We start from the raw sequence: 41,303 nt of genomic DNA, 5'->3' as shown, positions 1-41,303 counted from the left end.
CCCCGTGCGGTGTTAAAACAAAGAGAGAAAATAGGTGCAGGTCACTTTTTGTTTGGCATAGCTGCGATTTATATGTTGAAAAGACGAAACCAAAGCTCTTTTCTTGTTAGAGGAGCTGGCGATACATAGAAGTGGTCAGTGCCTTTTCCTGCCCCGTGCGGTGTTAAAACAAAGAGAGAAAATAGGTGCAGGTCACTTTTTGTTTGGCATAGCTGCGATTTATATGTTGAAAAGACGAAACCAAAGCCCTTTTCTTGTTAGAGGAGCTGGCGATACGTAGAAGCGGTCAGTGCCTTTTCCTGCCCTGTGTGGTGTTAAAACAAAGAGAGGGAACGAGTGCAGGTCACTTTTTGTTTGGCGTAGCTGTGATTTATATGTTGAAAAATCATTATGTGATGATTGTAGAAATCATAAAAAGAAGCGCCAAATAAGGCGCTTCTTTTATAGATTTTTTATCATCACAACATGCGGGATATCAGCTTCCATAAATACATCAGAAGTTGTTTCGTATCCAAGCTTATGGTAAAACGACTCAGCGTGCGTTTGCGCATGAAGTTTCAGCTTCGGAAGAGATTCTTCTTTCGCAAGAACTTCTAATGCGTCCATGATCATCTTGCCAGCTCCTTTTTGGCGGTAAGATGATAGGACACAAATGCGTTCCATTTTCCCGATACCATCGACAATACGAAAGCGCCCAGCGCCAACTGGAACATTTTGATCGTATAAAACAACATGCTTTGCAGTGTGTTCATATTCGTCGTATTCTTCTTTGGCTGCAACCTTTTGCTCATCTACAAATACTTGTTTACGAACGGAAAAGGCATCCTCTAGCTGCTTTTCGTTTTGTACAACTTGAATTTGCAAATTATTGTTGCTCCTTTCCTAAATGGAATGTTTCATATACTGTCCATGTATCATTTTCTAGTTGATATAGTAAATGGAACCGATCGATTGGCTGCTCATAATAGAAATCTTTCATCTTTAAGCGACCTAAAACATCCGCATGTTCTGCATCGGATAATTGTTGTCCAATTGTAAGGTGCGGCACAAAAGCATATTCGCGATTTTGTGTAAATATACCGTTATGCATTTCTTCGTTTAGGAACGTTAATTCTGGTGTTTTTTCTACTTTAAAATAAATAACATTATTTACAGGTGCAAAAGAGCTCACTTTTCCTACATGTAGTGTAAAAGGGTTTGTTTTATTTGCAATTGTATGAAGCTCTTGCACAATCGTTTCTAATTTTTCATCAGCCACTTCAAAAGGTGTTTTTAATGTAATGTGTGGTGGAACTAATGCATAATGTGGATCATAACGCTTACGCAGACCGTTTGCTTTATCTTGAATCATTTTTGATGGAAATATTACAATACCTAGTTTCATCTCTAAATTCCTCCCCTTGTCTGAACGTAAAATGTCTGTGTGAAAAAAGAACTCTTTTTTATTATATCAGATGATTCTGAATAATACTGTATATTATTTCAGCGCTAGCATATGAGAAAATGCATGCGGTAAGTTTTTTTGCCAATATTTCCATGTGTGATTGCCATCAAATTCTTCATAATAAGTTGTAAATCCTCTTTCAGTAAGAAGAGAATGTAGCTCGCGGTTCGGCGCTACAAAATCTGAAATATTACCATCTGTCGTTTTTACGTCAGTTTCTTCTGTACCGATGATGTGATATAAATCTAACATGTGTGGTTGCGTAAATGCTTGAGCACGCTCTAGTACAGATTCATTTACAAACGGCGACTGCATAATTACTTTTCCAAATGTATGCGGATACATAAGTGCTGTCATAAATGAAACTGTACCGCCTAAAGAATCCCCGATTAAAACGCGGCCTTTCCCCATTTGATACGTTGGGTATTGCTCATCTAAATATGGAACGAGTTCATGAGCTAAAAAGCGAATGTACATGTCATTTTGCGATCCGTTTGGATGATATTTTTTTTTTCGGTTGTGTACATCCTTATATGGAATACCAACAATAATCGTTCGATCAATTTCCTCTGTTTCGCGAAGTGACTCTATAACGCGATGGGCTTTTCCAAGTTGAAAATAATCTCTTCCATCTTGTGCAATTACAATGGTGTGCTTATGAAGCGGCGTGAAATTTGCCGGTAAATAAACGAGAAGCGTCAGTTCTTCTTGCAATGATTTGCTGTAAAATGTCAGTTCTTCAATTTTTCCTATTGTTTGTGTCATCGTGTAATCTCCCCTAAGTAAAAAGTTACTACAACTTTATTTTAGCATAAGAATGAGAAGAATCTAAAAAATTAGTATTCAGTATTGGAAGAAAGGGCTATAATGAAATGAGAATTTTGCTTATATAAATACAAAGTGAAAAAATGACATAAAACCCCCCTTTTCTTTTAAGGTGGACGAGAGCACCTGGCTATGCATTGAAGCGGTCAGGGCTTTTTCCTGCCACGTGCAATGTTTAAAACAAAGGGAGGAAGCAAGTAGCGATCATGTTTTGATCTACATAGCCGCGACTTATATGTTGAAAAATCACAATGGATTTATCCCGCTATTCGTGGGCAGTAAGACCCCCACCTCAAGGTTCAGAGAGAGTATTGTCCAGTTCCAGTGGCTAGAATGTTCGGTGGCTTCGCTTCTTCCTACGAGGTAAAATACACCTCTACGTCAGAAGCTCCATCCCCCTCATATTTTGGACGAGCCACTTCCGCTTTTCTAAAGAAGATAGGTGGGGGATGAAAAAAACCACTGACGGAAGTTTCACTTTATATAGATAAGGAGACAACATATGAAGCAGCAACAATCAATAGCACTGCCGCTAGCGATTTCGATTATTACGATTTCATTTGCGGCTATTTTTGTAAAAATGTCTACAGCACCATCTTCTATTTTAAGTATGTATCGTTTATGGATTATTGTAATTATTATGATTCCGATTGTATGGAAGAAAAGAGAGGAATTTACGAGAATTGAGAAGAAAGACTGGGGATTTTTAATTGGATCCGGTTTCTTTTTAGCACTACATTTTCTTCTATGGTTTGCATCGTTAAAATTTACAACAGTTGCAAGTTCTACGATAATTTTAGCATTACAACCACTCGTATCCCTCATTGGAGGATTTTTCTTATTTAAAGAAAGAACAACACTCATTTCACTTGCAACAATGGGAATTGCAATTATTGGTGTAGGGTGTATTGGATGGGGAGATTTAGGGCTAAGCAAAGAAGCAGTCTTAGGGGATATACTATCATTTTTGAGTGTAATTGCAGTGGTTGGATATTTATTTATTGGGCAAACGACAGTGAAAAAAGTATCGCATTGGATTTATAGTTTTACTGTCTTTACATTTGCGGCGTTATTTTTAAGTGTATATAATATGATGCTACAAATTCCATTTGCAGGGTATTCATCATGGGACTGGACTGTATTCTTCTTACTTGCAACTGTACCGACTGTATCTCAAATGATTAATAATTGGCTATTGAATTATGTAAATGCAACAACAATCTCTATGAGTATTTTAGGTGAGCCTGTTGGTGCGATGATCCTCGCTTTCTTTTTACTCGGTGAAAAATTAAATTCTACGCAAGTGGTAGGAAGCATTCTTGTATTATGCGGCGTATGTATCTTTTTATTACAACAACAAAAGCGTACATATAAAGAGCCGGTAGAAGGCATGGTATATACACAAGAGACATAATCATAAGAGCTCTATCTCATGAATAGATGAAAAAAATTATAAAGATACAATTAGTAGAATTGAATATAAGCGCAACTTCCATTATTGGAAGTTGCGCTTTATCCCGCTATTTGTGGGCAGTAAGACCCCCACCTCAAGATTCAGAGAGAAGCAAAGAAGAACCCCCTACTGACGGAAGTTTCACTTTATTTTGGTTTTGTCATATACGGCTGAACGTGGACAATACATAGATCACGAAATTTACCTTCTGCGGTTGTGACAATAATAACAGCTCGGCCAGCTTGTTTTCCTATTACAGTTGCTTTCTGTTTTTCGGTATGAATCTCTACAATATGGGGGTTCATGCACGTCCAAATGATCTCCTGGTTACTTGCCTGAGAAGGAAGGACAGTTGCTGTAAGTTCCGCACGTTGCCCAGCTTTTAATTTTAACTTAGCTTTGTGCAGTTGTATACCAATGACCGGCACAATGGAAGGAATAATGGTAATATGAGGCAGATCTGTTTGTATTGCAGCACATGGAGAAGATGTAAGGTGTTTTTGTGAGTGAAATGGTGATTGCATAAAAAATGTCCTCCTTCAAAAAATATGCACAAAAGTATTCATGTGTGGTCATTCATAGGAAATACAACCCTCTAAATCTCCACTTTAGTCCACTTTTTCTTGCATTTACTCTTTTTAGGTGTTTCTCTTTTGTTTGGATATTAATTTGTAATATTGATTTAGTCCTTCTGTATCATGTTCTTAGTTATACTATATACAAAGAATGTTAGAAATAATTTAAGGTAATATAAAGAATTTGTTAATTTACAGAAAATTCAGTACAATAATATGTAAATACAAATTGAAAAACTGACATAAAAAACTCCTTTCTTTTCAGGTGGGCGAGAGCATCTGGCCGTGCATAGAAGTGGTCAGGGCCTTTTCCTACCACGTGCAAAGTGTAAAACAAAGGGAGAAAGCAAGTAGCGGTCACTGTTTGTTCTGCATAGCAGTGATTTGCATGTTGAAAAATTAAAATGGATTAATATAAAAAACAATCCCTGCTTCTATTGTATAAAAGCAGGGATTGTTTTTTATTAAGAAGCTATTTTTTCGAACTCTTCAAATTCTTTTTGAACATCTTCTGATGGCTTTGTTAATAGGCTTACAATAATAATAACGAGTAAGCTCGCAGCAAAACCAGGAATCATTTCATATAGCATATCTTTTAAAAACTTAAATTGTGTCCACACGATAACGGTTGTTGCACCAGCGATCATACCAGCAAGAGCGCCCCATTTCGTCATTCGCTTCCAGTACAAGCTTAATAAAACAACTGGTCCAAATGAAGAACCGAAACCTGCCCAAGCGTAACCAACAAGTGCTAGGATTGTGTCATTTTGTTTAAAGGCAAGTCCGCTTGCTACTAGAGCAATAATAAGAACGGCCATACGTCCCACAAAAACAAGTTCGCGGTCCGTTGCAGAGCGGCGGAAAAATGTTCGGTATAAATCTTCTGTTACCGCACTTGATGTAACAAGAAGCTGTGAAGAAATTGTACTCATAATTGCTGCTAAAATAGCAGCTAGTAAGAAACCAGTAATAAGTGGATGGAATAAAATTGTTCCAAGTTCAATGAAAACCGTTTCTGGATCTGCTAATTTTTTGCCCATGTCAGCATAATATGCAATCCCGATTAGTCCAGTAAACATAGCGCCGACGATAGAGAAAATCATCCAGCTCATGCCGATGCGGCGAGCACTTTTTAATTCTTTTACAGATGAAATCGCCATAAAGCGAACGATAATATGAGGTTGTCCAATATAACCAAGACCCCAAGCAAATAAGGAAATAATGCCGAGTACAGAAGTACCTTTAAAGATATTTAATAAGTTTGGATCAATAGATTGAATTGTATGAAATGCTGGTCCAAGGCCATTTACATTCATAATTGTTACAATTGGAACTAAAACGAGTGCAACGACCATAATAATCCCTTGCACGAAGTCTGTCCAACTTACAGCTAAGAACCCGCCAAATAACGTATAAGCTACAACAACAGCGGCAACGATGAAAAGTCCCATATGATAGTCCATTCCAAATGTATTACGAAATAGAACAGCACCTGAAACTAATCCCGAAGCTACATAAAATGTAAAGAAAATCATAATAACAAGTCCGGAAACAAGGCGTAGCATATGAGATTTATCATGGAAACGATGTTCTAAAAATTCTGGAATTGTAATTGAATTGTTTGCAAGTTCAGAGTAGGTACGTAAGCGAGGAGCGATGTATAGCCAGTTTGCATAAGCGCCGAGTGTTAAGCCGATCGCAATCCAACTGCTGCTTAGACCTGTTGCAAACATCGCACCGGGTAACCCCATTAACAGCCATCCGCTCATATCAGCAGCGCCTGCACTTAGTGCTGTTACTGCGGGACCTAATGTACGCCCGCCAAGCATATAATCTGTTAAGTTTGATGTTCGTTTGTAGGCAATATAGCCAATTACTAACATCCCGATCATATAGATCGAAATAGAAATTAAAATCTGTGTGTTCATGTTAGTCCCCTTTCCTAAGTAGTATCTTTTGATGCGTTACATAATTATAATCTAACATGGTTATGTGTAAAAATCTATCTTCTAAATATGAATTTTCAGAAATATGGGTGTATTTAGAAGATAGATTATTTTACTAATATAAAGATTTTTGGGTAGTGTATAACTATTTTTATAGAGTATTTATTATTTTTACATAAAAATGAGTTATTTTGTCAATATAATATTTAATATATAGATAAAAATATTTTTTTGAAAAGTATTGACTTCCAAAAAAAGAAAAGCATATAATGATTTCAAATTTAAAAATGCAAGCGTTGATGAAGAAGAGTACGTATTATGGACATGTCAGAGAGCTGATGGTTGGTGCGAATCAGTATGAAAGTAATATGGAATGGGCTTCGGAGCTTCCAAACCGAAACGAAAGAAGTAGGCTTTGGCGAAAGGATCTCATCGTTACAAGAGACACGTATTGTATTTTGATACGGAAAAGTGCGTTACTTTTGTAACGAATTAAGGTGGCACCACGGGAGTACCCGTCCTTTTTATAGGATGAGTACTCCCTTTTTGTATAGAAAAAATGAATATGATAAATCGATGAGTAAGAAGAGTACGTATATTGGAGACGTTCCAGAGAGCCGGGGATAGGTGAGAGCCCGGTGCGGTGCCATATGCGGAATGGGCTTACGAGAGGTATGCTGAACTGTAAGTAGGCAACCCGGGTTCCGCCGTTACAAGGATAGGGTATAATATTGTACTTGAAAAAGCGGGATGCTTTGCATCCAACAAGAGGTGGTACCGCGGTAATTTTATCGTCCTCTGCATATTTCCATATGCAGGGGACTTTTTTATTTTAGGAAAAGAGGTGACAGTGATGATAACGAAAGATCAATTTATAATACAAAAAAAGCAAGGGAAAACCTTTCTTATTATTCAAGAAGAAGAAGGGGATAGCGTGACACCGATTGCGCTATATCGCCGCACTACAGGTGAGAAAAAATTTCTACTCGAAAGTTCGCAGCTTCATCAAGATAAAGGTCGTTATTCCTATTTAGGGTGTAATCCTTACGGCGAAATAAAAAGTATTGGTAAGACAGTAGAGATTATGATAAATGGTGCGCTAAAAAAGGTAAACGGAAACGTATTAAAGGAGCTAGAAAGTGTTCTTGCATTAGAAAAAGTTGAGAGTCCATTCCCATTTTGCGGGGGAGCGGTTGGCTATATTGGGTATGATGTTATTCGGCAATATGAAGATATTGGAGAGATGCTCTCTGACCCTTTAAATATTCCAGAAGTACATGTGCTGCTTTACCGCATGTTTGTCGTATACGATCATGTAAGGCAAAAGCTATCATTTGTATATGTATATCGCAGCGGCGATACGGACTCGTATGAAGAGGTTTATGAACAACTGCAAACGTATAAGCAAAAATTGCTGCATGAATCAGAGGAGCAGGTGAAAGCGCTGTGTGCTTCTGTATCATTTACATCTTCTGTAACAGAAGAAAGGTTTTACAAAATGGTTGAACAGGCAAAGGAATATATTCGGGCAGGGGATATCTTTCAAGTTGTATTATCACAGCGTTTGCAAAGTGATTTTACAGGAGATCCATTTGCGTTATATCGCCGTCTTCGCACCGCGAATCCATCTCCTTATATGTTTTATATTGATTTTCAAGATTACGTCGTACTTGGCTCTTCACCAGAAAGTTTGCTTTCTGTACGAGATGAAAAGGTGATGACAAATCCAATTGCCGGAACAAGGCCGCGCGGAAAAACAAAAGAAGAGGATGAAAAGATAGCGAAGGAACTGCTTGCAAACGAGAAGGAACGGGCAGAACATATGATGCTTATTGATTTAGGAAGAAATGATATTGGCCGGGTGAGTGAGATCGGTTCTGTACATTTAGATAAATATATGAAAATCGAGAAATATTCCCATGTTATGCATATTGTATCTGAAGTTTACGGAACATTGCGAAAAAAGGTGAATTGTTTTGATGCATTAGCATATTGCTTACCAGCAGGAACTGTATCGGGAGCTCCTAAAATTAGAGCAATGGAAATTATAAACGAATTAGAAACAGAAAAGCGAAATGTGTATGCCGGAGCTGTTGGGTATATTTCATTTTCAGGCAATATGGATATGGCACTTGCGATACGAACGATGGTTATAAAAGATAAGAAAGCATATGTACAGGCGGGCGCTGGCGTTGTGTATGATTCGAACCCTGCGGCTGAATATGAAGAAACGCTAAATAAAGCAAAAGCGCTCTTGGAGGTAATGAAATGATTGTCTTAATTGATAACTATGATTCATTCACATATAACTTGTATCAATTGTTAGGTCATCATACAGAACATATTGTTGTAGTGCGTAACGATGAAGTGACAATTGAGGAACTAGTGGACATGAAGCCAAAAGCAATTATTCTTTCACCAGGACCTGGAAGGCCGGAAGATGCAGGGGTTTGTATGAATGTGATTGGGCATTTTTATAAAACAGTTCCGATTCTCGGTATTTGTCTAGGACATCAAGCGATTGTTACTGCTTTTGGCGGAGAAGTTGTGCAGGCAGAAAAGATCAAACATGGGAAAACGTCGCTTGTAAAACATAATGGCACATCGATATTCTCATATGTAAAACAGCCGCTGACAGCGATGCGCTATCATTCACTCGTAGCAAGGCAGCGCAATCTTCCTAGTTGTTTTGATGTATTAGCGACAGCGATGGATGATGGAGAAATCATGGCAGTTCGTCATCATTACTATCCGCTTTTTGGATTACAGTTTCACCCGGAATCCATTGCAACTGAAGAAGGTGATAAATTAATACGGGCATTTTTATCTAATGTGAAAGAGGGGGAGAGAGTATGAACAGTTATCTTCGAAAATTAGTAGAAGGGCAAGATTTAACGGAACATGAAATGTATGAAGCGGGTATTAGCTTATTAAACGAAGATATTTTAGAAAGTGAGATTGCAGCCTTTTTAGCGTTGTTAAAGGCAAAGGGGGAAACAGCGGATGAAATATACGGCCTTGTTCGCGCCCTTCGTGAAAAAGCATTGCCATTTTCTAATCATATTACAAATGCGATGGACAATTGCGGAACAGGAGGAGACGGGGCGCAAACGTTTAATGTGAGTACAACATCAGCTTTCGTACTTGCCGGTGCAGGCGTAAAGATTGCGAAACATGGAAACCGCGCTGTTTCTAGTAAAACGGGAAGTGCAGATTTATTAGAAGAACTCGGGGTGAACATAGCGTGTTCGCCAAAGCAAATTGATTATTTGTTAGAGAACGTTGGGATTGCCTTTCTATTTGCACCGGCGATGCATCCAGCACTGCGCCGCATTATGAAAGTAAGAAAGGAATTAAATGTTCCAACAATCTTTAATGTAATCGGACCACTTACAAATCCAATTGACTTAGAAACACAGTTCGTCGGTATTTACAAACGTGAGATGTTATTTCCTGTAGCGGAAGTCTTGCAAAAGCTTGGCAGAAAAAGAGCAATTGTTGTAAATGGCAGTGGATTTTTAGATGAGGCATCTTTACAAGGAGAAAATCACGTAGCAATTTTAAAAGATAACAACATTATGGAAGTAAGTGTTTCTCCAGAAGAGTATGGATTTTCACGTGTGAAAAACGAAGCGATTAGAGGCGGAGATGCAAAGGAAAATGCCAATATTACATTAAATGTGCTGCGCGGAGAAGAGAGCGTATACCGTGATACAGTGTTATTCAATGCAGGGCTTGCTCTTTTTGCAAACGGAAAAGCAGTGACAATTGAAGAGGGCATTCGCTTAGCGGCTTATAGTATTGATTCGGGAAGGGCGCTGGAGAAACTAAATCTATTAATTGCTGAGAGTCATCAAAAGCTAGAGAGGGTGAACTAAATGGAAACGATTTTAACGAAAATTATTGAGCAAAAAAAGAAAGAAGTAGCGGTGTTATATGAAACGTATATCCCAGCAAAGCAAAAACGTACATCATATTCTCTCGTAGAAGCGCTGCAAAAGTTTACTGTAATTGCAGAAATAAAACGTGCTTCACCGTCTAAAGGGGATATGAACTTACATGTTGATGTCGTTAAACAAGCAGAGCTCTATGAAACAAATGGTGCAGGGGCAATCTCTGTTTTAACAGATAGTCAATTTTTTAAGGGCTCTTTTCACGATTTAGAAACAGCAAGAGCCCATGTGAATGTACCACTTTTATGTAAAGATTTTATTATTGATAGAATTCAAATTGACCAGGCATATGATGCGGGAGCAAATCTCATTTTACTTATTGTTGCTGCATTAACAAAAGAAAAATTATTTGCGCTATATACGTACGTAAAAGAGCTCGGCTTAGAAGCGATTGTAGAGATTCATAATGAAGAGGAATTAGAAACAGCATTAGAGCTCAATCCTGATGTCATTGGGGTAAATAATCGAAATTTGAAAACATTTGAAGTGGATTTAAGAATAACAGAACAGCTTGGGAAACGGCTAAATGAACAAAATGTACTTTGGATTAGTGAAAGCGGTATTCATACGAAAGAGGATATTATACGTGTCAAAAAAGCTGGTGCAAAAGGAATTCTTGTCGGAGAAGCGTTCATGACAGCACCGTCTGTCGGAGACTTTTTTCAATCACTGCAGGTGACGATATGAAAGTAAAGATTTGCGGGATTACTGATATAAGAACAGCAAAAATCGTTTGTGAATACGGAGCAGATGCCATTGGGTTTGTATTTGCGAAAAGTAAGCGGAAAATTACGCCAGATCAGGCAAAACAAATGATTGAAGAACTCCCGGAGAATGTAATGAAAGTTGGCGTTTTCGTAAATGAATCAATTGAAGTGATTCAGAATATTGTAACATATTGCGGTTTAACGCATGTACAACTGCATGGGGATGAACAAAATTACCATATTAAAAGATTGAATATTCCGTGTATAAAGGCGATCGGTGTAAGTTCGCGCGAAGATATAGAACGAGCAGAGGAATATGAAACTGATTTTATATTATTTGATAGTCCGAAAGAGCAGTTTCATGGCGGAAATGGAAAAACATTTTCATGGGAGTTATTGCGGTCAAATCCGATTGAAAAAAAATGCATATTAGCTGGCGGATTACAACTTGAAAATATTGCAGAAGCAATTGCAATGGTTCGGCCGTATATGGTTGACGTGAGCAGCGGTGTAGAGACAAATGGTAAAAAGGATATCGAGAAAATAAAACAATTTATAACAAAAGCGAAGGAGTGTTAACTATGCAATATGTATATCCAGATGAAAAAGGTCATTACGGCATATACGGAGGGCGTTATGTTCCAGAAACGTTAATGCAGTCTGTTTTAGAATTAGAAGAAGCATATAAAGAGGCAATGCAAGATGAATCATTTCAAAAGCAATTACAGCATTATTTACAAACGTATGTCGGCAGAGAAACACCGCTTTATTTTGCAGAAAATCTAACGAAGTATTGCGGCGGTGCAAAAATTTATTTAAAGCGTGAAGATTTAAATCATACGGGTGCTCACAAAATTAACAACACAATTGGGCAGGCGCTTCTTGCGGTGCGAATGGGCAAGAAGAAAGTTGTCGCTGAAACAGGTGCTGGACAGCATGGAGTCGCAACAGCAACAGTATGCGCACTGCTTGGTTTAGAATGTGTCATCTTTATGGGAGAAGAAGATGTGCGCCGACAAAAACTAAATGTTTTCCGAATGGAACTGCTCGGAGCAAAAGTAGAAAGTGTTGCAGCAGGAAGCGGGACGTTAAAAGATGCAGTAAATGAGGCGCTTCGCTACTGGGTTTCACATGTACATGATACGCACTATGTTATGGGATCTGTTCTTGGACCGCATCCGTTTCCGCAAATGGTTCGTGATTTCCAAAGTGTAATCGGAACGGAAACGAAGAAACAATATGCAGTGCTAGAGGGGAAATTACCGGAAGCAGTTGTCGCTTGCATTGGCGGCGGCAGTAATGCGATGGGGATGTTTTATCCATTTGTACAAGATGAAGAAGTTGCGCTTTACGGCGTAGAAGCAGCAGGTAAGGGAATTCATACAGAAAAGCATGCCGCAACATTAACGAAAGGAAGTGTTGGCGTTTTGCATGGATCGATGATGTATATTTTGCAAAATGAAGAAGGGCAAATTCAAGAAGCGCACTCCATTTCAGCAGGGCTTGATTACCCGGGAGTTGGTCCGGAACATAGTTTATTAAAAGACATTGGTCGTGTATCGTATCACTCCATAACAGATGAAGAAGCGCTTCATGCTTTTCAGCTATTAACGAAACAAGAAGGGATTATACCGGCACTAGAAAGCTCGCATGCTGTGGCATATGCACTTAAACTAGCTCCAATTATGAAAAAAGACGAGGGACTTGTTATTTGTTTATCAGGACGCGGCGATAAAGATGTTGAAAGCATAAAACATTATATGGAAGAGGTGTAAGTGATGGGAGTAGAAAGAATTAATAAAGCATTTCAAAATGGGAAAAAAGCATTCATCCCGTACGTAATGGGTGGAGATGGCGATTTACAAGAACAAATTCGCTTTTTAGACGAAGCCGGGGCAAGCATTATTGAAATTGGAATCCCGTTTTCCGATCCAGTTGCAGACGGACCAACGATTCAAAGGGCAGGAAAACGAGCATTAGAAAATGGAACAACGTTAGAAGACATTTTTCAAGCGCTTGCGGAAGTGAGAAGAGAAGTACAAGTTCCATTTGTACTCATGACCTATTTAAATCCTATTTTAGCATTTGGGAAAGAACGTTTTACCGGGCGCTGTATTGAAGCAGGCGTTGATGGGATTATCGTGCCAGACCTCCCATATGAAGAACAAGATATCATTACACCGCTGCTATACGATGCAAACATTGCGCTTATTCCACTCGTAACAGTAACGAGCCCCATAGAACGAATTAAAAAGATTACAAGTGAATCGCAAGGGTTTGTCTATGCTGTCACAGTAGCGGGCGTAACGGGAGTACGCCGCGATTTCACACAAGAATTACACACCTACTTAGAAAAGGTGAAAGCACATGTTCAGCTTCCAGTTGTTGCGGGATTTGGTATATCGAAGGCGGAGCAAATAGAGGAAATGACTCGAGTATGCGACGGAGTAGTTGTCGGAAGTAAAGTCATTGAGCTGTTAGAGAGCGAAAAGCGAGATGAGATTCGTGAGCTGATTGCTGCGGTGAAATAAAAGAGTTAACGGCAAAACTCAAGTGCACATAATGTCGAATCGCCGACATATATTAAAAAACGGTCGATATATTCTAAAAAGCAATCGATATATTAGAGACATATAAACAAGGAGCTGATTCAAAAGACATTTACATCTCTTTTGAGTCAGCTCCATATATTAACCTAATGGATTTTCACCAAAACGTTCCCACAGTTTTGGGAAGCGCTCAGCTAATTCGTCCTCATCTTCTTCCCAGTCAAATTTTATTCCTTGTTCAAATGACTCATAACCTTTTTCATCAAGTAACGATGAGAATTTCTCCCATATTTCATTATCCCACTCTGTATCTCCTGTTTCTTTTAGGCTGAAAGCTTCAAATCCAGTACTTAACATTTCCTCAAATTCTGGAATGAGTTCGTCCTCTTCATAGTAAGCAGGAATTAAGTTTGCTAGATTTTCAGGGTTTTGCACAGCGGATTCAAATGTTTCTTGTCCACATGCGATGAGCCAACCTCTAAAGTAATCAAATGAATCATCGGAGCATCCACCTAAAATAATATAAGCAGCTGCCCATAAAGAGGATGTGTAAGATTGCTGTAAAGCAGTTTGAAGATGGATTTCATAATCTGCAATTTCATCTGCGGATTTTGCAGCTAATTGCTCAACTAACCATTCACTTGTTTCGTCTTTTGTATTCATTTCTGAAATCAGTTGCCAAAATTGTTCTTGGTTCATTGCCATCGCTCCTCTAAAAAAGGTGTTGTTTGTAGTGTAGCATGTTTTTAATAGTTCATCAGATAAAGAATAGGATAAAAAACTGACATGAAATGAATTGAATATTCTGTCTTATGTTATATAATATTTTTTAACATATAAGTTGCTGCTATGAAGAAAAACCATGCCCTGCACTTGCTTTCTCTTTTTGTTTTAACCCTTGCCCGTGGCAAAAAAAGGCTCTGACCGCTGCTATGCATGGCCAGATGCTATCGCCCCTTTAAAAAGAAAAGAGGTTTTATAACGTTTTTTCAATTTGTACCTTACAAGAAATGAGATGATGGTATGACAGTATTATTAGCTCTTATTCCAATCATGATGATTTTTATTTGTTTATTTGTCTTCAAGCAAACATCGCTGAAAGCATCGATAATTTCTTATGTTGTGTGCAGCGGAATTGTCTTGCTATCACCGGTGTTTCGCTTGCGAATAGGGGAGATTACCCATGCAACAATAAAAGGCGCTTTAATTTGTTTTATCGTTGGATACGTATTGTTTTTTGGTATTTTTTTATTTCACCTTATGAATAAAATGGGGTATATCGATCAAGTTGCTCGTTTTATGGAACATGTTACACATGACCGTTTACTGCAAATGCTTCTCATGTGTTTTGGGATTTGTCCTCTTATTGAATCAGTAAGTGGATTTGGAATTGGATTTATGGTGGCTGCTCCTATTTTTCTTTCGCTCGGTTACAAGCCGTTTCAAGCTGTTTTACTTTCGTTTATTGGTTTGTTAGCAAGCTCATGGGGAGCAATGGCAACAGGAACGATTATTGGCTCAGGACTTATTGATATGCCTTTAGTACAACTTGGCTCTGGTACAGCGCTATTAAGTGTGCCAATCTTTGCGTATTTTATCATTCTTTCATTATATATAGTCGGTGGCTGGGCTGCAGCAATGCAAAAATGGAAAGAAGCAACTGGTTTTTTTCTATTATTTTCGCTCTCCATCTATTTGTCTAGTACATATGTAAGTGTTGAATTAGCAGGGATTTTAAGTGCGATTGTAACGATAACATTTGGATTTATTATCATTAAAATGACAGCAAAACAGCAGAAAGAAGTGTATTCGGAACATGCAGCTGCCAAGCAGCAAGAAGTTTCTATTGTAAAAATAATTAGCCCGTATTTATTTTTAACAGTCTGTATTTTGCTTTCTCGTCTGATTCCGTCGTTTCATAGTGCACTACAATCATATGCAGTTATTAACTTGCCATCTTATTCTTACAAACTTGAGTTATTATATTCACCAGGATTTTGGCTTGGGGTTACATGTGTATTTACCATTATTTCCTTCCGGATTCCTTCTATTATAATAAAGCAGTCATTATTGCAAACGGTGAAACAATGGATTCCTTTTGCGATTACAACGACCATGTTTATTGCGATTTCAGAACTAATGGGTGCAGCAGGGATGCATGCCTTATTAGCGGAAGCTGCTGGTCATATTTTTGGAATGATGTTTGTTTTCGTTGCTCCATTTATCGGTGGTATGGGCGGTTTTTTAACGGGAAGTAACGCAGGATCAAATGCGATGTTTATGAAATTACAAATGCAAACAGCACAGAACGTGGGGCTTCCGTGGCAGTTTGTAACAACGGTGCAAAATACAAGTTCGTCTGTTGCAACCATTGCTTGTCCATCGCGAATTACGCTTGGTGCTTATTTATGTAACATTCCATTTCGAGAAAATGAGTTATTGAAGAAGACGACACTTATGATTTTCGGGGCTGTATTAATTGTGGTGGGAGAAGTTTTCGTGTGGCACTTTATTGTGTAAAGAAACATTTCTCTTATCGGAGAGTGTTTTTGTTTGTAGAAATAAGTAATTTCATAAAAAGAGAAAGAGTGAGCGTAGAATGACTATAAATTTAAGAGATATTACAAATGAGAATTGGATAGAGTGTATATTCTTAACTACAAATAAAGAAGATAAGCACTTTGTTTGCGAAGAGTTTGTAGCCTCAAATGCATTATCATTAGCCCAGTCAAAAATTCAAAAAGGTTGGATTACAAAGGCAATATACAATGATGAAACGATGGTTGGTTTTACGATGTATGGCTACTGTGAACAACATCATTTTTTTGAAATATGTAGGCTCATGATCGATCATAAATACCAAGGAAAAGGGTATGGGAAAACGGCACTTTTATACGTAATAGATGAGATGAGAAAAGATGCGAATTGTCATGAAATTTTTCTATCTTTTGAACCGAATAATATCGTTGCAAAACAGATGTATGAAAGCATTGGTTTTGAAGATACAGGCAGAACAGTTGAGGGGGAATGTTTATATAAGTTACCATTTAAGGAGGATGAAGTGAGATAAAAAACTCCATAATGATTGATAACTGCACAAGATGGGAATTGTAAACGATAGAAGGAGTGATACGATGAAATACATTATTATAGGCGGAGATGCAGCTGGAATGAGTGCTGCTATGCAAATTGTCCGTAATGATCAAGAAGCAAATGTAATCACTTTAGAAAAAGGCGAAATCTATTCATATGCGCAGTGCGGTCTTCCTTATGCGATTAGCGGGGTCATTGCTTCTACTGAAAAGTTAATTGCTAGAAGCGTTGATACGTTTCGGAATAAATATCATATTGATGCGAAAGTGAATCATGAAGTGACACGTGTAGATCCAGCGAGCAAAAAAGTATATGGCATACATACGCAAACATCAGAACCATTCGAATATGAATATGATCGTTTATTAATTGCAACGGGAGTGCGTCCAGTTATGCCGAACTGGAAAGGCAGTAATTTGCAAGGCGTTCATCTATTAAAAACGATTCCGGATGCAGAGCGAATTATGGAGACGCTTCAGAATAAGAAGGTTGAACATGTTACTATTATAGGCGGCGGGGCAATCGGGATAGAAATGGCAGAAACATTTGTCGAGCTTGGGAAAAAGGTTCGTATGATTGAGCGGAATCAATATGTAGGTACCGTATTTGATGCGGATATGGCAGCATACATTCATGAGGAAGCAACAAAACATAACATTGAAATTCTTACAAATGAAAATGTGAAATCATTTCAAGGAAAAGAGCAAGTTGAGTTTGTGGAGACAGAGAAAGGAATGTATGAAACAGATCTTGTTTTAGTATCCGTTGGAGTTAAACCGAACACTGATTTTCTAGAGGAAACAAAGATCATTAAAAATCAAAAAGGTGCTATCCAAGTTAACGCGTATATGCAAACGAATATAGAGGACATTTATGCGGCAGGAGACTGCGCTACGCAGTACCATATTATAAAAGAAAAACATGATCATATTCCGCTTGGAACAACGGCAAACAAACAAGGAAGAATTGCCGGACTAAACATGGTGAATAAACGCAGAGCGTTTAAAGGGATTGTCGGAACAGCAATTATGAAATTCATGGACATAACACTAGGCCGAACAGGTTTGAATGAAAAAGAAGCAGAGCAATTACAAGTACCATATGAAGTTGTAAAAATAGATTCAACAAACATAGCAGGATATTATCCAAGTAAGAAACCACTGCACGTAAAATTATTGTATCGTACGGACACAAAACAGTTATTAGGCGGACAAGTAATTGGCGAGCAGGGCGTAGATAAACGAATAGATGTACTTGCGATGGCATTGTTTCATAAAATGACGATTCATGATTTAGAAGACGTGGACTTAAGTTACTCTCCGCCATACAACAGCGTATGGGATCCGTTGCAGCAAGCAGCGAGAAGGGGGGAATAAGCATCTCTTTTTCAAGAGATGCTTTATTTCTGACTATAAATAAGATTTTATCCGTTTCATATCTGTAATTAAATACGGATTATCTTTCTTCATATTTTTAACAAGAACCTCTGCTTTTGTGTAGTCCTCTTTCAGCACTTCTAATTCTTGTTGTGTAATTCCGACCAATTGTATAAAATTCACTCTACCATGAACAGTGTCAATTCCTTCTGCCTCAGTATCACTTACAACTAGTAAAGCAGTAATAGCAGATTCTACGCCAATATGAAGAGACGTTCCATTCCCTGCCACAAATTGCATTGGCTCAAAAAACCTTTTCTGTGTGCAGGTATAGCGAGCAAGATTAGATAGCATATCTATTGCCCACATACAATCCTCATTTGAATCCTCTTTCAGTTTTATAGTCATTTCATAACCCCAACGGCTCCATTTACCACCAAATGCTTCTTCATCTGTGTAAAGCTCCGTCATTCCATAAGTCAGTAAATGCTTGTAACCATTTGGAGATTGATAAATACTATAGCCGTCTAAATATTGGTCTCCCCCAAAAATGGAACGTTCATGAAATGTTGTCCCATAATGTGCAGGTTTCTGATTCGGATAAAGTTTATCAAAGATCTCATCAATTGCTTCCCATCCTGGTGCCCAATCTTCCTGCTCTGATGCACGTTTTTTATATTCTTCTAAAATCAATTCGGATTACCTCCTTAATCTTGGTAAGTGCGTGTTATTACAATGATAAAATAATAGAATACTAACTTCTACTACTTTTCTTTCGCCTTAGGTTATATTTCCTTCTTATCTTATAGGAAAAACTATTCAAATAACCATTTTATGAAATATGTATTATTCAACTAAACTGCATTGTTAGTTAAAGAACTATCATATGTGGATTGTAACATATTTTTCCATAAAACTTGGCTTTCCACTTAAAAAGTGTAGATTTTAATAGTAAACCCTAGAAGTGGCAGAGTATTAGACTTGTTCGGGGGTCATTTGCTACATTTAGGAAGAGGTGAAACGAATGCATAGAATGTTGATAGATAGAGCTAGCGGAAAAACTTGGAGTATTCAAAGAAACGATAGCATACTTGCCACTTCGACTGGGGGCAGAAAACCCCGGGAGAAGCAGTTTGACAATGCTGAGCAGGCAGCCAAGCAGATGGAGAAGGAAATTTGGCAGAGACTGAAGAAAGGAATGATCTATCATAATTTGGAGGTATCGGCAGGAGAACCGGTGTTGCAGTTATATTTGGGAAAGGGATACACAGGGTTTCTTCCTTTTGTCCCTATACCAGGAACTAATTCATCGTATGTTGGATATGTTATTGGTCAGTTTCAGCGAGAAGAGATTTATTTAATAGACGAGTACGGAGGGAAACAGGTCGTTTTTGAGCTTGGAGAAAATCATCTTGTATACGATATGTACTATTGTCCTTATGCGGGCGAGTTGGTATTGAATGATTGTCATTCGATAAGAGGATATGAGGTGGAAAGCCGGAAGCTTAAGCTTTATTCGGAACCACTGTATACTGAATTAGCGGTAGGGAATACGCTGTCCTTATCCGGTGATAGAGTACTCTGGTATCATGATTCCAAGCTTATTGTGTACGATCTTATAAAGGAAAAGGTGGTCTGCCAGATAGCAGTAAATTGCGAGGTGTATGGAGGGCACAGTACACAGCTATGTGCTGCGCTGTCGCATAGCGGAGATAAGTTCGCTTATTGTACGAATAGTAGGGAAGTAAAAGTATATGATATTGCCTCTGGTCAAGAAGTAGTACTGCCCAAATCTATCCATGCTATGACAACAAGGATAATCTTCTCCCCGGATGATCATCTTTTGTTTACTCAGGAGCAATACGGGCATTGGGATTTGCTTGTATATGATTGGCAGGCTAAGGAGAAATGCGAAGATTGGCAGATAGGTGAGACTAGGAGTTGTGCGATTCATGCGGGAAAAGGACTGGTAGCTGCTTATGATAGAGGGAAGGTACGACTGTATGAACTTGTAACAAAACGGCTTGTAGCAACAATCGTGATTGAGCATGTGGTGAAGTCTTGCAATATAGCATTCACTGAGGACTATTTGGCTGTTTATACAGATTATGGTTGTTTTAGTCTTTATGCATTGTAGGGAAAAGACTTCATCTTGCCGAAGTTTTTGCGAGGTGAAGCTACGTGCCAAATTTAGCATCTAGCATAGGATTTGTATGAAAACTAGAATGAATTTCTTACGTTAGAATGCCATTTAATCCGTATGCAACTTATTCAACGATAGGGTGCAATTGTAGACCAACGCTAATATTAGTCTAAAAAGTAGACACAACAAACTGCTTTTCTACATTGAGTCAAACTTTATTTTAAATTCGTATTTTTCGTATAACGTATAATTTTTTGATATAGTAGCATTGCTATTAACCTAACAAGAATAAACTAACTCAAAACGATAAAAATTGAGCAATTTGCACAAAATTTTTGTTGTGGATAATGATGAATTCTTGACTTGATGAGTATGGGGTGCTGGGGAATATTTCTATAAAATGAATGAAGAGAATAAAATATAAAGTCTTCATGGTAGTTCAAAAAGGAAATCTGGACAACTTAATTGACTTACGGCGGGAACTAAGAGACGAACTTTTGGGTAAAGAAGAGTGTTATCAGTGGACTTACCATAAAGGTGCGGTGAAATTTACTGACACTATAGTATGAAATTAGGAATGTTATATTTTAATAGATTCCAAATTTATTTTATGTGAATTCACTCTTTGGGAAGGTGATTATCATTATTAAGCTATCGAAAATCGCGCAAAATCTCGAAGATCCAATTTTTATTATGTCTTATTACAAAGGTGGTTGGAATCATGCGGAATGAAGCGATATTAGTGGTTGATGACGAGGAAGGCATTCTGATTATGCTTGAGAATCTTCTTCGAAAAGAAGGATATATCCATGTTACTAAAGCCAGTTCCGCTGCTGAGGCGCTCATGGCTGTTCGAACAACACGCTTTGATATAATTGTTCTTGATGTCATGCTTCCTGATATGGACGGATTTTCTTTGTGTATGGAGTTACGCAAGACCATAAGAACCCCTATTCTATTTCTTAGCGCTCGTTCCAGTGATTTGGATAAGTTACAGGGTCTGTATTTAGGCGGGGACGATTATGTAACTAAACCGTTCAATCCGATGGAAGTTATCGCACGAATTCAGGCGCATTTGAGGCGGAGCACTCTCTATGCGTCTGATGTTGTAAGCGCTGAGGATTTGTATCAGTATCATACTTTTTCGGTTAGCCGTACTACCGGACAACTTATTGTTAACAATGTGGATACTCCTTGTCCGGCCAAAGAACTTGAACTACTTCTCTATTTTTGTAAACATCCAAATCAGGTATTTACCGCCCAGCAATTATATGAGCAAGTGTGGGGGACAATGGTGCAAGGGGATGAGAAAACAGTCGTTATCCACATCTCTAGACTCAGAAAGAAGCTTGAAGCTGATCCGTCCAACCCTAAGTTGATTGTTACGCTAAGAGGAATTGGGTATAAATTTGTTCCACCTACGGGAGGTTAGAACAATGAACTTTATGCTTCGCATAGCATTGCAACTGCTAATGGCTTTCTTTTTTCTGTTTGTTTGTATTCATATAATTGTTATTGGAACAGCCTGGCTTTTTTGGCCACAAACAATCACGGATGGAAACAGTTCAGATATCTTTACAATTTATGTATTGGTGGTGTGCGCCCTACTTTTTCTTCTGACCTTGCTTCTGATTGGGTGGTATCTTGGGAAGCCGCTTTATTTCATTATTGTTTGGATTAGACGTTTGGCAAACGGTCAATATGATTTTCCCATGCACTGGGATGAGATCCACTCTCGCAAAAGCGGAACGTTGAAATTTCCATATGCAGTCTATAAGGAAGTGTTCGAGCATTTACGGATGCTTGGGAACACACTCCAAAAAAATGAAAAAGAGTTGCGGGAGTCGGAACAAGCGAAACAAGAATGGATTCGAGGGATATCGCATGATTTAAAAACACCATTAACCTACATATCCTGTTATTCCAGCATGCTGATAAATATGAAATATCAATGGAGTGAAACGGAACAGAGGGAATTCTTGTCTATCATTCAACAGAAGTCAGCTCACCTGAAAGAAATGGTGCAGGATCTCAATGAAACGATTCAGGGCCAGATTCCTCTAAAGGTCGAGGAAGTGGATATCGTCGAACTTGTACGCAGAGCGATGGCGGATGTCAGTAGTGCACCTTGGGCGACCGGTCATCTGTTCATGATGGATTCGGAGCCAGAACAAACTTTTATAACTTGCGATCCAAAGCTTTTGACACGCGCTATTCGTAATTTACTTGTTAATGCCGTCGTTCATAATCCAGAAGGCACCGAGATTGCAATTTGTATTTCGCAGCTTTATGACCGGATGGTGGAAATCCAGATTAAAGATAACGGGATTGGATTTAGTGAGTCGTTTGTTAAAAGTGATGCAGTAATAATACCCTCCGAACGCTCGGGCTTGGGATTGTCCATTGCGAGGCAACTAATCGAAGCCCATGGCGGAAAATTAATCGTCATCAGTAAGCCGAATGAAGGGACTTCTTTGTCGATTAGGTTGTTATTGGCGCAAATTTAAGGTGAAGTTAATCGTCTGTTTACCTCCTGTTTACTAGCGTACCATATACTAAAAGAAATATCATATAAGGAGTTGTGATCTTCATGGAACCTGTAAACTTGAATACTGCATCTCATTCCAAGATGACTGGTGCGAAACATGCATTGTTTCGCTGGTGGAGGCGTTGGCCAGAATGGGTTCGATATGCGGCACTCATTTGGACACTCATTTATGGTACGCTAGGGATGTATTGGTCACTTGGAGGCTTAGGTTTTCCATTAGGCTTGATGAACGATCCGAATGCGTTAAATTCATTTTTTAAACATGTTACAGCTACTGATGCAGGGCCAGTCATTGCTATTCTTTGTTTTTTTGGTGTGGTAGTGCTTTTTATGTTCAAGTTCAAAGTGCGTGGTTTTATCCGAACGATTCTAATTTTTTATGCTTGGAGCGTCGCGATGATTCTTTGCTTTATAATCACGGATACCCGTCCAATTATGTTAGTAGCCTATGCTCCTATTTGCTTGATTGGGACTCTTTTCGGGCTATCGTTACATTATTTCGATCACATCACATGGCCGGTGGTAAACCAATTTATTTGTCTTGTAGGAGGAGTGCTATGGGCAGCGACGGCCTTGTCATTTCAACGACAATCCAGAGATGCTTGCAGACATTGTGGGCATAAAAACGGCATGAGGCGTTGGATGGCTTCTAATTCTATGGCGCGCTGGGGAAGATTAGCAACTTATGTTGCGATCTTTGCCCCTGCTTATTACGATATTACCCGTATTGCATGGCTGTTTGGAATACCTCTAGGAGTTACAAAGGAATTATTTCAAAGTCTTCAAGAGTCAGGGGCTGTATGGGCCGGGGCGGGCCTAGCTTTGGTATCGATTAGTGGAGCCTTTCTTACTCGCGGACTTATAAAGCCGTGGGGAGAAATCTTTCCTCGTTGGATTCCGTTTTTGGCTGGGAAGCGCGTACATCCTGCTCTGGCCATCGTTCCTGCTGGATTTGTCTCCATAATGTTAATCGCCGCTGGTATTCAGATCGTCCTTAATTTCTCTTTTAGCAGTGATTTTCAGAACTGGGGAGCATCAACGCCTCTCTTGTTATTTCCAATTTGGGGAATCGCGTTGGGAGTGGCTACAATTTTCTATTATTACCAAAGGAAGGAGCGCTGTAATTACTGCGGTCTATAGGAGAGGACTTCATTAACGATGAATGCTAACATATTAAGCATTGTACCTGTAACTTTGTAAATCCGCAAAATCCTCATACTACTCCAATAACTAACTTTACTGTTGTTTATTTTGAGAAAAGATTAGCTAAAGTATAAAAATACTCACTCGATTGTTTTTTTGTGTAAAAAAGAGCCTTGTTCTATACGAAGAAAATGAATAGTAACGCAAATATACTACTAGCATTCTTGTAAGAAAAAATGGTTAAATCCTATTTTCTTCTCAACAACATGACATTTTTATTTCTCAACATGATAATCATCATTTATATGATAATATAAAAACTGTAGTTCCCTTAATCACCGTTCCTGTAACATCAATATGTAGAGGAGCAAACCCTCATTTAGAGGGTTTGTTTTATAAAACACATAAAAATTTCACGTACTATATTTGTTGTGAAATTTTTATTTTGACAAATATACTTATGGGTGCCACCGTCTGCTCAAGTCATAAAAACGCTATCCTGGGGCAATAAAAAAGCAATTAGAGTACATCCAGATAGATGCAGAGAAGTGTGTGAATCTCTAGATGTATTTACGTTTTATCTGATAAAGAGTATAGCTGATGGCAAGCGTGATGCAAGAAAATAAAATAGCAATGCTAGAAAAAGCGAGTAAGTAAGCATTATACTTCGCTATATTTGCGATAATTGCATGACTATCAAAATGAAGAATGCCTCCTATAACGTTGAAGAGAAATAGGAATAAGAAGATCGTAATCAGTCCATCTAATGCACCTTGTATGTCTGGCTTACTTAAGGCAATATGCGTAGAGATACAAATTGCCAAGATAAGAAAGATCCAAAAGTAAGGGTTTAATAGATTACTAATCGTAAAAATGCTTTTCAATAATAGGATTGAAGATAAACCAGTATGTTTGATCATATCACTCATAGCGCCGCTTGGCTGAATATTTGTTTCGATACCATTCATAAATACTGAGTATGAGTGGGGGATAAGACAATACATGAAGCCAACTAGCGCTGCAATTCCTGAAAAAATAGGGGCAACACCGATGAAAAAATTACCTATTTTTTGATATATACTTTTAGGGTTGTATTCGTGCTGCACATATCCTAAATACCCGTTACTTGTATTCGTTGGAAACCACTGAATACCCACGATTTTATGCCCGAATAAGACGCACATAAATGCATGTCCAAATTCGTGAATGGGTGTTCCAATCCATGAAGTGAAGAGGAAGCCATTTCTTCCGAAAGCTCTTGTCCAATATGTTCGCGAACGATTTTCTAAATATCCTAATACAAATCCAACTAAGACAATATATCCTACTAATGAAGCTAACTGTATAAAGGTTGTAATAAGTATAGTAAAAAAGAAGTTTCCTAATTCCATTTTGTCACCTTATCTATATGTGATTTTATAAATAGTAGATTACATGAATTCCTTAGCATCAGTCTACCATTATTTTTGTTATGGAAATAGAAATGAAGAAAACCCTCTTGCATTTGCAAGAGGGCTCTTCAATTTATAAAAGGATCAACCTTCTAATAATAATGATTTTGGATCTTCAAGCATTTCTTTAACCGCAACTAGGAAGCTAACAGCCTCTTTTCCGTCTACGATACGGTGATCGTAAGAAAGGGCGATGTACATCATTGGACGGTTTTCCATGCGCTCTGCATCGATTGCAACAGGGCGTAATTGGATTTTATGCATACCAAGGATACCTACTTGTGGGCTGTTTAGGATTGGTGTTGACATAAGAGAACCGAACACGCCACCGTTTGTAATTGTAAATGTACCACCTTGTAGTTCTTTTAATGTAAGTTTGTTATCACGAGCTTTTTTACCAAGATTACTAATTTCGCTCTCAATTTCAGCGAAGTTTAATTGGTTTGCATCACGTACAACAGGAACAACTAATCCATCTGGAGCTGCTACAGCGATTCCGATATCGTAGAATTTCTTAATGATAAGTTCATCACCTTGAATTTCAGCATTTAATAATGGGAATTGTTTTAATGCTGCTACAACTGCTTTTGTGAAGAATGACATGAAGCCAAGACGAGCACCATGTTTCTTTTCGAACGCATCTTTACGTTCTTTACGTAACTCCATGATAGCTGTCATATCAACTTCGTTAAATGTTGTTAACATTGCAGATGTTTGTTGAACTTCTACAAGACGTTTTGCAATTGTTTGACGGCGGCGGGACATTTTTACGCGCTCAACTGGTTTTTCAAACTCAGTAGTTGCAGCTGGTTTTGGACTTTGTTTTTCTTGTTTTGGCTCTGCTTTTGGCGCAGTAGCATGTGCTTGAACATCATGTGGTCTAACGCGGCCAAGTGGATCAGTGCTGCGTACTTCGTTTAAGTCGATTCCTAATTCACGTGCCATTTTTCTAGCAGCAGGTGATGCGATAGGACGATCTGTATTTGGAAGACCTTGCATCGGTGCTTTGTTTGGCGCCGCACTTGGAGCCTCAGCTTTTGGTGCTTCAGTAACTTCTTGTTTTGGCTCTTCTGGAGCAGGTGTACTTACTGCTGCCGCTGCATTTGCATCTAAAACTGCGATAACATCGCCAATTTCAACTGTATCTCCAGGTTCTCCTAGTAATTGTGATACAATACCTGAATCTTCTGCAATGATTTCTACATTGACTTTATCTGTTTCAAGCTCAACAACGCTTGCGCCTTTCTCAACTTTGTCGCCTACGTTGATCAGCCATTGTGAAATAGTTCCTTCTGTAATAGATTCTGCAAGCTCAGGTACTTTAATTTCGATCATTTTAAATGTCCTCCCCTATTTTGCCTAACAATTGATTTAATATGGTTATATAAATAATCTTCTCTAACCGTGAATGGGGGAGACCCCCATTCACATGAAGTTAACAGTATTACTTATTGTGAACAAATTCTTGTTCTTGTTGTAGCTTGAAATTGATATTAAGAGTTTGATTAATAATCAATTCTTGTTCTTTTCTATGAACATGAGGATCGCCGCCTGATGGACTTGAACGGTCCGGACGTCCAATATAGTTCGCTTTTACTTTGTCAGAAGCAAGTTCGAATAGAATTGGTGCAACATAATGCCATGCGCCCATATTTCTTGGTTCTTCCTGTACCCATACGATTTCTTCCAAGTTTTCAAAACGCTCAGCGATCGCTTGGATTTTCTCAGTAGGGAATGGATATAACTGTTCAACGCGAACGATATGCACTTCATCTAGCGTATGTTCTTTCTTGTTCGATTCAACATCTACTGCTAAATCGATTGCCATCTTACCTGTAGTTAATACAAGACGCTTCACTTTACTTGTTTCTGTTCCAAGGTTCGGTTGCTCTACAACTGTTTGGAAGCTACCTTCACTTAACTCAGAAGCAGGTGAAGATGTAAGTGGATGACGTAACAAGCTCTTTGGCGTCATAATTACTAATGGTCTTACATAATCAGTTCCAAGACTTGCTGCTTGGCGGCGCAGGATATGGAAATATTGCGCTGCACTTGTTAAGTTGGCAACTGTCCAGTTATTCTCTGCAGCAAGCTGTAAGAAACGTTCTGGACGAGCGCTGGAATGCTCAGGACCTTGCCCTTCATAACCATGAGGAAGGAGTAAAACAAGTCCGGATTTTTGACCCCATTTTGCTCTTCCTGCTGAAACGAATTGATCAAATAATGCTTGCGCTGTATTAGAGAAGTCTCCGTATTGTGCTTCCCACATTGTCAATGTTTCAGGAGAAAATACGTTATAGCCATACTCAAACCCTACAACAGCAGCTTCAGAAAGCGGACTATTATGAACCGCGAAAGAAGCGCGTGCTTGTGGCAAGCGATGCATTGGTGAATATGTTTCGTTTGTTTCTGTATCATGTAATACAACATGGCGCTGTGCGAATGTACCACGCTCTGAATCCTGTCCTGTCAGACGAATTGGCGTACCGTCTTGTAAAATCGAAGCAAACGCTAACGCTTCGGCATTTGCCCATTCTAGTTTACCGCCATCTTTAAATGCGCTCTCACGACGTTCAAGGATTTTCTTTAATTTTGGATATACATTAAAACCTTCTGGCCACTGTAGAAGACTCGTATTTAATTCTTCAAGTGTTTCTAATGGAACACCTGTCATCATTTTTGGAATTCCATTTGCAACTACTTCTGGAACTTCAACATTAGCAGTTACTTCTTTTTTATCTGAAGAAACTTGATTATATTCAGCTTTCAAATGCTCTTGTATAAATTGCGTAATTGTTTCTACTTCTTCAGCATTTAAAATGCCTTTCGCCTGTAACTCTTCAGCATATAAAGCTCTTACAGTAGGATGCTTGCTAACCTTTTTGTATACTTTCGGTTGTGTTACTGCTGGATCATCCATTTCGTTATGACCAAAGCGGCGATATCCGATTAAGTCAATTAGGAAATCCTTTTTGAACAGCGTGCGGTATTGGAAAGCAAGAGTAGCTGCAATCAGACAAGCTTCAGGATCATCAGCATTTACGTGTACAATCGGAATATCAAAGCCTTTCGCAAGATCACTTGAATATCTTGTAGAACGAGAATCATAACTATCAGTTGTGAATCCGACTGCGTTATTAGCGATAACATGAATCGTTCCGCCTGTTTGATAACCTTTCAGTCTGCTTAAGTTCAGCGTCTCAGGTACAATACCTTGACCAGGGAACGCTGCATCACCGTGTACTAAAATTGCGAAAGATTTAGAAACATCTTGCTTTGGATAACCTGCTTGTTCGCGATTTTCCTGAGCAGCACGTGCAAATCCTTCTACAACTGGATCTACAAATTCAAGGTGACTTGGGTTATTTGCTAAAGTAACTCGTGTAAGAGCGTCTTCAGATCCAACCAATTGTTCTTTACCTAAGTGATACTTCACATCGCCAGTCCAGCCGATATTGTTCTTATCTTTATCTTGCATTGGTGCTGAATGTTTAAATTCAGTAAACATGTGACTATATGGTTTTTCTAATGTATGAGCAAGTACGCTAAGACGTCCGCGGTGAGCCATCCCGATCATAATATCTTTTACGCCGCCCTTAGCGCCTTCAGAAATCATTTCATCAAGCATAGGAACTAGCATATCAACGCCTTCGATAGAAAAGCGTTTTTGACCAACAAATGTCTTATGCAAAAATTGTTCGAAACCTTCGACCGCTGTCAATCGTTTTAAAACAGCAATTCGTTTCTCGTTTGATAGTGGATGATACAAGGAAGATGATTCCACCATTTGTTGTAACCATGCACGTTCTTCACTATCTTGAACATGAGCGAACTCATAAGCTAAAGATTTTGAATAAACATCTTTTAATCTATTAACAGCATCAAACGCTGTTTGAACATCCGCAGGTGCATCTGCCCAAACCATTTTTGCTGAAATCGCTTTCAAATCATGTTCACTTAGTCCCTCTAAAGAAAACTGTCCATCCACTTTTTCTTCCAGCGGATTAATATGTGCAGAAAGGTGACCATATGAACGGATATTTTCTAAAACCTTTGCAGCTTTTAGAACTTTTTCGATATCTGTATTGTTTTGAGAAGAAAAATGAGAGCCGCTAGTAGTCTCCTCTGTAAAATCTGCATAAAAAGGAGGAGCACCCCATCTTGCAAAAAGCTCTTCTAACTCTGGATCAACAGAACCTTCCCCGGCTACATAACAATCGTACTGTTCAATGACATAGCCAAGGTTAGGACCATGGAACTTAGCCCAAGGGCTGTTTGTATTTGTATTCTTCCTCGTCATTTGACAAAACCTCCTACTCGTTAGAACCAGTAACGAGTGCAATTCATTTTATACTCTTATGTTATTACGATAATTTACATAATACAAAACGTTATTACTTATCTGTTTTGTAAAAAAACATTCACAATTACTTATCACCCAGCGGATTTCTTCGTATTATCAAGGAATTTTTACAGTAAAATACTAAATATAGTATGGTAAATTAAACCTAGGGATAAAATAGTAATAGAAAAAATAGGTTAAAAATAGTTGAAAATTTGCGAATATTCAAGTGGTAACGTTCCAAATTATGTATATTAAAATAATAAGCGCTTTCAAAAATATTATACAACAATATAACAAAGTATAATAGAGAAAATGGCGAATTTGTGAATTTTTCGTTAAATTTTTGTTAACTAAAAGATGAAAAGTAATAGAAGGGGGAAATATGATTGATAGATGTAAGTAGAATGATAGAAATGATATAAAGATATAAAAGATTATCTCCTACTATATTTTATATATTCTTGCTAACAAGTTATTGATACTATTTTAATTAAGTATCCGCGTTATTTATTTAAAAGCTGGGATACGAATAAAAAGTTACACATTATGGACCGAGACTATATAGTTTCTTATTGATTGCAATATCATAAATCTTTTGTTGTTTAAATAAGGGTGAGTTAATTGAAGAAAAAAGTAAGACAAATTATAGAAGAACGCAAAACAGTTCATCTTGAAAATAGCTTTTTAATTGAAAAACATTGGGAATAACTTGCAAAACTATTAAGTAAAGATATTGAATGTACGATTAAGTTCCTCGATAGTGCTTCAGAAGAAGAAATAGAATGGATTAGCGAAGTATTTGAAGATATAAATTGTGGTACGAAAAATAAAGATTATGTGGCCTGTTTGAAACGTTTAGTAAAAAAATTCCCCAATTCAACAATAAAACCTTCTGTTGAAATAGCGGAAAAAATGATGCTTTAAATAAAAGCACATTATATAGTTGTTAAGAAGCTTATTTAATAAAACCTGTTGCTATAAAAGTGGACTTTTTGTTATTAATTGCATACTTTCATTAGCAGTCAAAAAATTATAAAAGATAAATCTCGACAAGCTCAAATCGAAGAAAAAATTGTCTTAAAAGAACAAGAAGTCAATAGGCCATTTATGTAACTTAAAGAATGTGCTATTTATCCAAAAAGAATAGATTTTTTATTCTTAATATTATAAAATTATTATTCAATTAAAGGACAACGTTAGTTAGGAAAGATGGTAACATCATGAATATTATGAGAAAAGAATCATTAAGAAAGGTTTTCTACGACGCTGAAGGAACAAACGTATTTGAAAATATAACTTTTCCGTATTATAAAGTTATAACTAGTACATAGAAGATATTGAATAGACACTTAAAAATAATAATCTTTTAACCTTAGGATCAGAAAGAGAAAACTCTATTCTTCACCTAATATGATGGTATAAAAAAGATTATTAGATAAGGTATACCTTTTTGTTAAAGGTTCACTTTTTTCACAATAGGGAGTAGAAGAACCTCATTTTGAACATATTTAAATAAGGCTCTTCTAATCTCATACTTTATGAAGCTCTATCGTATATTCTTATGTAATACTAAGGATATCGAACGGTGTACGATACTTATGTTTTCATGCTTTTTCCCGTTTGTAACAAATTAAAAAAAAGAATAGTATTGGGGCAAGAAATGATGGTAAATCAGTTATCATATGATAAGGTTTTGAAATACCTTACTCAATGGTAAGTTCTTTTGTAAGAGATATCTTTCTATGTTTTATTACTTAATGAAATTAACTTCCATGGTGTAAAATTATATATAATTAGTATTATTATAATATGGTATAATTTACATATTAATTAATTATGTGAGGAAGGGAGGGTATGACACAAATAAAGATAACGCTTGAGTGTTTGGAGTAGATAGAAAAGACAGGAAGAAGTACAAAGTGCATCTTAGAATGGATTTATAAAGAATTATATAATCAAACGGAATATATAACCTCTCAATGGAGGGGGATAACAAGCAAAATAAATTGCTAGCATAAGTGTGAATCCTAAGCCCAGGCATGGTTTGCATCGTTTAGAGAAGGGATTCACCAAGTATAAGTGTGAAGACTTTATGAGGATGTTCAAAAAACTTTTGAACAAAATTTGAAAGACTGGATAGAAAAATATGGAGAGGATGCAAGCGATGGGACAATTTCAAAGTAATTTTCAAACGGCAGAACAAATTGCAACGCAAATGGGAACAGCTTCTGATACGATTCAGAGTGCGACAAATAAATCCATTACCAAAGCGGAACGTACAACGCTATCTATTAACGCCAAGGCGCAAGAAGCGAATCAACAAGCTTTCGACTTAACCAAACAATTTTATAGCGCCTTTCAACAAGGAGTTAATGATATTCATTCTGTAGCCCAAGAGTTTGAACGTATGGATAACGAACTTCAAAAGAATTTTAATCATTCTCCTTTTATGAAAGATCCTTTAGCCGATATGACAACCTACGCAAACGCGAAAAAGTAGGAGGGAAAGATGAATCAAGATATCGAAAAACAAATCAATCAATTGAACTACAAATTAAGAAGTCTATCCCAAGAACAATCTCAAAATCAACGTGCCATTCAAAAGATTGAACAAACGGAAGCGGATTTTCATGAATGGAAAGGTAGAAGCCATCGTTTGTTTGATCACATATTCGAAACTTGGCACAATGATAGAGAGCTAAGGCAGTTCTTTTACAATACACAGCAAGATGCACGACAACTCGAGCGACAACTCACCTACGAATTGGAAGACCGAAAAGAAACGTTGCTAAAAGAGAAAGAAAACTTGAATGATCTAGAAAATGACCTTTACTATCAAAAGCAAAATTTAGCAAGGGAAGTGAAGCCATGAGTTTAAACATGTATTTAGGGGAAGTACAAGCTCAAACACAGAGTATGAATGCTATGTGCACTGCAACGATTCAAGGAATGGAACAGGCTATCAATTCGATTGACGCTTTTGTATTCGATGCTGTTTTGCAAGGGCAAACTTACGACAGTGCAAAAACATTCTTCGCTCAAACCTTCCGGCCTTTAGCGCAAGGAATCATTTATTTGTGTGAAGAATTAATTCGTCAAAATGATGCCTTTCCGAATGATTTCCAATCACAGGTAGCTTCGACGGATGTTATCGAACAAGAAATACGAGAACAAATGCAAGGGATTGACCAAACGAAAGCAGGTATTGAAGGAATTAGTAGTGCCCTTCCAGCTATGCAAGGTATGGTGAATATTTTTGATGCGATGAAACAAAAGTTACAAGAAAAATTAGACCATCTGCATCAATTCAATGCTACTTCTAGTAGTAATTATGATACAGCACTCCAACTAGCTGCGAGCATCGCGCAAGGTCTTGCGGAAGTTCAAAGTGGGAAAGGATTTAGTGCCGTCAGCGGTACATTTAGTACGCAAGGATTGAATATGGAGTGGACGGGGCCTATTCAGAAAATTACAGAAGATAAAGCTCGTGAAGTTGAAAGTTTAAATAAGGATTCTGAATCTGGTGAAGTAGACAAAAAAGATTCATTTTTAGGTATGACTGGTTTCAATTGGAAGGCACCAGTGGATGGAGCGGGGAATATCTTCGGAACAGTTTCAGGTGCAGCTGCAGTAGGGAATGTAGCTTATAAAGTACAGAATGGTTATGAGGTAAAATACGATTATGAAAGAAAAAATCCACGTGTCCTTGTAAGAGAGAGTTACGATTCTGTTAAAAACAATAAAAAAATTAATGGACGTCCTAGGGAGCATAGCATTTATTATTTAAATGATATCGAAACAAAAATGAAGAATGGAACTGCTACTAAGAAAATAAAAGAAGTGGATGCTCTTATAAAAAATACAGATGTGGGAAGTGCGTCTAAAATGGCTTTAAAGGATAAGCTTGGATGGTTTAGTGTAGCTATAGACTCATATACGGATACAAGTGAGAATATCAAAAATAATGAATCAAGTGATAAAATCGCAGGAGATATCATTGGTAATGTTGTTGTAGGAGGAGCAGTAACCGTAGGGGCAACGGCTCTTACAGTTATGGCACTTCCGGTAGCAGCACCAGTTCTGGCAGTCGCAGCAGTTGGGTTTATTAGTTCAGTAGCATTAACATATGCAACAGAAGGTGTGAAATGGGATGTTGATTTAGATGGTGATGGTGAAGATGATACTATTAAGGATATGGTGAAAACGGGTGCGAAAAAAACTTGGTCAACAGTAGCGGGGTGGTTTAATTAACATGAAAAAAAATATAGATTTTAATAAGAAAGCCTTTGAACGCTACATGGCTGTTTATCCTGTAAATAAGATAAGAGCCGAAGTAATTACCCTTGTACTTGTGCTGGCAGACACGCTGATTCTTTTGCCTGCTTTTGCGAATCCTTTTCGATTACTATATGTATATATAGTAGCTCCTCCAATTATCTTTTTGAATCTGTGGGGGATATGGATTATTATTAATCCTCGGAAACGACAATTACAATACATTCTATTTAGGGGAGTATTTGGCATCATATGTTCAGTAGGATTATTAATTATAACTCAAAAGTTTGCATATGAAGTTTTACAATTACAAACGCCAATTTATTTTATTTTTTCATTTGGTTTGTATAGTTTTGCTCTATATCATTATTCTAAAAGTCATATTAAAAAACTTCAGGAACCAATAAAGAAATCAAGTGTATGGAAAAAAGAGACTGGTAGTGTAAAAATAGCAGCTTTTGCAGCAGGATTTGGGCAGTTAGTTGCTAATATAATTCTTAGCATTGCAACACAACAGATGGGGGCAATTGTATTTATGTGTGCATGCACAATGTTTTCGTTTATTTTGTTTCATTTCATTATGGAACTTCATAGATATTATTATTTACGGAAGCATATAGAAGGTGGAGGGAAAGTACGTACAAGCTTTTAAAAAGAATTTGTTGAATTTTAAGTGTATAATCGCATTCCTCCTATAGTCGATTAAAGACTAGAAAAAATAGAAGGGAAAGTTAATCTCATGATTATGGAATTACATTTAGATAGCAAAGAGGTCTTTTTTCTATTTCGAATGATAGGGATGGAAGAAGTTAAAGGATTTGAAAATCCATACAAAGGCTATACATTAGAACAAATAGATCAAGAGTGGGAGGAAGTGAGAACAACTCTTCTAGAAGATGGAGTGTTGGAAGAAATAGACGGTAAACTCATCATTGAACCAAAGGCATTGTATTTTTTAGAGATTTGTAAATGCAATGATGCAGTTGTTAAACTTGAAATACAAGGTAAGGAACAGGATGTAGATTTATATTATTATATTTCATTAGAGAAACCCGCATTTATGATCCTTGAAGAAGAAAGAAATCTTGCTTCAAAAACTACATATGTTTTTACGCTAACAGAAGGATTGAATGAGTATATTAATACGATTGGAAGCTGGTTAGAAGATGCAGAAGAGCAGTCTATAAATATGAATGCGCGCATTCAAGGAGCGATATATGACCAATTGACTACGTTGTCTTCCAGCGTTCCGGTTGGAAGTCTAGAACAATTTTTAATAGAAAAAGAGGAAGTAACAAAGGAATTTGTGGAAGTATTTACATCATCATTAAAAAATTATGAATGTTTAGGTGAATATACTGTTTTTTTAAATGAAGATGGGAAGTACAATGAAAAAAATATAAGATTTTTAGTAGGTCCGGGTTATAACTGGTTCATGATCCAAAAACAAGATGAGTTAGAAGTGTGTAATTTAAAAGATACGGTATTTTTAGAAAGATTGTTTTTTGAAACAACAGGAATTACTATGACAGTTGGTTCAAAGCATCCCATGAAAGATAGAGTGGAAATAGGGATAAATAATACTTGATCGAAAACGACAGGATAGTTCAAGTGAGATTCTGCGCTATTAAAATAATACTTAAAAATATATAAACTGTATAAGGAAGGAAGGGAAATTATGCAATTTTCTAAAGAAAAGCTGTTACCAAATGGCTCTATTGTGCTGTTAAAAGGAGGAACAAAAAAGCTTGTAATTTACGGAAGAAAACAAATACTTATGGTTAAAAAACCTGTTATGTATGACTATGTTGGCTGTTTTTATCCAGAAGGATACATGAATCCTGATTATACATTTGTATTTAATCATGAGGATATTGAAGAAATTATATTTGTTGGTTTTGTAGATGAGGAAGAAGAGGCATTTGTAGGAATGCTTAATTAAATATGATCTAGAAACAGGGAAAGGAATCTATGGAGATTCCTTTTTTAATATATTAATGATATTCATTTGCATTTCGGAATTGAGTAGCGGTTTGCTGTTTCAGTAGGATTAACATATTTCACAGAAGGTGTGAAATGGAATTTTGATTTAGATGGTGATGGTGAAGATGATAGCATTAAGGATATGATGAAAACGGGTGCGAAAAAAGCTTGGTCAACAGTAGCGGGGTGGTTTAATGAACATGAAAAAAAGTATAGATTTTAATAAGAAAGCTTTTGCACATTATATGGCTGTTTATCCTGTAAATGAAATAAGAGTCCACGTAATTGGCCTTGTTCTTTTGGGGGCAGACGTGTTTGTTCTTTTGCCTGCTTTTGCGAACCCTTTTCGATTACTATATGTATATATAGTAACTCCTCCAGTTGTTTTTTTAAATTTGTGGGCGATATGGATTGCTATCAATCCTCGAAAACGACAATTACAATACACTCTATTTCGAGGAGTATTTGGCACCATATGTTCAGTCGGATTATTGGTTATAAATCAAAAATATGCCTATGAAGTGTTACAATTACAAACTCCTATCTATTTTATTTTTTCGGTTGGTTTGTATGGTTTTGCTTTGTACTATTTTTATAAAAATCATATTGAAAAACTTCAGGAACCAAGAAAAAAATCAAAATCGTCGAAAGGAACTGGTGGTGTAAAAGTAGCAGCTATTGCAGCTGGATTGGGGCAGTTAATTGCTAATATAATTCTTAGCATTGCAACACAACAGATGGGAGCAATTGTATTTATGTGTGTATGCACAGTGGCTTCGTTTATTTTCTTTTATATGATTATAGAACTCCATAAGTATTATTATTTACGGAAGCATATAGAAGATGGAGGGAAAGTACGTATAGGCTTTTAAAGAGAATTTGTTGAAATCGCATTCCTCTTATAGTCGATTAAAGGCTAGAAAAAATAGAAGGGAGAGTTAATTTAATGAATATGGAATTACATTTAGATAGCAGAGAGGTCTTTTTTCTATTTCGAATGATAGGGATGGAAGAAGTTAAAGGATTTGAAAATCCATACAAAGGCTATACATTAGAGCAAATAGATCAAGAGTGGGAGGAAGTGAGAACAACTCTTCTAGAAGATGGAGTATTGGAAGAAATAGACGGTAAACTCATCATTAAACCAAGTGCATTGTATTTTTTAGAGATTTGTAAATGCAATGATTCGGTTGTTAAACTTGAAATACAAAGTAAGGAACAGGATGTAGATTCATATTATTATATTTCATTAGAGAAATCTGCAGTTATGACCCTTGAAGAAGAAAGAAATTTTGCTTCAAAAACTACATATATTTTTACGCTAACAGAAGGATTGAATGAGTATATTAATACGATTGGAAGCTGGTTAGAAGATGCAGAAGAGCAGTTGATAAATATGAATGCGCGCATTCAAGTAGCAACATATGACCAATTGACTGAGTTGTCATCCAACTTTTCGGTTGGAAATTTAGAGCGATTTTTAATAGAAAAGGAGGAAGTAACAAAGGAATTTGCAGAAGCATTTACATCAACATTAAAAAATTATGAATGTTTAGGTGAATATACTATTTTTTTTAATAAAGATGGGAAGCACAATAAAAAAAATATAAGATTTTTAGTAGGTCCAGGTTGTAACTGGTTCATCGTTCAAAAACAAGATGAGTTAGAAGTGTGTAATTTAAAGGATACGGTATTTTTAGAAAGATTGTTTTTTGAAACAACAGGAATTACTATGACAGTTGGTTCAAAGTATACCATGAAAGCTAGAGTGAAAAGAGGGATAAATAATGTTTGGTCGAAAACGATAGGATGGTTCAAGTGAGATTCTGCACTATTAAAATAATACTTAAAAATATATAAGGCGTATGAGGAAGAGCAGGAAATTATGCAATTTTCTAAAAAAGGTTGTTACAAAATGGTTCTATTAAAAGAGGAGACAAAAAAGTCTGTGATTTACGGAAGAAAACAACTACTTATGGTTAAAGAACTTGTTATGCATGACTATATTGGCTGTTTTTATCTCAAATCCCGATTGTACATTTGTATTTAATCATAAAGATATTGAAGAAAATATAAGTATAGCTGTCGATAATGAAGAGAGTGTAGTGCTTTCTATAGTAAAACATACCTCTAAATAAATATTGCTAAAAACCATTGACAGAATATTAATGCAACCTCTATAATACAAAACATACTTACAAAAGAATTTAGCTACGTCATATAAATTGAAATATAATTGAGCAATGATGGGAATATAAGTAGTGCTTATCTCACTGTTTCAGAGAGCTGATGGAAGGTGCAAATCAGTACAAAGATAAGGATGAAATTCAATCCTGGAGCATTTTTTTCGAAGTAAAGGGTGACCTTTATGAGGAAAAGACGGTCAAATATGAGATCGTTAACAAAGTCGAGAGGCAGACTCAGTCTGCAACTAGGGTGGTACCGCGATATATTCGTCCCTACTGATACAATCAGTAGGGACTTTTTTATTATATGAAAAACATAATATAGGAAATGCAATGAAAGGAATACAGTAATACTTATTTCCCTGTTTCAGAGAGCTGATGGAAGGTGTGAATCAGTACATAAATAAGTGTGAATTTCAATCCCGGAGCATCTTTTTCGAAATAAGGGGCGACTTTTATAGAGGGAAAGACGGTCAATAGATCGTTAACAAAATGAAGAGGCAGACGTAAGTTTGCAATTAGGGTGGTACCGCGGTGTAAATCGTCCCTGTCATTTAGGACAGGGATGATTTTTTTTTATTAAGAGAAAACTACAATGGATTCTATTAAAATCTTTTGTAAAATAAAAAATTTTTATATAAAAATGAGAGGAGAAAATTATGGGATTACAAAAAAGGTTATTGCCGCGGCATGTCCGTTTGATGGCACTTGGAGGAGCAATCGGCACAGGTATATTTAAAGGGACTTCTGAAACAGTATCAATAGCGGGGCCAGCAGTTATTTTTTCTTATCTGTTTGCAGGGTTATTGTTGCTTGTGGTAATGAGTGCACTTGCGGAGATGGCCATCGCTTATCCAGGGATGAATATGAAAGGATTTATCCGTAAAGCACTTGGACCAAAAGTCTCATTCGTGATTGGATGGATGTACTGTTTCATGTTGTTAGTTGTATGTGTCATTGAAGTAATTGCTGCAGGAAGCTTTCTGCAATATTGGTTTCCATCTATGTCTTTATGGTCTTTAAGCTTTATTAGTGCAATTTTCATTGTGGCTATTAATTTTATGAATGTAAAGCATTACGGCGAGTTTGAATTTTGGTTTGCTGGAATTAAAATTACGATGATTGTTCTATTTCTTATTTTGGGCGGAGCTATTTTATTTGGAGTAATTCCAAGCAATGAAACACACTATATGCAAAACTACGTACAGCACCAGGGATTCTTCCCACACGGCTGGTCAGGAGTATTTTCCGCATTGTTAATCGTAATTTTTTCTTACGGTGGTTCCGAACTGATCGGATTGACTTTAACAGAAATGAAGGATACAGAGAAAGTATTACCTAAAGTGATTAAAGGAGTATTTTGGAGAATCGTATTATTCTACACACTTCCAATCCTTATCATTTGCGGATTAATTCCATGGAATGAAATTGGCAACCAAGCAAGCCCGTTTGTACAAGTGTTATCCGCAGTTGGATTTAAAGGATCGGCTCATATTATGAACTTCGTCCTTATTACAGCTGTATTGTCCGCGGCTAATTCTGGTATTTATGGCTGTACACGTATGCTGCATTCCTTAGCTGCAGAAGGGGAAGCACCGAAACAGTTTTCATATGTTGCAAAGAACGGTGTTCCAGTATATAGCGTAATCTTGAGCTCTATCGTTCTTATCAGCGGGACATTTGTCGCATACTTTTCACCTGACCGTGTTTTTGGGTATTTAATGGCAATTCCAGGATTTACAGTATCAGTGGTATGGATCAGCATATGTTTATCGCAGCTAAAACTTCGCAAAACATATACAAAGCTACCGCATTTTAAAGTATGGGGATTTCCATATGCAACTTTGTTTACTGCGATTACATTAAGTATTTGCTGCGTGGCGTTTACATTCAGCGATCAAAACCGAGCGAGTATTTTTATTTGTTTAGGCATTCTAATTATCTTAATTCTATGCTCTGTTTTTGTAGGCAAAAAGAAAAACGTATAGTAATACTACATTTTAAAGATAGATGAAAGGCAGACAGTTGTATGGTCTGCCTTTTTATTGTAAGAACATCTATAAAGTGAAACTTCCGTCAGTGGGGGTTTTCTTCATCCCCCACTGACGGAAAGCCCGCCCAATCGGGCTTTTACGGGCAGTTATCCCCCACCTATCTTCTTTGCTTCTCTCTGAATCTTGAGGTGGGGGTCTTACTGCTCGTTAATGCCGGATAAATGAGTGACCATTTTTACGGACATTTTTCTCTCCATAAGGTACACTTTATTAGGATCAATGCTTGAACTATTGGTACTGAATAATTGGGATTAAAATTGTAATAAATTTAAAATTAAGGAGCCTGTTATGACAATTATCGATAAATTAAAACTAACTAAATTCAAAAATATGGCCATAATCAATCAACCAAGTGACTACAATGTCTTTACTGAACAACAAATGACCCTTTCGAAAGAGCATGATGCGATTTTTATTTTTGTAGAAACACTTGATGAAATGGTTACACATACACAATCAATTCTTAATAATGAGCAGCTTTTGCTTGAAAAAAGCTATGTATTTTTCGCATATCCGAAAAAAGGGAATAAGCGTTATGAAACCTTTATTCACAGAGATGAAATGTTTCCAGCAATGAACGTTGGAGAGGACGGATATATAGGTGATAGCGATATCAAGTTTGCTCGTATGGTAAGCATGGATGACATTTTCACAGTTGTTGGTTTAAAGCGTGAAAAAAAGAAAGCAAAGAAAACATTGAATGCCAGCCAATGTGTTGCTGATTATGAGCACAATGTTAAAGATGTGGAAGCATTACTAGCCGATCATCCAAATGAACTTAAGTTTTACCAAAGCTTAACCCTTGGATATCAAAAAGACTGGGCACGTCACATATTCTCAGCAAAACAACAACAAACACGCGATAAACGCCATCAACAAATGGTTGATATCCTTTCACAAGGATACAAAACAATCGATTTGTTCCGTCGGAAGAAGAAATAAAGTGAAGCTTTTATTAGTGGGGATTTTCTTTATTCCCCACTGATGGTTAGTATATCACCATAACCTATCATTAACGGTAGTTAGTCTGCCTAATTTAAAAGGAGAATAAGCTCCTTTATTTTTTAAAAACATAGCATGTAAAAGAATATGAAATAATTATAAAAAGTTGGTGAAAACATGCTATTTGATTCTGAACGTATTATAGGATTCCCAGGCATGGGCGGATTACTAGGCATGGGAAAAGGTTTACTAGGCATGGGCAAGGGAGGATTCCCGGGCATGGGCAAGGGAGGATTTCCAGGCATGGGTATG

The 41,303-nt window shown here is 37.2% G+C and carries 38 protein-coding genes, 1 pseudogene and 4 other annotated features; of the genes and pseudogenes, 29 read left to right on the top strand and 10 right to left on the bottom strand.

The annotated features are described in order from the left end of the window. Positions 1 to 308: 308 nt before the first annotated feature. Positions 309 to 431 carry a hypothetical protein gene (locus ACIGHG_RS01780; protein ID WP_396546890.1) on the top strand — a complete coding sequence of 41 codons (123 nt, stop codon included), beginning with the start codon at positions 309 to 311 and terminating at the stop codon, positions 429 to 431. A gap of 10 nt (positions 432 to 441) precedes the next feature. On the opposite strand, the gene ACIGHG_RS01775 is transcribed toward ACIGHG_RS01780, so the two are convergent. The 3 genes from ACIGHG_RS01775 to ACIGHG_RS01765 all read right to left on the bottom strand — a co-directional run bounded on the left by ACIGHG_RS01775 (position 442) and on the right by ACIGHG_RS01765 (position 2,209). Beyond that, entirely contained in the window at positions 442 to 864 is a 423-nt protein-coding gene (locus ACIGHG_RS01775) for a GNAT family N-acetyltransferase (RefSeq protein ID WP_336472132.1), read from the bottom strand. Position 865: 1 nt separating this feature from the next. After that, a complete protein-coding gene (locus tag ACIGHG_RS01770) occupies positions 866 to 1,384 on the bottom strand; it encodes a YjcG family protein (protein ID WP_336472131.1) in 519 nt (172 codons plus the stop codon). 93 nt (positions 1,385 to 1,477) lie between these two features. Further along, entirely contained in the window at positions 1,478 to 2,209 is a 732-nt protein-coding gene (locus ACIGHG_RS01765) for an alpha/beta hydrolase (protein ID WP_396546888.1), read from the bottom strand. A gap of 562 nt (positions 2,210 to 2,771) precedes the next feature. Between ACIGHG_RS01765 and ACIGHG_RS01760 the strand changes: the two genes are divergently transcribed. Next, complete coding sequence (locus ACIGHG_RS01760; protein ID WP_396546886.1) at positions 2,772 to 3,683, top strand: DMT family transporter; 912 nt, start codon at positions 2,772 to 2,774, stop codon at positions 3,681 to 3,683. A 185-nt stretch (positions 3,684 to 3,868) separates the two neighbouring features. Here the strand turns inward: ACIGHG_RS01760 and ACIGHG_RS01755 are convergent, their stop codons facing one another. Together ACIGHG_RS01755 and putP are read right to left on the bottom strand one after the other, a co-directional pair. Beyond that, the gene (locus ACIGHG_RS01755) at positions 3,869 to 4,246 is read right to left on the bottom strand and encodes an Ig-like domain-containing protein (protein WP_090915110.1); all 378 of its coding nucleotides are present in this window, start codon (positions 4,244 to 4,246) and stop codon (positions 3,869 to 3,871) included. A gap of 515 nt (positions 4,247 to 4,761) precedes the next feature. Continuing rightward, positions 4,762 to 6,225 carry a sodium/proline symporter PutP gene (gene putP, locus ACIGHG_RS01750; RefSeq protein ID WP_336472129.1) on the bottom strand — a complete coding sequence of 488 codons (1,464 nt, stop codon included), beginning with the start codon at positions 6,223 to 6,225 and terminating at the stop codon, positions 4,762 to 4,764. 305 nt (positions 6,226 to 6,530) lie between these two features. Beyond that, positions 6,531 to 6,769, top strand: a binding site (T-box leader). Positions 6,770 to 6,810: 41 nt separating this feature from the next. Continuing rightward, positions 6,811 to 7,045: a binding site (T-box leader), on the top strand. Positions 7,046 to 7,096: 51 nt separating this feature from the next. On the opposite strand from putP, the gene trpE reads away from it, so the two are divergent. Genes trpE through trpA form a run of 7 tightly spaced genes read left to right on the top strand, consistent with a single transcriptional unit; the run spans position 7,097 to position 13,434 of the window. Then, positions 7,097 to 8,515, top strand: a complete 1,419-nt coding sequence (trpE, locus tag ACIGHG_RS01745; RefSeq protein WP_396546883.1) for an anthranilate synthase component I — start codon at positions 7,097 to 7,099, stop codon at positions 8,513 to 8,515. Beyond that, positions 8,512 to 9,099, top strand: a complete 588-nt coding sequence (locus tag ACIGHG_RS01740; RefSeq protein ID WP_336472127.1) for an anthranilate synthase component II — start codon at positions 8,512 to 8,514, stop codon at positions 9,097 to 9,099. Before trpE ends, ACIGHG_RS01740 begins: the two co-directional genes overlap by 4 nt. After that, positions 9,096 to 10,121 (top strand): anthranilate phosphoribosyltransferase, encoded by a 1,026-nt coding sequence (gene trpD / locus ACIGHG_RS01735; protein WP_396546881.1) that lies wholly within the window; start codon positions 9,096 to 9,098, stop codon positions 10,119 to 10,121. The genes ACIGHG_RS01740 and trpD overlap by 4 nt, the downstream gene beginning before the upstream one ends. Beyond that, positions 10,122 to 10,883, top strand: coding sequence for an indole-3-glycerol phosphate synthase TrpC (gene trpC / locus ACIGHG_RS01730; protein WP_396546879.1), 762 nt, complete (start codon positions 10,122 to 10,124; stop codon positions 10,881 to 10,883). Then, positions 10,880 to 11,482 carry a phosphoribosylanthranilate isomerase gene (locus ACIGHG_RS01725; protein WP_336472125.1) on the top strand — a complete coding sequence of 201 codons (603 nt, stop codon included), beginning with the start codon at positions 10,880 to 10,882 and terminating at the stop codon, positions 11,480 to 11,482. The genes trpC and ACIGHG_RS01725 overlap by 4 nt, the downstream gene beginning before the upstream one ends. A gap of 2 nt (positions 11,483 to 11,484) precedes the next feature. Continuing rightward, positions 11,485 to 12,678, top strand: coding sequence for a tryptophan synthase subunit beta (trpB, locus tag ACIGHG_RS01720; RefSeq protein WP_396546877.1), 1,194 nt, complete (start codon positions 11,485 to 11,487; stop codon positions 12,676 to 12,678). Positions 12,679 to 12,681: 3 nt separating this feature from the next. Continuing rightward, positions 12,682 to 13,434 carry a tryptophan synthase subunit alpha gene (gene trpA, locus ACIGHG_RS01715; protein WP_336472123.1) on the top strand — a complete coding sequence of 251 codons (753 nt, stop codon included), beginning with the start codon at positions 12,682 to 12,684 and terminating at the stop codon, positions 13,432 to 13,434. Positions 13,435 to 13,593: 159 nt separating this feature from the next. Here the strand turns inward: trpA and ACIGHG_RS01710 are convergent, their stop codons facing one another. Next, the gene (locus tag ACIGHG_RS01710) at positions 13,594 to 14,151 is read right to left on the bottom strand and encodes a DUF4240 domain-containing protein (RefSeq protein ID WP_396546875.1); all 558 of its coding nucleotides are present in this window, start codon (positions 14,149 to 14,151) and stop codon (positions 13,594 to 13,596) included. Positions 14,152 to 14,475: 324 nt separating this feature from the next. Here ACIGHG_RS01710 and ACIGHG_RS01705 point away from each other — a divergent pair, with 324 nt between their 5' ends. The 3 genes from ACIGHG_RS01705 (at position 14,476) to ACIGHG_RS01695 (ending at position 17,921) form a co-directional block, all read left to right on the top strand. Next, entirely contained in the window at positions 14,476 to 15,972 is a 1,497-nt protein-coding gene (locus ACIGHG_RS01705) for an L-lactate permease (RefSeq protein WP_336472121.1), read from the top strand. Between the two features lie 79 nt (positions 15,973 to 16,051). Further along, complete coding sequence (locus ACIGHG_RS01700) at positions 16,052 to 16,522, top strand: GNAT family N-acetyltransferase (protein ID WP_396546873.1); 471 nt, start codon at positions 16,052 to 16,054, stop codon at positions 16,520 to 16,522. Between the two features lie 64 nt (positions 16,523 to 16,586). Then, complete coding sequence (locus ACIGHG_RS01695) at positions 16,587 to 17,921, top strand: CoA-disulfide reductase (protein ID WP_336472119.1); 1,335 nt, start codon at positions 16,587 to 16,589, stop codon at positions 17,919 to 17,921. A gap of 33 nt (positions 17,922 to 17,954) precedes the next feature. Here ACIGHG_RS01695 and ACIGHG_RS01690 read toward each other — a convergent pair whose 3' ends face one another. Then, entirely contained in the window at positions 17,955 to 18,614 is a 660-nt protein-coding gene (locus tag ACIGHG_RS01690) for a suppressor of fused domain protein (protein WP_396546870.1), read from the bottom strand. A 331-nt stretch (positions 18,615 to 18,945) separates the two neighbouring features. Between ACIGHG_RS01690 and ACIGHG_RS01685 the strand changes: the two genes are divergently transcribed. The 4 genes from ACIGHG_RS01685 to ACIGHG_RS01670 all read left to right on the top strand — a co-directional run bounded on the left by ACIGHG_RS01685 (position 18,946) and on the right by ACIGHG_RS01670 (position 23,752). After that, on the top strand, positions 18,946 to 20,058 hold the full coding sequence (locus ACIGHG_RS01685) for a hypothetical protein (RefSeq protein ID WP_396546868.1): 1,113 nt from the start codon (positions 18,946 to 18,948) through the stop codon (positions 20,056 to 20,058). Between the two features lie 727 nt (positions 20,059 to 20,785). Then, positions 20,786 to 21,496, top strand: coding sequence for a response regulator transcription factor (locus ACIGHG_RS01680; protein WP_336471431.1), 711 nt, complete (start codon positions 20,786 to 20,788; stop codon positions 21,494 to 21,496). Between the two features lie 4 nt (positions 21,497 to 21,500). Beyond that, entirely contained in the window at positions 21,501 to 22,571 is a 1,071-nt protein-coding gene (locus tag ACIGHG_RS01675) for a sensor histidine kinase (RefSeq protein WP_396546866.1), read from the top strand. A gap of 83 nt (positions 22,572 to 22,654) precedes the next feature. Continuing rightward, entirely contained in the window at positions 22,655 to 23,752 is a 1,098-nt protein-coding gene (locus tag ACIGHG_RS01670) for a hypothetical protein (protein ID WP_396546864.1), read from the top strand. A gap of 563 nt (positions 23,753 to 24,315) precedes the next feature. Here ACIGHG_RS01670 and ACIGHG_RS01665 read toward each other — a convergent pair. The 3 genes from ACIGHG_RS01665 to ACIGHG_RS01655 all read right to left on the bottom strand — a co-directional run bounded on the left by ACIGHG_RS01665 (position 24,316) and on the right by ACIGHG_RS01655 (position 29,506). After that, on the bottom strand, positions 24,316 to 25,146 hold the full coding sequence (locus tag ACIGHG_RS01665; RefSeq protein WP_336471434.1) for a hypothetical protein: 831 nt from the start codon (positions 25,144 to 25,146) through the stop codon (positions 24,316 to 24,318). Between the two features lie 144 nt (positions 25,147 to 25,290). Then, the gene (gene odhB, locus ACIGHG_RS01660) at positions 25,291 to 26,541 is read right to left on the bottom strand and encodes a 2-oxoglutarate dehydrogenase complex dihydrolipoyllysine-residue succinyltransferase (protein ID WP_396546862.1); all 1,251 of its coding nucleotides are present in this window, start codon (positions 26,539 to 26,541) and stop codon (positions 25,291 to 25,293) included. 109 nt (positions 26,542 to 26,650) lie between these two features. Continuing rightward, positions 26,651 to 29,506 carry a 2-oxoglutarate dehydrogenase E1 component gene (locus ACIGHG_RS01655; protein ID WP_396546860.1) on the bottom strand — a complete coding sequence of 952 codons (2,856 nt, stop codon included), beginning with the start codon at positions 29,504 to 29,506 and terminating at the stop codon, positions 26,651 to 26,653. Positions 29,507 to 31,715: 2,209 nt separating this feature from the next. Between ACIGHG_RS01655 and ACIGHG_RS01650 the strand changes: the two are divergent. The 13 genes and pseudogenes from ACIGHG_RS01650 to ACIGHG_RS01595 form a co-directional block, all read left to right on the top strand. Beyond that, positions 31,716 to 31,985, top strand: a pseudogene (locus tag ACIGHG_RS01650) (TIGR04197 family type VII secretion effector); the annotation flags it as partial. Between the two features lie 75 nt (positions 31,986 to 32,060). Next, a complete protein-coding gene (locus tag ACIGHG_RS01645; protein WP_396546859.1) occupies positions 32,061 to 32,423 on the top strand; it encodes a DUF3958 family protein in 363 nt (120 codons plus the stop codon). After that, positions 32,420 to 33,802 carry a T7SS effector LXG polymorphic toxin gene (locus ACIGHG_RS01640; RefSeq protein ID WP_396546857.1) on the top strand — a complete coding sequence of 461 codons (1,383 nt, stop codon included), beginning with the start codon at positions 32,420 to 32,422 and terminating at the stop codon, positions 33,800 to 33,802. Before ACIGHG_RS01645 ends, ACIGHG_RS01640 begins: the two co-directional genes overlap by 4 nt. 1 nt (position 33,803) lies before the next feature. Next, complete coding sequence (locus tag ACIGHG_RS01635; RefSeq protein WP_396546855.1) at positions 33,804 to 34,478, top strand: hypothetical protein; 675 nt, start codon at positions 33,804 to 33,806, stop codon at positions 34,476 to 34,478. A gap of 87 nt (positions 34,479 to 34,565) precedes the next feature. After that, positions 34,566 to 35,414, top strand: coding sequence for a hypothetical protein (locus tag ACIGHG_RS01630; RefSeq protein ID WP_396546854.1), 849 nt, complete (start codon positions 34,566 to 34,568; stop codon positions 35,412 to 35,414). A gap of 90 nt (positions 35,415 to 35,504) precedes the next feature. Next, positions 35,505 to 35,768 carry a DUF4176 domain-containing protein gene (locus tag ACIGHG_RS01625; protein ID WP_396546852.1) on the top strand — a complete coding sequence of 88 codons (264 nt, stop codon included), beginning with the start codon at positions 35,505 to 35,507 and terminating at the stop codon, positions 35,766 to 35,768. A 129-nt stretch (positions 35,769 to 35,897) separates the two neighbouring features. After that, complete coding sequence (locus ACIGHG_RS01620) at positions 35,898 to 36,032, top strand: hypothetical protein (RefSeq protein WP_396546850.1); 135 nt, start codon at positions 35,898 to 35,900, stop codon at positions 36,030 to 36,032. Beyond that, positions 36,010 to 36,681 (top strand): hypothetical protein, encoded by a 672-nt coding sequence (locus tag ACIGHG_RS01615; RefSeq protein WP_396546848.1) that lies wholly within the window; start codon positions 36,010 to 36,012, stop codon positions 36,679 to 36,681. The genes ACIGHG_RS01620 and ACIGHG_RS01615 overlap by 23 nt, the downstream gene beginning before the upstream one ends. Positions 36,682 to 36,755: 74 nt before the next feature. After that, entirely contained in the window at positions 36,756 to 37,631 is an 876-nt protein-coding gene (locus tag ACIGHG_RS01610; protein WP_396546846.1) for a hypothetical protein, read from the top strand. Positions 37,632 to 37,694: 63 nt separating this feature from the next. Next, positions 37,695 to 37,859 (top strand): DUF4176 domain-containing protein, encoded by a 165-nt coding sequence (locus tag ACIGHG_RS25660; RefSeq protein ID WP_483861794.1) that lies wholly within the window; start codon positions 37,695 to 37,697, stop codon positions 37,857 to 37,859. After that, entirely contained in the window at positions 37,807 to 37,947 is a 141-nt protein-coding gene (locus ACIGHG_RS01605) for a hypothetical protein (protein ID WP_396546845.1), read from the top strand. Before ACIGHG_RS25660 ends, ACIGHG_RS01605 begins: the two co-directional genes overlap by 53 nt. A gap of 96 nt (positions 37,948 to 38,043) precedes the next feature. After that, positions 38,044 to 38,273, top strand: a binding site (T-box leader). A gap of 46 nt (positions 38,274 to 38,319) precedes the next feature. Beyond that, positions 38,320 to 38,547, top strand: a binding site (T-box leader). Positions 38,548 to 38,654: 107 nt separating this feature from the next. Further along, positions 38,655 to 39,983, top strand: a complete 1,329-nt coding sequence (locus ACIGHG_RS01600) for an amino acid permease (protein ID WP_396546843.1) — start codon at positions 38,655 to 38,657, stop codon at positions 39,981 to 39,983. A 354-nt stretch (positions 39,984 to 40,337) separates the two neighbouring features. Beyond that, the gene (locus ACIGHG_RS01595) at positions 40,338 to 40,991 is read left to right on the top strand and encodes a YdeI/OmpD-associated family protein (RefSeq protein WP_396546841.1); all 654 of its coding nucleotides are present in this window, start codon (positions 40,338 to 40,340) and stop codon (positions 40,989 to 40,991) included. Positions 40,992 to 41,303 lie beyond the last annotated feature (312 nt).

This window comes from Bacillus sp. NPDC077411 (assembly GCF_044543425.1).
Taxonomy (GTDB): Bacteria; Bacillota; Bacilli; order Bacillales; family Bacillaceae_G; genus Bacillus_A; species Bacillus_A bruguierae.
Note: the sequence above shows the minus strand (reverse complement) of the source record. Positions and strands in the feature narration are given on the sequence as shown.

Bases quoted from the DNA above. Each gene is read 5' to 3' on its own strand.
- ACIGHG_RS01770 (WP_336472131.1), bottom strand. From the start codon at position 1,384: ATGAAACTAGGTATTGTAATATTTCCATCAAAAATGATTCAAGATAAA.
- ACIGHG_RS01765 (WP_396546888.1), bottom strand. From the start codon at position 2,209: ATGACACAAACAATAGGAAAAATTGAAGAACTGACATTTTACAGCAAA.
- ACIGHG_RS01760 (WP_396546886.1), top strand. From the start codon at position 2,772: ATGAAGCAGCAACAATCAATAGCACTGCCGCTAGCGATTTCGATTATT.
- ACIGHG_RS01755 (WP_090915110.1), bottom strand. From the start codon at position 4,246: ATGCAATCACCATTTCACTCACAAAAACACCTTACATCTTCTCCATGT.
- putP (WP_336472129.1), bottom strand. From the start codon at position 6,225: ATGAACACACAGATTTTAATTTCTATTTCGATCTATATGATCGGGATG.
- trpE (WP_396546883.1), top strand. From the start codon at position 7,097: ATGATAACGAAAGATCAATTTATAATACAAAAAAAGCAAGGGAAAACC.
- ACIGHG_RS01740 (WP_336472127.1), top strand. From the start codon at position 8,512: ATGATTGTCTTAATTGATAACTATGATTCATTCACATATAACTTGTAT.
- trpD (WP_396546881.1), top strand. From the start codon at position 9,096: ATGAACAGTTATCTTCGAAAATTAGTAGAAGGGCAAGATTTAACGGAA.
- trpC (WP_396546879.1), top strand. From the start codon at position 10,122: ATGGAAACGATTTTAACGAAAATTATTGAGCAAAAAAAGAAAGAAGTA.
- ACIGHG_RS01725 (WP_336472125.1), top strand. From the start codon at position 10,880: ATGAAAGTAAAGATTTGCGGGATTACTGATATAAGAACAGCAAAAATC.
- trpB (WP_396546877.1), top strand. From the start codon at position 11,485: ATGCAATATGTATATCCAGATGAAAAAGGTCATTACGGCATATACGGA.
- trpA (WP_336472123.1), top strand. From the start codon at position 12,682: ATGGGAGTAGAAAGAATTAATAAAGCATTTCAAAATGGGAAAAAAGCA.
- ACIGHG_RS01710 (WP_396546875.1), bottom strand. From the start codon at position 14,151: ATGAACCAAGAACAATTTTGGCAACTGATTTCAGAAATGAATACAAAA.
- ACIGHG_RS01705 (WP_336472121.1), top strand. From the start codon at position 14,476: ATGACAGTATTATTAGCTCTTATTCCAATCATGATGATTTTTATTTGT.
- ACIGHG_RS01700 (WP_396546873.1), top strand. From the start codon at position 16,052: ATGACTATAAATTTAAGAGATATTACAAATGAGAATTGGATAGAGTGT.
- ACIGHG_RS01695 (WP_336472119.1), top strand. From the start codon at position 16,587: ATGAAATACATTATTATAGGCGGAGATGCAGCTGGAATGAGTGCTGCT.
- ACIGHG_RS01685 (WP_396546868.1), top strand. From the start codon at position 18,946: ATGCATAGAATGTTGATAGATAGAGCTAGCGGAAAAACTTGGAGTATT.
- ACIGHG_RS01680 (WP_336471431.1), top strand. From the start codon at position 20,786: ATGCGGAATGAAGCGATATTAGTGGTTGATGACGAGGAAGGCATTCTG.
- ACIGHG_RS01675 (WP_396546866.1), top strand. From the start codon at position 21,501: ATGAACTTTATGCTTCGCATAGCATTGCAACTGCTAATGGCTTTCTTT.
- ACIGHG_RS01670 (WP_396546864.1), top strand. From the start codon at position 22,655: ATGGAACCTGTAAACTTGAATACTGCATCTCATTCCAAGATGACTGGT.
- ACIGHG_RS01665 (WP_336471434.1), bottom strand. From the start codon at position 25,146: ATGGAATTAGGAAACTTCTTTTTTACTATACTTATTACAACCTTTATA.
- odhB (WP_396546862.1), bottom strand. From the start codon at position 26,541: ATGATCGAAATTAAAGTACCTGAGCTTGCAGAATCTATTACAGAAGGA.
- ACIGHG_RS01655 (WP_396546860.1), bottom strand. From the start codon at position 29,506: ATGACGAGGAAGAATACAAATACAAACAGCCCTTGGGCTAAGTTCCAT.
- ACIGHG_RS01645 (WP_396546859.1), top strand. From the start codon at position 32,061: ATGAATCAAGATATCGAAAAACAAATCAATCAATTGAACTACAAATTA.
- ACIGHG_RS01640 (WP_396546857.1), top strand. From the start codon at position 32,420: ATGAGTTTAAACATGTATTTAGGGGAAGTACAAGCTCAAACACAGAGT.
- ACIGHG_RS01635 (WP_396546855.1), top strand. From the start codon at position 33,804: ATGAAAAAAAATATAGATTTTAATAAGAAAGCCTTTGAACGCTACATG.
- ACIGHG_RS01630 (WP_396546854.1), top strand. From the start codon at position 34,566: ATGATTATGGAATTACATTTAGATAGCAAAGAGGTCTTTTTTCTATTT.
- ACIGHG_RS01625 (WP_396546852.1), top strand. From the start codon at position 35,505: ATGCAATTTTCTAAAGAAAAGCTGTTACCAAATGGCTCTATTGTGCTG.
- ACIGHG_RS01615 (WP_396546848.1), top strand. From the start codon at position 36,010: ATGAAAAAAAGTATAGATTTTAATAAGAAAGCTTTTGCACATTATATG.
- ACIGHG_RS01610 (WP_396546846.1), top strand. From the start codon at position 36,756: ATGAATATGGAATTACATTTAGATAGCAGAGAGGTCTTTTTTCTATTT.
- ACIGHG_RS25660 (WP_483861794.1), top strand. From the start codon at position 37,695: ATGCAATTTTCTAAAAAAGGTTGTTACAAAATGGTTCTATTAAAAGAG.
- ACIGHG_RS01605 (WP_396546845.1), top strand. From the start codon at position 37,807: ATGACTATATTGGCTGTTTTTATCTCAAATCCCGATTGTACATTTGTA.
- ACIGHG_RS01600 (WP_396546843.1), top strand. From the start codon at position 38,655: ATGGGATTACAAAAAAGGTTATTGCCGCGGCATGTCCGTTTGATGGCA.
- ACIGHG_RS01595 (WP_396546841.1), top strand. From the start codon at position 40,338: ATGACAATTATCGATAAATTAAAACTAACTAAATTCAAAAATATGGCC.